Source organism: Bordetella trematum (genome assembly GCF_900078335.1).
Taxonomy (GTDB): domain Bacteria; phylum Pseudomonadota; class Gammaproteobacteria; order Burkholderiales; family Burkholderiaceae_B; genus Bordetella; species Bordetella trematum.
Window position 1 is genome coordinate 172,396 of the sequence record NZ_FKBR01000050.1, and the last position, 57,360, is coordinate 229,755.

Consider the following 57,360-nt stretch of genomic DNA (forward strand, 5'->3'; position numbering starts at 1 on the left):
TTTCTTGGGGGCCAGCACCATGACCATCTGCCGGCCTTCGAGTTTCGGCATGGCTTCGACTTGCGCCTGTTCGGTGATGTCGTCGCGCACCCGCTCGAGCACTCGCATGCCAAGCTCCTGGTGGGCCATTTCACGGCCACGGAAACGCAGCGTCACCTTGACCTTGTCGCCCTCTTCGATGAAGCGGCGCAGGTTGCGCAGCTTGACCTGATAGTCGCCCTCGTCGGTCGCAGGACGGAATTTGACTTCCTTGACCTGGATGACCTTCTGCTTGGAGCGGGCCTCGGCCTGGCGTTTCTGCTCTTGATACTTGAACTTGCCGTAGTCCATCAAGCGGCAGACTGGAGGATCGGCGTTGGGCGCGATTTCGACCAGATCCACGTCAGCTTGCTCGGAAAGACGGAACGCATCGGCAATCTTGACGATGCCAAGCTGTTCTCCTTCCAGACCTATCAGGCGCACCTCGGGGACGCGGATTTCACCGTTGATGCGAACGCTTTTTTCAGTGGCGATGTTGAAAACTCCTAGAAAAGTTAGACAGCCTTGCTGTCCGGCTGAACGACGTTGCGCCGGGTGGCGACGTCTTCATTCAGGCGAGCGACGAAGTCATCGAACGGGATGGCGCCCAGATCCAGGCCGCCCAGTCCCCGCACGGCGACAGCGCCGTTTTGCGCCTCCTTGTCACCTACGACAAGGATGTACGGAACCTTCTGAAGGCTATGTTCCCGGATTTTACGAGTGATCTTTTCACCACGCAAATCCGCCTGCACCCTAAAGCCTTGTTTTTTCAGGCCTTGTGTGATTTTCGCCGCATATTCGGCAGAAGATTCGGAAATGCAGCACACCACGGCCTGCACCGGAGCCAGCCAGGGCGGCATCGCACCGGCATGGTTTTCGATCAGCATGCCGATAAAACGCTCCAGCGACCCCAGAATCGCACGGTGCAACATCACAGGCGTGCGGCGCTGGTCGTTCTGATCGACATACTCGGCGCCCAGACGCTGCGGCATCGAGAAGTCCACCTGGATGGTGCCGCACTGCCAATGACGGCCGATGGCATCCTTGAGGGTGTACTCGATTTTCGGGCCATAGAAAGCGCCCTCGCCCGGGGTGATTTCAAACTCGCAGCCGGTGCGGCGCAGGCTTTCCATCAGCGCGGTTTCCGCCTTGTCCCAGATCTCGTCGCTGCCGATACGCTTTTCGGGGCGCGTGGCCACCTTGTAAAGCACATCGGTAAAGCCGAAGTCGCGGTAGACCTCCTGCAGCAGCGCCGTGAACTGGGCACATTCATCCTGCAATTGATCTTCGGTACAGAAAATGTGGCCGTCATCCTGCGTAAAACCGCGCACGCGCATCATGCCATGCAGCGAACCCGACGGCTCATTGCGGTGGCACTGGCCGAACTCGCCATAGCGCAGCGGCAGTTCACGATACGAATGCAGGCCCGCGTTGAAGATCTGCACGTGGCCCGGACAGTTCATGGGCTTCAGTCCGTAGACCCGGTTCTCCGACTCCGTCGTGAACATGTTCTCGCGGTAGTTGTCCCAGTGCCCGGTCTTTTTCCAGAGCGACAGATCCAGGATCTGGGGCGCCTTGACCTCCTGATAGCCGTTGTCACGGTACACCGCGCGCATGTACTGCTCGACCTGCTGCCACAGCGTCCACCCCTTGGGGTGCCAGAAAATCAGGCCCGGCGCCTCGTCCTGGAAGTGGAACAGATCCAGTTCGCGCCCGATCTTGCGATGGTCGCGGCGCTCGGCCTCCTCAAGCATGTGCAGATAGGCTTCCTGGTCTTCCTTGGTCGCCCAGGCCGTGCCATAGATGCGCTGCAGCATCTCGTTGTTGCTGTCGCCGCGCCAGTAGGCGCCAGCGACCTTCATCAGCTTGAAAACCTTGAGCTTGCCCGTCGACGGCACGTGCGGACCACGGCACAGGTCAATGAAATCCCCTTCGCGGTACAGGCTGATCGTCTGATTGGACGGAATCGAGGCGATGATCTCGGCCTTGTATTCCTCGCCGATGCTCCTGAAGAAGGCTACGGCATCATCGCGCACCCACTCTTCGCGCGTGACCACTTCATCCTTGCGGGCCAGTTCGGTCATCTTTTTCTCGATGGCCTGCAGGTCCTCTGGCGTAAAGGGGCGCTTGTACGAAAAGTCGTAGTAAAAGCCGTTATCGATCACCGGCCCGATGGTGACCTGGGCTTCCGGAAACAGGGACTTGACTGCGTAGGCCAGCAGGTGGGCCGTCGAGTGCCGGATCAGATCCAAGCCATCGGCGTCCTTGGCCGTCACGATGGCCAGCCCCGCATCCTGATCGATGCGGAAGCTGGTGTCGACCAGCTTGGGTTCTTCGTCATTGAGCGTGACACGGCCGGCCAGGGCCGCCTTGGCCAGGCCGGTTCCGATGGACTGCGCCACCTCGGCGACCGTGACCGGCCCGGGGTATTGACGCTGCGAACCATCCGGCAAAGTGATTTGTACCATCGTACGGATTTCCTGGATGAAGTTTCCTGGACGAAAAATGAAAAACGCGGCTGGCTAGCCGCGTTTTATCTGCCTGTTTGCTTTGCGTTTCAGTGCCTGCCGGCAAAAAACACCACGAACGACTCAACGCGACATGGGGCGAGAGGTCGTGGTGGTAGTTCGCGCCGGCAGAAGAAACATGGACAAGGCTTTGGGCAGTTCAGTGAATTCGGTTTCCGCTTGGCCACAGGATGGGCGAAGCGATATGTATTCATTGACTGATTGTAGCACTTTTGCCGCAGCAACCGAAGCCGCAACTCACCCGAGCGGCATCACGCCAGCCCGAAAGGAAATTGGCACTTTTAACAAGAAAATGACCGAATTTGTAGGATTTTTCCTGATTTTCGGATGCGTGATCATTCTGAGCCGATTGCCTTTAATCTGCGAATCGAAGCCTAAAAGGCTCGGACGACTCCCGCAAATACGCATTGGACAAGCGCTATGTCAAACCATCTGCCCCCGCACTCCGGACAAGACAGACCCGAAGACGCCGGCGATCCCGGCTACGGTGTGCGCCGCTACATGTTGCTGTCGCGGCCCAGCCACAAGATCCGCGTCGCCATTCTCGACGACCATCCCGCCATCACACTCGGACTGGCCGCCTACCTGCGCAACCAGGCCGATCTCGAGGTCAAGTGCGTTGAAACGCGCGCCGACGCCCTGGCCAAGACCTTGCGCCAGCAACCCTGCGACGTGGCCGTGGTCGACTTCTACCTGCCGCGCCAACCCTGGGACGGCATGGACTTCATCCGCCGCCTGCGACGCCAGCACCCGGAAATGGCCATCGTGACCTTTTCGGCCGGCAAGAACACCGAAACGGAATTCGCCGCCTACCGGGCCGGCGCCAACGCCTTTCTGCCCAAGGAGGCCTCGGTCGAGACCCTGGTCGAAGTCATCCGCCAGACGGCTGCCGACCGGCGCCACTTCCTTGGCTGGAAAGACGGCAAGTCACAGGTCACCGAACCGGCCCACCCCGACTCCCAGCTCACCACGGCCGAGCTCGAGGTGTTGCGCCAGATCTCACAGGGGCTGTCGGTTACCCAGGTGGCCTCGCGCCTGTTGCGCAGCAAGAAAACCATCAGCACGCACAAGCGCCGCGCCATGAAGAAACTCGGCCTGGCCGATGACCTGGCGCTGGCCCTCTACCTGAACGAGAAATTCGAGCAGAACATCTGCGGCTGACTCAGGCCAGACGGGAATAGCGGTCGGCCACCCGGTTGCAGCGCAGATGCGCATCAAACACCATGGCCACCGCCCGCACGAAGAACCATCCCTGCGCCGTGACCTCCAGCCAATCGGGGGTCAGGCGCAGCAGGCCCAGCGCCTGAAGCGGCTGCAGATCCTCCAGCTCCTGGGCAAATGCCTGAGCCACCGGCAGACCGCGCTCGGCAGCATAAGCGGCAAGGTCCAGCTCGCCCCGGCACATGATGTCCATGATGATGCGACGCCGCCACAGGTCATCGGCGCTGCACGCGAGCCCGCGCTCGACCGGCAGTCCGCCCGCCTCCAGCGCGGCGTAATAGGCATCGAGCGTTTTGTGGTTCTGGCTGTAGACCGCCCCCACGTGGCTGATGGCCGATACCCCCAGCACCAGGAGATCCCGGTCCGGCTGGGTGCTGTAGCCCTGAAAATTCCGGTGCAGACTGCCGTCGCGGCGCGCCTGGGCAAGACTGTCCTCAGGCAAGGCGAAGTGGTCCATCCCGATATACACATAGCCCATGTCCTGGAAGCCTTCTATGGCCGCCGACAACAGGGCGACCCGAGCGGCGCCATCAGGCAGGGCCTGGCTGTCGATACGGCGCTGCGGCTTGAAGCGCGTGGGCAGATGAGCGTAGGCATAAAGGGCAATGCGATCGGGCCGCAAACCGGCCACCTGCCCGATGGTGCGCGCAAACGACGAGGCCGTCTGCTTGGGCAGGCCATAGATCAGGTCCACATTGATTGACGCGAACCCCAGGCCGCGCGCCGTGCGCATCAGATCACGCACGGCCTCGAACGGCTGCACGCGGTGCACCGCCTGCTGCACGTCAGGATCGAAATCCTGCACCCCGAAGCTCAGACGATTGAAACCCATCTGCGCCAACGCCCGCAGGCGCGTTTCATCGATGGTGCGCGGGTCGATCTCGATGGAGAGCTCGGCCTGCGGCTGAAGGTCGAAATGCTGTCGCAGCGATGCCATCAGGCGGGCCAATTGATCGTCCGACAGGAAAGTTGGGGTGCCCCCGCCGAAGTGCAATTGACTCACAGGACGGCGCTCACCCAGCAAAGCTGCCTGCATGGCCATTTCGCGCTCCAGCGCATCCAGGTAAGGCTGGGCACGTTCGTGATGGCGCGTCACGACCTTGTTGCAGGCGCAGTAATAGCAGATCGACTCGCAGAATGGGATATGCACGTACAGCGACAGCGGCTGCGACGCCTGCTGGCCACAGGCCCGCAAGGCAGCCTCCCATTGGCCGGCACCGAAATCGGCATGCAGGCGATCCGCGGTGGGATACGAGGTATAACGAGGCGCATTGGTCGCCAGACGCTGGAAAATACCAGGCTGAAACGGCGTGCGTACAGGGGCGAGCGAGGCAGGAGCATCCATGCTGAACATTATCCGCGCGCCTTGCTTGCGCCCCTTTGATTTGCCGCAATCCCCGTCCGCGTAGAATGAGCCGTCCGGAACTCTTGCATAGACCCCACACCATGGAAACCGAACTCGACGGCCGTTTGCTGGCCTTGCGCCAGGCCCTGGCAATCTCCATCGCCCTGTCCACACGAGGACACCCCCAGGCCACCGGCATGGCACTTGAACTGCTTGACGATCTGCGCGACCACGCCAGCGACGGCCCGGCCGACTCGCCATTCGAGACGCCGCCCTGGGCCCTGGCCGCCCAGGAAGAACTGGAACAGATTGCGCGCCTGGTGCGTGCGTTTACCGGCAGCGACGACGACAGCGATGAGGATGACGACAAGGCCGATTAACCCCCGGGGACTGGCCTGGCGCAAAACCGTTTGCAATCCTTGACTTTGTATTTCCATCTCGTAACGGTAAGCTCTGTTTCACTTTCCGCACGACCGGCGTAGCTGTTGCACAACGACGGCCCACCCATTTTTGTAAAGTCCATGAGCCAGTACCTGCACGCGTTTTCCCAATTGCGCCCCCTCACCGAAGCCGAACGCCGCGCTCAGCGCACCTTGGCTGCCGCCGACCAACTGTTGAGCCGGGTGCGTCCGCCGCGCCCGACCAATGACTGCACTTCGGCCGAAGCCGAGCTGATGCGCTACATGGATGAAATGCGTACGCATTCGGGCGCCTATGGCCATGCCGGCGCAGTTCTGCGCCGCCGCGACAGCGCACGCTGATCGCAAGCAGCCCTCTCCAGAAAACGGCCGCCTCGATAATGAGGCGGCCGTTTTCTTTTGGACGCACAGCACATCGGCCGCGCGACCACAGGCATACAGACGAAAAAAAACCACTCTGGATAGAGTGGCTTAAAAGAAGGCGGCCCCTGACTCTGCTCAGTTGGGGGCCGCAAGGGCTACCGCGATTAGAAGCGGTGGCGCAGACCCACACCAACGGTGGTCATCTTGTCGCCCTTGATGAAGGCGGCGCCGTCAGCGTACGAACCGAAAGCATACAGGTTGGTGCGCTTGGACAGGTCATAGGTGTAACCCAGGCTGTACACGTCCATCGCGTACAGGTTCTTGTTCGGGTCAGCACGCTGCCACGAACCGAAGACCGAGCTCGAAGCACCGACCGGAGCGCTCACACCCACCATGTAGGAGTTGATGCGCAGACCGTCCCAGGTGAAGCGATCGGCGGTGTAGCCGATGCCCTTGGCCGGGCCGCCGGCGTGCTGGCGCCCGCCCATCAGCTCAAAGCCCTGACCGGCGAAGGTGCCGTCTTCGCTGCGGCCATAGGCGGCAGCCAGTTTGACCACTTCAAAGTCATACGACGCGCCGATGATGAACTGCTGCGGACGCGGCTGGTTCGGCTTGCGCTGCTGGCGGTCGTAGGAGAAAGCCACGTTCAGGGGGCCTTCGACATAACGGATACCGGCGGTGATGGCGCGGTTGTTTTCCTTGGTCTTGAAGGCGGTCGGGCCTTCGACGTCATCGGTCGAGAACGAGTAGCCGATGCCGCCCTGGAAGCCGCTGTAGCTGGCCGTCTGGAACATGACCATGTTGTCGTAGCGCACGTTGTTGGCAGCGCTGAAGGCGGTGCCCATGCCGGCGGTCATGAATTCAGTGGCGAACGGGTCAATCGCGCTGAAGTATTTCGAGGCGATGTTGGTCTGACGGCCGAGGTCCAGCTGACCCCATTCGGCGTGACGCAGACCGATCGTGGCTTGGCGGCCGAACAGGCGATCGCCCTGACCACGCGTACCGTTGTTGGCGTTGAAGCCGTTTTCCAGGACGAAGACAGCCTGCAGGCCGTCACCCAGATCTTCCACGCCGCGCAGGCCGAAGCGCGAGCCATTCTGCACGCCGCTGTTCATGCCAAAGCGCGACTGGGAGCTGCTGCCATATTGGCCGCGGTTCGCGTCGGTGCGACCCACTTTACCGCTCTGGTAAGTCACGCCCAGGTCAATCAAACCATACAGGGTGACCGAAGTTTCGGCGGCCGCGACCCCACCCATGCCGGCGAGGATAGCGCCGACCAGCAAAGTTTTCGTGAGCTTCATATTCTTGATCCATTCCAAAACAGGAGAGGTTTGGTCACGCCGGTTAAGCGCGCCACAGGTTCAAGACTAGAGAAGCAAGCCGTCAGCAATACAACTAAATATTACAGTAGGCTACTCTTAACAACCGAACTGCTACAAGCCCTATGGATTTCCCTAGGGAGGCGGGATATGTCACCACATATTGTGTTACGAGTAAGGGAGCTGCAATCAAAGCAAGGTATTGCAAGTTAACAACACCCTCGCCAGCCCTGCGTGCATCAACGTCGTTTTTCCGTACGCTTGTTTGCAGCAAAATCACACATTTAGCCGGTATTTTTCAAAATTCCCCAGCCGAAGGCGCAGACTTTGCCGCAAGCTCAACCCTTGGGCAAGAGGTATAACCCTGTGCGGCGTACGAATTCGGTATAGCTGATCGGCGGCCCCACCTGCGTGTCGGGGCGGTTGGCATGCCAGTGAACCCAGGTCTTGGCCGCCACGGGATCATGCACGACCTTGAACAGATGAGTCGGCACGGCCACGCCATTGCCGATGGTCTTCGGACTACCCTCGTACACCGGTCCGGTGAATACATACACATCCCCCTGAGCCCGCTGAATATATTTCCGGGTGTCCTGCTCGATGCGACTCCAGGCGCCAGCATTATGGCGCTGGTCCTGCGGCACCATATTCGCAAGCGAGAAACTCTGCGCCATCGTCTGCGCGTCGTACATATCCCCGGCCGGCGCCATGTGGCCGCGAGAATAGCCGGAATTCTTGTAATCACTGAGCGCGGCGCGCTCGGCCGAGGGCAGGCGCGCCTCGGCATAGAACCTGTCGGTGCGTGGCAGTCCTTTGCCCTGCGCCAGCAGACGGCGATTCAAACGTTCGACCACGAATACCGGCGTCTTGGTCTGCCCATTGTGCAATATCGCAAATCCACTCAGGCACAACTCGCGCTGCGCGGCACCGCCCGGCACCTGCGGCATGCCGCCCTGCGGAAAAAACTGCGGGCAATCGGCAAATCGTGTCTGGGCCAGACCGCTGGGCGCCGGGACGGCGGACGGCGCCAGGCTTTCGTCCTGTCCGGGAATCCACTGCCGGACCTGGTCCACGACCTGGCTGACCGACGCTGGCAATGGGGTCTGCGGATGCAAGGCACAGGTAGCCACCCCGAAACTTGTCAGGGTGGAAACCAGCAGGGCACGCAGGAATCGGAGGTGGCGGCCGGGCGATGCTTTGGCAGCCGGGCGACGGGAGCGGGGACGGGATACGGTTTTTTTCTGGCGCGTCATACGGGATAGGCCGGCCTACTGACTGATGCCGCCGGCATGGCCGCGCATTGTAGATGACGCTATCCTGTCCCGCTTGGGCTTGACCTCTTACGGCCGGATATGGATGAGGATCCGCCTGCCCTCCTCCGCCCGAACGGCTCGCTCAGCTCAGCCAGCGGCTGCCCAACCACCCTGGCAGCAGCAAGGCCGCCGCCCACAACAGCGCCGAGCCCCAATTGGCAAGCTGAAACCAGGCAGTACGCATGCCGAACACCCCAGCGGCCATCGGCACCGTGGCGCGCAGCGGGCCGAAGAAGCGGCACAGCACGATACTCAGCACACCCCAACGCTCGACATAGGCCGCCGCACGCAGCACCATATGGGGTCGCGCCTGCACCCAACGCCATGTCATCACCCGTGGGCCGGCCCAGATGCCGATGGCGAATGCCACCCAGTCGCCCAACGCCGCGCCGACCGAAATCGACAGCCAGACCGGCACGAAGCCGGCATGGCTCAGATGAATGGCGGCGCCGATCGACAACAAGAGGGCCGTACCCGGGATGAACAGTGCCACCAGCGGCAACGACTTCACGAAGGCCAACGCGAACGCCAGCGGCGCCAGCCATGGCCCCAGTGCGGGCAGGCTGTCGACAAGGGTGGCGTAAAAAGCGCGCAGCGATTCAAGCATGAAGAGTGACCCAAGAGGCGGGGCTCTACTTTACCGCCTGCACCACCCATCCACGCAGCGCCCTCCCGTCGCTACACTAACGGACCCTGCCTACCGGAACCCGACGATGAACTGGTTTATCTATCGCACCGCCCCGCTCGATGCGGGCTGGGATTTTCTGCTGACAGTGGCCGAAGCCATGGCCCTGTCCGATCAGGCGCTGGAGACCGGCCTGCTGCGCGATGACTGGCGGGCCGCGTTCGTGTCGGCCCAGGAGGCGGCCGAACGGGCAGGATGGGAGGGCGATTTCCGGGCCGAGCCACATATCCTGATGCTGCCCCAGCCCGCCACGGGCGCCTTGACGCCTGGGTTTGTCTGGAAGCAGGACAACGCCGGCGCCTGCTTTGTCGCCAGCCCGATGCCCCTGCCCTGGCTGGGCGACCCCTTGCCGACGCTCTAGTCCGCCACGCCCGCCTCAGCCACGCGGGCCGCTGGCCATCAACTCGTATCCATCGACAATGCCGCCCGGCGTCATGACGCTCACACGGTTACGGCCACGCCCCTTGGCATGGTAGAGCGCGCGATCGGCGGCCTGGAGCAGGCCGTCCGTGTCGACATCGTGGTCGCGGATCCGCGCCACGCCCAGCGACAAGGTCACCGGTGTGCCGCTGTCGAGCAGCGCATGCGCCACGCTGTTGCGCAAACGCTCGGCAAACGCCGCCGCGCTCTCCACCTCGGTCTGGGGCAACACCACCAGAAACTCATCGCCGCCCAGGCGCGCCACGTAGTCGCCGGCGCGGATCTGCTCCTGCACCACCTTGCTGACTTCCCGCACCACGCGATCGCCGACCAGATGGCCGTACTGATCGTTGATCCGCTTGAAGTAGTCGATGTCGAACATCACCACCGACAGCGGTATGCCCTGTTCGCGCAGGCCTTCCAGCGCCAGCGCCAGGCCGCGCCGGTTAAGCACGCCGGTGAGCGGGTCGCTGCCGCTTTCGCGGCGCAACCGCCCGATACTGTGATCGAGCGCGGCGACCCCGCGCAGCAGCCCGCGCCGCAGGTCGGCTGCCTCGCGATACCAGCTGCGGATGCGGCGCAAGCGGCTGCCGACGTCGCGCTCCTCGATCCGGCTGGCCGCCTCGGCCAGTTGGCGCAATGGCCGGGCGATCAGATTGGAGAAAAACACGATCGCCACCACCAGCAAGGCGATGACCGGCAGCACGTACCAGAATGTGCGCCGCATCACCTCGTCTACCCGCGCCAGCACCGAGACCGCCGGTTTCTGCACGACGATCCCCCAGCCCGTGCTCGACACCGGGGCAAAGCCACCCAGCATGTCGACGCCGCGCCGGTTGGTGAAGCGCAAAGCCCCATGCTCGCCCCGCTTGACCGCATCGACAGCGGCATTGATGGCGCGCTCGCCTTCGCGCTCGGCCTCAGGGTGATAGATCACGATACCGCTGCGATCCACCAGATAGGCGTAGCCCGCGCTTAACTCCTTGGGCGCGCCCAGGATCGTGCGTACCGCATTGGGCGCATGCAGATAGATCGTTCCGACCAGATAGCCATTCAAGTGCTGGTCTTCACTTAAGATCGGCTGTGACAAGGCCACTTGCCAACGCCCCGAGGCGGACGAGCGGTAGGGCTCGGAGATCATGGGAGCGCGCCCCAGGTCCGCCATCATCGGCAGACCGCTGGTGACCGGCTCGCCAGTGAGCGCCGAGTCCGCCAGCACCACGCCCTGGGCATTGAGAACGCTGAGCGACTGGAACAGATCATTGACCCGATCCAGGCGCATGACCATCTGCCGCATCGGTTGGGGTTCGAGTTCGCGCTCGCTCAGGTCATTGGCCACCAGCTCCAGCAAATCGCGGCCGCGGCGCAGATAGTCATCCGTAAGCCGGGCAAGCTTGCCGGCTTCCGACTGGTTGGTCTTCAGAACGTCATCGATCAGGACATTACGCTTGACCAGATAGGTCGCGCAGATGCTGGCCGCCAACGCCAGAAACAGAAAAAACAGATTGCTTGCCAGAATGAGGCTGCGCAACCGGAGCCGGGAAGAAAACATAGTCGGAAGGAAGCCACCAGGTGGGCCGTATCATACTGCCCAGCTATGTTTCTGCTTGCAGGCGGCTGCGAACCTGATTGCGGCCGGCGCGCTTGGCCTCATATAGGGCCAGATCAGCGCATTCCAGCACTTCCGTCAGCGTGCCGCCCTCGTGGGGATACATCGCCACCCCGATGGACACCGTGCAGGCCCCGCCCGGCAACGCCTGGAACGACTCCACGGCCGCACGGATACGATCGGCCGCCTGCAACGCCTGGCCGCGCTCCGTATTGGGCAGCAGGACCACGAACTCTTCTCCGCCCAGCCTGCCCAGGATATCGCTGGCACGCGCGCGATCGCGCAGCAGCGCGGCGATGCTGCGAATGACCGTGTCCCCGGCGGCATGACCCAATTGGTCATTGATCGACTTGAAATGATCGATGTCGACCGCCAGGATGGCGATCGACTGCCCGGGCCGAGGTTCGGTCTGCAGGATTTCGTCCAGGCCGCGACGATTGAGCAGGCCGGTCAGGGCGTCGGTCAGGCTGTCCTGGCGCAACTGATGAAACTTGGTGCCGATCTTGCGGCTGACGGCAATCAGCGCCGTCTTGAGCTGTTCGGCCTCGCGAAACCAGGCGCCCACAGTGGCCAGACGCTCGCCCACGCGCGGTTTGTCCAGATCGGCCGCCACGCCCGCCAGCTGCGCCAACGGCCGCGCGATACGGTTGGCCAACCACCAGACGCACAACAACGACAGGCACAGCCAGGGCAAGGAAGTCTGCAGGATGCCGGTCAGCAATTGCTGCGTGCGTGACAGCGACGACTCGGCCGCGCTCTGCACGATCACGCCCCACCCGGTCTCGCGCACCAGCGCATAGCCAGCCAGCATGTCCTGGCCATCGAGGCTGGTCAGGCGCTGGGCGCCCTCTTCGGCGCCCATCACCGCCCGCACGGCCCGGTTTTCTTCCAGGTTCTGCCCGATTCGACGCAAGGACGGCTGATACAGCAGCGCTCCGCGCGCATCCACCACATAATGATTGCCGTTGCCGACCTCGCGGGATTCGCCCAGGATGTCCGACAGCGCATTGCGCTCGCTCATCGCCAGCAGGCCCACGACAAAGCCGCCGAAACGTCCATCGGCCAGAAACACCGGCTGCGACAAGGCCAGCATCCACTGCCCGGCCGACGAAAGAAACAGATCACTGATGCGCGGCAGGCGGCTGGCCAGGGCCAGCTCCATCTCTGCCGAGCGCACGCGTCGGCCTGCGCCGCCGGGGCCATCGGGCAGCAACATGGCGACCTGGCCGCGCGCATCGACAAAGCCCACGGCATCGAACCGCCCGTTCTGATGTTTGAGTCGCTGGATCTCGGCGCGTACGCTGGCCGCGGAGGCATCGTCGGCGCCGATCTGGCGGGCCGCATAGGACAGTTCATTGAGGCCTTCGCGCAGGAATACGTCGATGCTGCGCGCCATGCGTTGCGCCAGGCTGCGGTTATGGTCGAGCGACTGACTCAGCTGGATATCGCGCTGCACGACGACGCTTGCATATAGCGCACCGGCCAGGGCCATCAGCAGAGACAAAATGCTCAGCCCTAAAATCAGGCCGCGTAAGTCGAGTCGACGCATCACAACGAAGATCAGTGACCTAAAACAGCAGAAATGAGGAAAACTGTCGCCCTCAGTGTGGCAGATCACCTGCTTGCATGACGCCATACCGCCCGCCGGACTGCCCGGCAGGGCTTTGCCGGCAGACGCTTGCCCGCCCTGGAAGTTACAGCCCCGGGCTTGCGTTCTGCCGGGGTTCGCAGGATAGTGGCATGGCCAAGCTGCCCGCCAGGGAGAGTAACATGAAACAAGTTATTGCCTGCATTGCAGACTCCCCACAAACCGGCGCCGTTTGCGACTACGCCATCTGGGCGGCGCGACGGCTGGATACCGATCTGGAGTTCCTGCATGTGTTGCAGCATGCCTCCGAGGCCATGCCGGTCGCCGACCTGGGGAGCGGCATCTGGATCGGCGCGCAGGATGATCTGCTCCAGGAGCTTACCGAGCTGGACAAGCGTCGCGATGCGCTGGCGCAGGCCCACGGCGAACAATTGCTGCAGGCCGCGCTGCAACGTGCCCGCGATCAGGGCCTGATGCGGGCCGACCAGCGCCAGCGCTGGGGCACGCTGGTCGACACCCTGCTCGAAATCGAAGCCGACACGCGTCTCTTTGTGCTCGGCCGTCGGCGCGGCGGCCCGCCACCGCTCAGGCTGCTCGCCGACCCGCGTCTGGAGGCTGCCGTGCGCGCCCTGCGCCGCCCGGTGCTGGTGGCGCAGTCGCCCTATCGCGCTCCCGAGCGCTACATGATCGCTTTCGATGGCAGCGCGACAGCCAGCCACATGATAGAAATGGTCAGCCGCAGCCCCTTGCTGACCGGCCTGGAATGCCACCTGGCCATGGTGGGCGAGGCCCACGCACCCGCCCTCGACGAAGCCGCTCGCATGCTGACGCAGGCCGGATTCTCACCGCAGATCGCTCGCCTGACCGGCGAGGCCGTGCCCGCCCTGGTCAGCCATGCCCGCAGCGTGCAGGCCGATCTGCTGGTCATGGGCGCCTATGGCCACAGCCGCATCCGGCAGTGGGTGCTGGGCAGCACCACCACTGCCTTGCTTGAGCAGGCGCCCGCGCCGGTACTGATCCTGCGCTGAGCCCCGCCCGCAGCGCGACTCAGGCGCGCTTGCCCAGCAGGCCGCCCAATGCGCCCAGCAACTGGCTGGCGTCGGGCAAGCGTGCACTCTCGGCCTTGCCATCCGGCGCCGCCAGGTTGACCAGCCGCGGCAGCAGCACGCTCAGGCCGTCCAGCACCGAGGAGCGCTCCTGGCCGCTGCGTTCGGCCAGGCCATCGACCAGGCCCGGCTCAAGCGCCCGATCCAGGGCTGCGGGCTCGACCGGCTCCGGCTTGCCACCCAGCCAGGCCGCCACAATATTGCCCAGCCCGCCCTGCTGCAACTGCTGCAACAGGCCGCCAATGCCGCCAGGGTACTTGCCCAGCATTTCGATCAGGGCCGGCACCAGCGCGGCGGGCCCGCCGCGGTTCGCCAGACTGCCCACGGCGGCCGAAGCCAGGGAATCGAACAGACTCATTTCACTCTCCTTCGTACGAATAGAGGGCGAGTATAGGTTGGGCGGCGCCCCCTTCACGCCCGCGCCGGCTAAAGAATCGTCAAGGCTGGGCGCGCAGCGCGCGCAGCGTCTTCTGCCCTGCCCGGCCATCCTCGGGCAGGCCCAGCTCGCGCTGGACCTGTTGCAGCGCCTGACGGGTGCGGGTGCCGATCACGCCGTCAGGCTTGCCGATATCGTGGCCACGCGCCACCAGCAGCTCCTGGAGTTCGAGGCGTTCGGCACGCGACAGGCCGGGATCGTCCGTCGGCCAGGCGCGCGCAAACGGCATCCCGCCCCTCAGGCGGTCGGACAGATGCGCAATGGCCAGCGCATAGCTTTCGGCCGCGTTGTACGAGTAAAGCGCATCGAAATTGCGGGTCACGAGAAAGGCCGGACCTTGCGGGCCTGCGGGCAGCAGCAGCCCGACAGGCGTGTCGCCTGCCGGCAAGGCCTGGCCGTCGGCGCGCTTGATGCCGCGCGCAGCCCAGGCCGACATTGCCTGCTTGTTGCGACGGCCGGCCACGCTGGTGTCCATGCCAGGGGGCAGCGTCACCTCGAAGCCCCAGGTCAGGGCCGGATTCCAGCCTGCACGCTTGAGGAAGTTGGCTGTCGAGGCCAGCGCATCGGGCACGCTGTCGACCAGATCGCGGCGGCCATCGCCGTCGAAGTCGACCGCCAGGCGCAGATAGGTCGAGGGCATGAACTGGGTCTGACCGAAAGCGCCGGCCCACGAGCCCTTCAGGCGCTCGGGCGCGACCTGCTCGTCCTGAATGATGCGCATCGTGGCCAGCAGCTCGCCGCTGAAATAACTCTGGCGACGCCCGAAGCAGCTCAGGGTGGACAGCGAGGTCAGCAAGGGGCGTCCACCCAGGTTCTGGCCAAAGTTGCTTTCCACGCCCCAGACCGCGACCACGGTGGCCGGATCGACCCCGTATTGCTGCTGGACCCGCGCCAGCACTTCCTGCCATTGGGCCATGCCCTGCTGGCCGTCGTCGATGCGCGCCTGATCCACCAGGGAGGCCATGTAGTCCCAGATCGGCGTCTTGAATTCAGGCTGGGCATCCAGAAAGCCGATCACGTCCATGTCAGGGCGAAGGCCCTGCGTGTAGCGATCGAAATTGGCGGGCTTGACCCCCGCCTCAGGCGCCTTGGCGCGCAGCTGCACCAGGCATTGACGATAGGTATCGAGCTCGGCTGCCGTGGGTTCGGCGGCATTCGCGAGGCTGGCGGCCAGCAGCAGCGGCGCGCAAAGGGAGATCGGGATCAAGGGCTTCATGCCGGCATTCTAAACGCCGCCCGACCCGCTGCGCTACGGGCCCGGCGGCGCCTGCAACGCCGCAAGTTCGGCCTCGTCGAAGCCGGCTGCGCGGCGCGCCTCGAGGTTGAAAGGCCCGCGCAGCCTGGGCGCCCCGTAGCGGCGCGAGAGTTCGGCATAGGTGATCAACGGGTCGACCCCTCGCTCGGCGCAGAAATGGCGATACCAATGGTTGCCAATCGCCACATGACCGATCTCGTCGCGCAGAATGATCTCCAGGATGGCAGCCCCCCGGGCATCGCCGGCCTGGGCCAACTTGTCGCGGATCAGCGGCGAGGCATCCAGGCCGCGCGCCTCCAGGGTGCGCGGCACCAAGGCCAGGCGCGCCAGCAGATCATCGCGGGTTCTTTGCGCCATGTCCCACAGGCCGTTATGAGCCGGGAAGTCCCCATAGGCGTGGCCCAGCGTGGCCAGATGACGGTTGAGCAGATCGAAGTGATAGGCCTCTTCGCGCGCCACCCGCAGCCAGTCGCGATAGAACGTCCCGGGCAGCCCGGCGTAGCGCCAGATGGCATCGAGCGCCAGATTGATGGCGTTGAATTCGATGTGGGCCAGCGCATGCAGCAGGGCGGCACGGCCCTGCGGGCTCTGCACCGACCGCTGCGCCACCTGCGACGGCGGCACCAGCTCGGGTTGCGCCGGACGGCCGGGCAGATCCGGCGGCTCGGCCAGCTCCTGATCCTGACCCAGCGCCAGGGTATCGTCCAGGCCCGCCACGGCGGCCAGCTTGTCCTGCCAGCTGCGCGCCGCCAGGGCCGCCCGTGCCTGGGTTCTCAGGGTCGTTGCCTGCCCTTGCATAGTGCTCTGTTCTCCTTTCTGTCGCCCCCCGGGGGGAGGCGGCACTTTATCATTGCGGCATGACCGACGCTTACCGCCTGCAGGCCGACACGCCGCTGCACGATCTGGACCCCGCGCAATGGGATGCGCTGGCCGGCGACCACCCCACCCTGCGCCATGGCTATTTCTCGGCGCTGCACGACACCGCCTGCGCCAGCCCGAAGACAGGCTGGACCCCGTTTTTCCTCACGCTGCATCGCGACACGACCCTGGCGGGCGTGGTGCCGCTGTATCTCAAGATGCATTCGCGTGGCGAGTATGTCTTCGATCAGGGCTGGGCCGATGCCTATGCGCGCCACGGCTTGCGCTACTACCCCAAGCTGCTGGCAGCCGTGCCCTTCACCCCCGTACCCGGTCCCCGGCTGCTGGCCGAGGATGACGCCGCACGCGGCCTGCTGGCGCAAGGCCTGGTGACGTTAGCCCGCCAGATCAAAGTGTCCTCACTGCACGTACTGTTCGGTGCAGATGCCGATATGGCCGCGCTGCACCAGGCCGGCTGTCTGCTGCGTCAGGGCATACAGTTTCATTGGCGCAATGCCGGCTACGCCGGTTTCGAGGACTTTCTGGGGCAGTTCCGCCACGACAAGCGCAAGAAGCTGCGCCAGGACCGCAAAAAGGTGTTCGGCCAGGGCATCCGTTTCCGGCACCTGGAGGGCGCGGCTATCGGCCCGCGCGAGCGCGAATTCTTCTACGCCTGCTACCGCAACACTTATCTGGCGCATGGCAACCTGCCTTACCTCAACCCGGAATTCTTCGAGCAACTGCAGGCCAGCCAACCGGGCGCGCTGATGATGGTGCTGGCCGAAAAGGACGGCGAACCACTGGCCTGCGCACTCAATCTGCAGTCAGCCGACACCCTCTATGGCCGTTACTGGGGCGCCACCACCTATGTGCCGGGCCTGCACTTCGAGACCTGCTACCTTCAGGCCATCGAATACTGCATCCGGCGCGGGTTGACGCGATTCGAGGGCGGCGCGCAAGGCGAACACAAGATGGCCCGCGGCCTGATGCCCACGCCGACCTGGTCGGCCCACTGGCTGGCGGATGCGCGTTTCACGGCCGCCGTGGATGATTTTCTGCAACACGAGACGGCGGCCGTCAATGAGTACCTCGACGACCTGGCCCGGCATACCCCGCTGCGCCGGGAGGATGACCAGGCGGGCTAGAGGAAACGATCCAGCAGCTTGCGGCTGTGGCGATCAAGTGCCTGGGCGTCGCGGATCAGGTAATGAATGCCATGCATGTCCGAGATCAGCAGGGTCGGCCCGTTCAGGCGCCGGATGTCTTCTTCGCCGCGCAGCACGAAATGGGTTTCGCCCCGGTCGGTGGCGACGCGCCAGGTCGAGGGCGTGGCGTAGGTCGACACGGACAGCAAGCGCTGGATCTCGGGCATGAACTCGCGCGCGGCCAGCTCGTCTTCGATCAGGGCGCGTGCCGCGGCCGGCGCCTGGCCCAGGTCATCCAGCCACAAGGCCTCACGCCCGTCGGCCGTCATCAAGGCCAGCCCCTGCTGCGGCGCACTGATCGGAAAAGCACGCACCGGCACGATGCCCTCGTAGGCGCGCCCCTCAAGCAGCAGCACCAGACGCCCCTGGGGGTTGCGCTGCAGTTCAAATGCTCGGGTCACCATGGTCTGCTCGCTCAGGATGCTTCGTCGCCGGCCGGCTCGCCAGCCAGATTTTCATTGTTTCGCAACTGCGCCTGGTAAAGACGGTAGTAGGCCCCCTGGCGCGCCATCAAGGCCTCGTGCGGGCCCTGCTCGACGATCTGGCCCCGATCCAGCACCACCAGCCTGTCGGCCCGTCGCAGCGTACTCAGGCGATGGGCGATGGCGATGGTGGTGCGCCCGCGCACCAGATTGTCGAGCGCTTTCTGGATTTCTTTCTCGGTGGTGGTATCCACCGACGATGTGGCCTCATCGAGAATCAGGATGCGCGGATCGATCAGCAGCGCGCGCGCGATCGAGATGCGTTGCCGCTCCCCGCCCGACAGCGCCTGGCCGCGCTCGCCCACCAGCGAGTCATAGCCTTGCGGCAGCCGCAGGATGAACTCGTGGGCATGCGCCGCGCGTGCGGCCGCCATGATTTCCTCACGGCTGGCCTCGGGCCGCCCATAGGCGATGTTGTCGGCGATGGTGCCGAAAAACAGGAAAGGCTCCTGCAGCACCAGGCCGATATGGCGCCGGTAGTCCGCCACGCGCAGGGAGCGTATGTCCTTGCCGTCGACCAGCACCGCGCCTTCGGTGACGTCGTAGAAGCGGCAGATGAGATTGACCAGCGTACTTTTCCCCGAGCCGCTGTGGCCTACCAGGCCGATCATCTCGCCCGGCGCGATGGAAAGATTCATGTCGCGCATGACCGAGCGGTTGCCGTAGCGGAACCCCACGTCGCGCAAGGTGATGCGCCCTTGCACCTGCGGCAGCGGCTGCGGCTTGACCGGCTCGGGCACGCTGGAGACATGATCCAGGATGTCAAAGATGCGCTTGGCCCCGGCGGCCGTTTTCTGGGTCACGGAAACGATGCGGCTCATCGAGTCCAGACGCGTGTAGAAGCGCCCGATATAGGCCAGGAAAGCGGCCAGCACGCCCACGGTGATCTGCTTCTGGGAGACTTGCCAGATGCCGAAAATCCAGACGACCAGCAGACCGATCTCGGTCAGCAGGGTGACGGTGGGCGTGAACAGCGACCACACCCGGTTGACGCGGTCATTGACCTCCAGGTTGCGGTTGTTGGCCTCGCGAAAACGCTGCACCTCACGGTGTTCCTGGGCGAACGCCTTGACCACCCGGATGCCGGGAATGGTATCGGCCAGCACGTTGGTGATTTCCGACCAGATGCGGTCCACTTTCTCAAAGCCATGGCGCAGACGGTCGCGCACCACATGGATCAGCCACATGATGAGCGGCAGCGGCGCCAGTGTCACCAGGGCCAGCCAGGGATTGATCGTGAACAGGATGATGGCCGTCATCACGATCATCAGCACATCGGTGGCGAAATCCAGCAGATGCAGCGAAAGGAATACGCAGATGCGATCCGACTCGCTGCCGATGCGCGACATGAGATCACCGGTGCGCTTGCCGCCGAAATACTCCAGCGACAGCGTCTGCAGGTGGGCGTAGGTGGTGGTGCGCAAGTCCGCGCCGATGCGCTCGCTGACCTTGGCCAACAGGTAGGTGCGCGCCCATCCCAGCACCCATGCCACCAGGGCCGACGCCAGCAGGCCGCCCAGGTAGAGCTGCACCTTGCCGTAATCGATCGCCTCGCCATTCTGGAACGGGATCAGCACGTCGTCCATGAGCGGCATGGTCAGATAGGGCGGCACCAGCGTGGCGGCCGTGGCCAGCACGGTCAGCACAAAGCCGCTGATCAGAGGCACCCGGTAGGGATGGGCAAAACGCCACAGACGCAACAACGCCCATCCTGTGGCGGCCCGCGGCGCCTCATGGCAAGCCGGGCAGTGCTCATCCTGAGCCGGCAGCGGCTCCTGGCAGGTCGGGCACAGCTGGGTCCCGGCGTTGTCCGCCCGCAACGCCGGCGCCTGCAGGCTGTCGAACAGCGCCACCAGTTTGATTGCGGCCGGGTTGTGGCCAAGCGTAAACCGCCACTGCGCCAGGCGCCCGGATGGGCCCTCCAGCGTCAGGCTGGCCGCGCCGGCGTGATCCAGCAGCGTCAGGGACTGCCCGGGCTGCCGAGCAAAGGTCTGCCAGTCCTGAGACTGGGGCGCCTGCGCCAGCAAGCGCCTGTCGGTCAGCACCAGCAAGCCAGGATGAAAGCACAACCTGGCATCGAGGTCTGTTTCCAGCCAGGCCAGCACGGTTTCACGCGGCTGCAGACGAGCCTGCACCGCGTCCTGCCACCGCGAGGGCAGCTCGCGCCCCGAGGGGCGGCTTTCAAGGTCGAGCAATGTCATTCGAACAGGTTTCGATTCCGACCATCGGCCCGCGAGAACAGCGCTCCCGATCAAGGGCTTCGACCTGTCCTTTCTTTACAACAGCGCGAGTGCAATTAGGCGTAAAGGCGGCGTATAGTAGCAGCCGAAAAGACAATTTCCAATGCAGGAAATAACCCCGCCAGCAAGCGCTTGAGCTGTCTCCCCGAGTGCCCCCCGACCGACTCCAGGCCGGGCCTTCGCACCGTCAAGCGTCCATACCCCCCTTTCTCTCCCACCATGAAGAAAAAAGACATTGAATTTCTCGATGTCGTGGCCCTGCGCGGCCCTAACATCTGGACCTACCGCCCCGTGCTTGAAGCCTGGGTAGATATCGGGGAGCTCGAGGACTACCCCTCCAACGTCATTCCGGGTTTCTACGAACGCCTGACCGCCTGGCTACCCTCGCTGATCGAGCACCGCTGCAGCCCTGGCGTGCGCGGGGGCTTTCTGCAACGGCTGCGGGAAGGCACCTGGCCCGGCCACATTCTCGAACACGTCACTCTGGAGCTGCAGAATCTGGCCGGCCTGCCGGGCGGCTTCGGCAAGGCGCGCGAGACGTCCACGCGCGGCGTCTACAAGGTGGTCGTGCGAGCCTGGCACGAGACGGTCACCCGGGCCGCCCTGGACACCGCGCGCGACCTGGTCATGGCCGCCATCGAAGACCGGCCTTTCGATGTGGACACGGCCGTCGCCAGTCTGCGCCGCCTGGTCGACCGCCATTGCCTGGGTCCCAGCACCGCCTGCATCGTGGATGCCGCCGATGACCGCGACATTCCCTATATCCGCCTGTTTGAAGGCAATCTGGTGCAGTTCGGCTATGGGGCGCGCCAACGGCGCATCTGGACGGCAGAAACCGACCGCACCAGCGCCATTGCCGAAGGCATCTCGCGCGACAAGGACCTGACCAAATCCATCCTGGAAACCTGCGGCGTACCGGTGCCCGAAGGCGAGCGCGTCGACAGCGCAGCACAGGCCTGGGAGATCGCCCAACAGATCGGGCTGCCGGTGGTGGTCAAGCCCTACGATGGCAACCATGGCCGTGGCGTGTTCACCAATCTCGCCTCACGCGAGGAAGTCGAGGCGGCCTATGCGGTTGCCGTGGACGAAGGCAGCGGCGTCATCGTGGAGCGATTCGTCCCCGGCAATGAACATCGCCTGCTGGTCGTGGGCGGGCGCCTGGTCGCCGCGGCGGCAGGCGAGCCCGCCTGGGTGGTCGGCGACGGCCAGGGCAGCGTGCGCGAGCTGATCGAAAGCCAGATCAACACCGACCCCCGCCGCGGTCGCAGCGAAGATCACCCGCTCAACCCGGTGCGGCTGGACTCGGCCGCACGCCTGGAGATTGCCCGCCAGGGGCTGGAGGCCGACAGCGTGCCCGCCGCCGGACAACGCGTGCTGGTGCAGCGCAGCGGCAACGTGGCGTTCGACGTCACCGACCGGGTGCATCCCGACACCGCCGAACTCGTCTCCCTGGCCGCCCGGGCGGTCGGTCTGGACATCGCGGGCGTGGATCTCGTGGCCGAGGACATCGCGCGACCGTTGGCCGAACAGCGCGGCGCCATCGTGGAGGTCAATGCCGGCCCCGGGCTGCTGATGCATCTGAAGCCGGCCGACGGCCAGCCGCGTCCGGTGGGCCGCGCCATCGTCGATCATCTGTTCCCCGCCGGCGACGACGGCCGCATTCCGGTGGTGGGCGTGACCGGCACCAACGGCAAGACCGTGGTCGCTCGCCTGGTCGCGCGTTTGCTGCATCTGTCAGGCAAGCAGACGGGCCTGGCCTGCAGCGACGGCCTGTATCTGGGCCGCCAGTGGGTGCAGAAAGGCGACGGCGCCAACTGGGCCACCGGACGCCGCGTACTGATGAACCGCAACGTCGAGGCGGCGGTCATCGAGAACGACAGCGCCGTGATCCTGGGCCAGGGACTGGCCTACGACCGCTGCCAGGTCGGCGTGGTCACGAACATCGACGAAGGCGACCACCTGGGGGACTTCGATATCCACGAAGCCGACCGCCTGTTCAATATTTTCCGCACCCAGGTCGACGTGGTGCTGCCGGGCGGGGCCGCCGTGCTCAACGCGCGCGATCCGCGCGTCGTCGAAATGGCCGAACTGTGCGATGGCGACGTGCTGTTCTTTGCCATCGACCCGGCCCTGCCGGTCATGCGGGAACACCGTCGACAGGGCCGCCGCGCGGTGTTCGTGCGCGATGGCCAGATCATGCTGGCGCGTGGCGCCGATGAAGAACGTCTGGCCGCAATCGACGCCGTGCCGCTCACGCATGGTGGACGGGTCGATTTCCAGACCGAGAACGTGCTGGCTGCCGTGGCCGCGGCCTGGGCGCTCGATTTGCCGGTGGCGGTGATCCGCGCCGGCATCGAGACATTCCAGATAGACCATGCCGAAGCGCCCTGGCAGTTCACCGTCTTCCAGCGTGGCGACGTGACCGCCGTGGTCGATGATGTCCACAACGCCGCCGGCCTGCGCGCCCTGGCCGCAGCCGTGCCGCGTTTTCCCGCCCGGCGTCGGGTGGCCGTTTATGCCGCCGGGGCAGATCGCCGCGACGTCGACCTGGTCGAGCAGGGCCGCCTGCTGGGCGAACTGTTCGACCGCGTCGTGCTGTATGACGACGCCACCGTCACCAGCCGGCGCCCGCCCGGTCAGGCGCGCGCACTGCTGCGCCAAGGCCTGAACGAGAGCAGCCGCGCACCGCAGGTCATCGATGAACCCGATCACGGCCGTGCCATCGACCAGGCCTTGTTCGCAGCGGCCCCGGAAGACTTCATCCTGCTGCAGACCGATGAAGCCGCCTCCGGCCCGACCATGGAACAGGTCCGTCGCTGGACCCAGATCTGAACCCAGCCCTTTATCGCCGGCGCCGCCCCTGGCGGCGCCCTTTTGGACGCCCAAGACCCCTATGGAAGTCTCCCGAATCCGCGCCCTTCGCGGCCCCAATCTCTGGAGCCGCAATACCGCCATCGAGGCGGTCGTCACCTGCTCCGAGACAGAGTGCGCCATCGACGGCATCGCCGATTTCGAAGCGCACCTGCGCGCCCGCCTGCCCCAGATCGGCCTGCTGCGGCCCGAGGGCCATGGCGGCGCCGTTTCCATGGCGCATGTGCTGCAGGTCATTGCCCTGGCATTGCAGGCGCATGCCGGTTGCCCGGTCACCTTCGGACGCACCTCGGCCACAGCCGAACCCGGCGTCTACCAGGTGGTGGTCGAGTACAGTGAAGAAGAGGTCGGACGCCTTGCTCTCGAGCTGGCCGAAACCCTGATCGAGGCCGCACGCCAGGACCTGCCCTTCGATCTGCCCCAGGCGCTGGCGCGGCTGCGTGAGCAGGATGAAGACATCCGCCTGGGGCCCTCGACCGGCTCCATCGTGAACGCGGCCGTGGCGCGCGGCATCCCCTATCACCGCCTGACGCAGGGCAGCCTGGTGCAGTTCGGCTGGGGCAGCCGCCAGCGCCGCATCCAGGCCGCCGAAACCGACCACACCAGCGCCATCTCCGAGTCCATCGCCCAGGACAAGGACCTGACCAAGATGCTGCTGGACGCCGCCGGCGTGCCGGTCCCGATGGGCCGAAGCGTCGATAGCGCCGAAGCCGCCTGGGAGGCGGCACAGATGCTGGCCGGCCCGGTGGTGGTCAAGCCGCGCGACGGCAGCCAGGGGCGCGGCGTGGCCGTCAACATCGACACCCGCGAACGCGTGCTGGCCGCCTATGAGGCGGCCGCGCAGATCAGCGACGAAGTCATCGTCGAGCGCTACATCCCCGGCCACGATTTCCGCCTGCTGGTGGTCGGCCAGACGCTGGTGGCCGCCGCCAGACGCGATCCGCCACAGGTTACCGGAGACGGCCTGCACAGCATTGCCGAGCTGGTCGAGCAGGTCAACACCGACCCCTTGCGCGGTGATGGCCACGCCACCTCGCTGACCAAGATCCGGCTGGACGACATTGCGCTGGGCGTGCTGCAGAAACAGGGCTATGAACCGGCCAGCGTACCGCCGGCAGGCAGCCTGGTGGTGTTGCGCAACAATGCCAACCTGAGCACCGGCGGCTCGGCCACCGACGTGACCGACGAAGTCCACCCCGAGATGGCCGCGCGCGCCGTGACGGCGGCCCGCATGATCGGGCTCGATATCTGCGGCGTGGACGTGGTGGCGGAGTCGGTTCACCTGCCGCTGGAAGCCCAGCATGGTGGCGTGGTCGAGGTCAACGCCGCCCCTGGCCTGCGCATGCACCTGACGCCGTCGTTCGGCAAGGGGCGCGCCGTCGGGGAGGCCATCATCGGCCAGATGTTCGCCGATGGCGACGATGCCCGCATCCCGGTGGTCGCCGTCTCGGGCACCAACGGCAAGACCACCACGGTGCGCCTGACCGCCCATCTGCTGGGCATGAACGGGCGCTGCGTAGGCATGACCAACTCCGATGGCGTCTACATTGGCAAACGCCGCATCGACGCCGGCGATTGCAGCGGTCCGCGCAGTGCGCGCCGCGTCCTGCTGCACCCGGACGCGGACGCCGCCGTCTTCGAAACGGCGCGCGGCGGCGTCCTGCGCGAGGGCCTGGCCTTTGACCGCTGCGATGTCGCGGTGGTCACCAATCTGGGCATGGGCGATCACCTGGGCCTGGGGCATATCGGCACCATCGACGAACTCGCGCGCGTCAAGCAGGTCATCGTGCAGTACGTGCGTGAAGGCGGGATGGCGGTGCTCAATGCCGCCGATCCGCTGGTCGCCGCCATGGCCGGCGCCTGCCCGGGCCGCATCACCTACTTCGCCACCGACGGACATCATCCGTTGCTGGCCACGCACCGGGCCCAGGGCGCACGCGTGGTCTACCGTGACGATGACGCCATCGTCGCCGCCGAAGGCGAACAGGTCACGCGCCTGCCGCTGGCCGACATCCCGCTCACCTTGGGCGGACGCATCGGTTTCCAGGTCGAGAATGCCATGGCCAGCATCGCCGCGGCCTGGGCCCTGGGGCTGGACTGGACGCTCATCCGGGCCGGGCTGGCCAGTTTTGTCTCCGACGCCGGCACCGTCCCGGGCCGCTTCAATATCTTCGACTATCGGGGCGCAACCCTGATCGCCGACTACGGACACAATCCTGATGCCATCCAGGCGCTCGCCCAGGCCGTCCAGTCGCTGCCGGCTACGCGGCGCAGCGTGGTCATCAGCGGCGCCGGCGACCGGCGCGACGAAGACCTGCGCCAACAGACCGAGATCCTGGGAGCGCACTTCGATAGCGTGTTTCTCTACGAAGACCAGTGTCAGCGCGGCCGCGCCGATGGCGAAGTCATCGCCTTGCTGCGCCAGGGCCTGAAGGGGGCGACCCGCAGCCGTCATATCGAAGAAATTCGCGGCGAGTTCGCCGCCATTGATCGGGCGCTGGAGCAGATCCAGCCCGGCGAGCTGTGCCTGATCCTGGTCGACCAGGTCGAGGCGGCGCTGGACTACCTCGCCCGTCAGGCTGCCAGCCCGGCCTGAGCTCGCCTGACCAGGGCTGTGCCGGTCAGATTTTCTTACCTGGCCGGCGCAGTCTCGCTGCAGGATGCGCCGGAATGTAACGCTGCGGGGGCATCGATCCCGCAGGGACTGTCCCTCGCTGTCCCCAAGGGCTCGGACGCCGTCCGAGGCCCCTCTCGCTTGTTACATTCACCGACAGCCTCGGTTTGACCTCCTGCCAAGGCCTGCCTTAGGGTTGACCCATGCCCGCTGTTTTCCGATCCGAACACAACGGGCAGGCATTCCCGCCAAGCCATGAATGGAGGTGCTATGAATAACGACATCATCGCAGGCAAGTGGAAGCAACTCACCGGTAAGGCCAAGGCCGCCTGGGGTAAGCTCACCGACGACGAGCTGACGCAGACCCAAGGCAATGCCGAGCAACTGGCCGGTCTGGTGCAGGAACGTTATGGCAAGACGCGCGAAGAGGCGCGCAAGGAAGTACAGGACTTCTTCGATCAAAACCGCTGAGCGTCCCCCGGACGCCTCATTATTCGAGGAGAACCACCATGCTTCACTATGCAGTTGTTTTCTTCGTGATCGCGATCATTGCCGCGGTGCTCGGCTTTGGCGGCATCGCCGCCGGTGCCGCCGGCATCGCCAAGATCCTGTTCTTCGTATTTCTGGTGCTGGCCCTGCTCTCCATCCTGAGCGGCGTGCTGCGCAAGAAATAGCCCCCACCGCGCCCACCCGCCGGGTCCGGGCGCGGCCCCTCCCCCGCAAACGCAAAGGAGAACGTCCATGACCATTTCCAAACTGATTGCCGCCATCACCCTGGGTAGCAGCGCCGCAGTGCTGGGCCTGAGCGCCCATGCCGCCGAGGCGCAGCCCAAGCAATCCGTCGGTGAATACACCAGCGACGCAGCGATCACGACCAAGGTCAAGGCCGCCATCGTAGGCGAGGCTGATCTGAGCGCCTTGGACATCGCGGTCGAGACCAACAACGGCGTGGTCACTCTGAGCGGCACGGTTGCCACGGGCGCGCAGGCCGAGCAGGCCGCCACCCTGACGCGTGGCATCGACGGCGTACAGCAGGTACGCAACGAGATCAAGGTGGATCCCACCCGCGACAAATAAGCCGGTGCATCGACGGCCTTGTCGTCACCCGGAATGAAAGCGGGCCTCCACAGCGAGGCCCGCTTTTTCATGCCTGCCCCGGCGTCAGGGCAGATGCACCACCCCCTCGCCCAGGCCGATCACCTCGCCACCGACATGGATCTCGCCGCCTGCGCCAAGATCCAGATACAGCCGGCAGGGCCGCCCCATCTGATCGCCCTGTTCCACCACCACCCCGCCGGCAATGGCGCGGCCCTGACCCAACAGCCAGCCACCCAGGTTGGCGCAGGCCGAGCCCGTGCCGGGATCTTCCATGACCCCGCTGCCCTTGACCGCGAAGTAACGCGCGCTCACGACCTCCCGGCCCTGACGCCGCTCACCGGTGAAGGCCACCGGGTAAAGCACGCAGCGTCCATCCCGGGCTGCTTCCCAGCGATCGATGTCGCGCGGCTGCACCTGTTGCACCGCTTGCGCCGACACCAGCGGGACCACGCACTGCTCCACCCCGGTGTCGACCCACATCGGCTCCCCCGCCAGCGCTTCGACGGGCAGCCCGAGGCTGGCTGCCACCTGCTCGCGCGACCGCGCACAAGGGCGCTGGCGCAGGCGGGCCGCTCCGGGCGCAGCCAGGGTCCAGATTGCCCCGCGAGCCGAGACCGGCACCGCCCCGGCCGCCAGCTCCAGCGTCACCTCGCCGTCGCGGGCGACGCCAAGCTGCTGCAATACCCAGGCGGTGCCCAGCGAAGGATGGCCGGCGAACGGCATCTCGTGCGTCGGCGTCATGATGCGCACCTTTGCATGCCCCGCGGCGCGCTCCAGCACGAACGTGGTTTCAGAGAGGTTGAATTGCAGCGCCAGCGCCCGCATGTCGGCATCCGACATGCCCCGGGCGTCCTCGAACACACAAAGGGGATTGCCGCCGAACAGCGATTCGGCGAAGACATTGACCAGGCGGTAGCGAAAATCGGCCATACGGGCAGGTTCCGGTAAACGATGAACGAGCCCGTACTATATCGGCCGCCCAGGGCGGCCGACAGGTACAGCTGCTTGCGGTTTTCACCAGGCCACGAAGAACAGCCACCAGGCCACACAGAACGGCGCCAGGCCGACACCCGCCACGCACCACGCCAAAGCGCGGCGCAATGGGCTGGCGGGCCGGCGCAGCAAGATCCGCCCCAGCAATCGCAGGGTCCAGACCAGCGCGAGGGTCAGCAGGGTGAAGCGCAAGGGCAGCACCCAGCTGGTGCCGACCCCTTCGTGCTTGAGCAACGTGACAGTGGTGGCCGACAGCCCCAGGAACACCCCCACCCCGGCACAGGGAATCAAGGCCTGTGCCAGCTTGTGCACCCCCGCCATCGGCGTGGCGGCCTGGGCTGGCGGCGCCAGGCGGTTGGCCAGCCACAACGCCACGAAGCTCGCTCCCCCGACGCAGACGACCGCCCCCACCACGAACGTCAGGATGCCCAGGCCGTCCAGCCAGGAAAAGCTGTCGTTCACCTCGGGGTAGTGCGTCAGGATGAACCAGGGCGCGTTATCGATCAGCGGCCAGGTGATGTCCTGCCCGATGAGCCAGGTCGCCAGCCATTGCTTGAACGTGACGAACCAGGGACTGGCGCTCCAGAGGAAAGCGCCGATGGCAACACCCATCAGGCCGAAGCAGATCAAGGCGGTCTGCCACGCATCCCCCTGGGCCAGATGCACGATTTCGGCCTCGGGCGAGCGCGGCGTCAACGCAATGGCGCCCCGGTAATCGCTGCAGCGCCCGCACATATGACACTCGCCCGCACCCTTCATGTGGCGCAAGGGCACCAGCGGTGCACAGTTGATGGGCTCGATGCGTATCACCGGATGTCGCCAGGCTTGTTCGTCGACCTTGTAATGCCAGGGGGCCAGCTTGGCCAGCAGATTGAAGACACCGTTGACCGGGCAGAGATAGCGGCACCAGACGCGCTTGCTGCGGCCGTAGCGAAATCCCACGATCATGGCCGCCACGGTCGAGCCACCCAGGATGGCCAGCACGGCCAGCGGATACTGGTAAACGCTCACCAGCTGACCGTAGACCGTGGTGAGCACAAAGGCCACGAAGGGCCAGCCGCCCCAGCGCATCCATTTCGGGATGGCGCGTCCCTCACCGCGCTCGCTGGCCCATTCGGTCAGCATGCCTTCCGGACAGAGCCAGCCGCACCAGGCACGGCCCAGCAGCGGCATCGACACCAGCACGAAGGGCCACCACACGCCCCAGAAGGCAAACTGCGCCAGCACGGTCAGGTTGTTGAAGACCGATGCCGTATAGTCCGGCAAGGGCAGGAAAGGGGGGACCAGCAACAGAAAGGCGTAAATGGCGACAATGCCCCACTGCAGCTTGCGCAACAGCGAGGCATGATCACGAAGGAAATCGGCCAGGCGGGCCGTCATGCGGCCCAGCGAAGAAACCATGATGCAATCCTGTGAGCGGAAAACCTCTTAGCGGGCAGGCGCCCCGACGCGGCGGTCCGCGCGGCGCAACAGCGCCCACACGACCAGCCAGTACGCCAGCCAGAGCAGCACCGAACTGAGTGCCGGGTAGGCGCGATAGCCCGCAAAGTCAGCCAGAATCTTGCCCACGCCGCTGCTGTCATCGAGCAGCCAGGCGCTGTCCCAGACCGGATCGATCAGGGTCGGCAACACATCCAGCGAAATCAGGTGATCCAGGCCGCCGACCAGCAAGGCGCCGGCCAACAGCAGAAGCAACACTTCGGTAATGCGGAAGAAGCGTCGCCAGGTAATCAGCTTTCCGCCCAGCTGCAACAGCCAGAACGTCACCAGGGCGACGACGAAACCCCCCAGCCCGGCCAGCGCCAGCATCGCGGGGCTGCCGCCATCGCGGGCCGCAGCCACCGTGCCGTAGAGAAACACCACCGTCTCGCTGCCCTCGCGGGCCACGGCGATCATCACCAGCACCAGCACGCCCCACCAGCTGTCGTGCTCGGCGGAGGCGCGCGCGCCGGACTCCAGCTCATTCTTGAGCGTGCGGCCATGGCGCCGCATCCAGACGACCATCTGCACCACCAGCACGCAGGCCAGCAGCGACATCCCGGCCTGGAACCACTCCTGGCCGGTATCGCTCAGCCACTCGGAGACGCCCAGCAGCACCAGCGCCAGCATGACGGCCAGCCCGAGCCCTGCCGCCACGCCCCCCCAGAGATAGGGCAGGCCACGACGGCCCTGGGGCGTCGCACGCAGCCACGAGTACAGAATGCCCACCACCAGCAGGGCTTCGACGCTTTCGCGCCAGACAATGAATGCAACCTGTTCCATAACGCCCGTCCGGGCTCAATCCTTGGGCTTGACGACCAGCGTCCCTTTCACGTCGGGGTGAAAGTCGTCGAAAAAGGGATACTCGCCGGGCCGGGAAATCGTGATCACGACGAACGATCTGACCCCTGGCCCAAGCACTTTCTCCTTGCGCAGCGGGATGCTCTCGAACTCGACCGGCTCGTTGCTTGCGTTGACGAGTTCAATCTTGAAGCGGCCGGCCGGCACCTCCAGCCGCGCCGGCTCGAAAGTGCCATCCGGCTTGAACGTGAGCGTGAATGTCGGCAGGTCCGAAGCCTGCGCGCTCAACGGCCCGCCCAGCAACATCGCAAACAGAAACGCCCACAGGATGCGCACGATCAGTACCCACCCTTCTTGCCGGTGCCGGCGTAGACGAACTCATATTCCAGCTGGATCGGATCGAACCACGGACCCACCCCAGTCTCTTTGTCGATGTGACGCCCGAAGTGCGCCATCTTGTTGGCCGTCGGCGGCAGAATGGTGTACTTGAGCTGGTACTTGCCCGGGCCTTCGAGCTTGATGTTTTCGCCATAGTGCGGGCCATCGTTGGCCACCATCGGCATCAGTTCGCCCTTTTGCACGTTCTGGCTGCCCACCTTCTGGATTTCGTAATTCACCACCAGGTAGGGCATCCATTCGCCCTCGGGAAAACCCGTCGGGTTGTTGGCCAGGGCATGGATGTCGGCTTCCAGGTGGATGTCCGAGTCCTTGGCCGGGCGCATCATTCCCGGCGGATCCATCTCGACCGGCTGCAGGTAGACCGCACCGATTTCCATGCCGCCTTTCTCGACCGGCTTGCCGATCGGGTACTCGACGGCCTGAGCGGCACCGGAGACAGTCATTGCGGCCAGGGCCAGCCAGAGGGCTTTCTTCAACATGGGCTTTTCCTCGGTAAGTGTCAGCTTACGAAAGCAATCTAAATAATAAGTGTTCTTATTAATGATAAAAGCGCAGCGCTGACAGCCTCCTGAATTTTTCGGCCCTTCAGAAAACAAAAGGGCGCTCCAGAGAGCGCCCAAGGCATTTACAGACGGTTTTACTTTCGGCCGCCCTGTCCCGGCGGGAAAGGAAAGTTGGAGAACATCGCCCGCGTCTGATCTTGCATCTGGTCCTGCATCTGCACGAACAGGTTTTTGCTCTGGTCGATGTAGTTGTTCATCATCTTCTGCAGCATCGGCGTCTGCACATTCATGAACTGCGTCCAGGCCTCGGGGCCGAACTGACTGCCGTACAGGCCCTTGGACTGCTCCGCCATACGCTGCTGGATCTCGATGAAGGCCTGGATGTTCTTCTCCAGGTAGGAGCCCATGATGCCCTGCATGGCGTGGCCATAGAAACGGATGATCTGCGCCAGCATGCTTGCCGAGAACATCGGCATGCCGCCGCCCTCTTCTTCGAGGATGATCTGCAGCAGAATGCTCCGGGTCAGATCCTCGCCGCTCTTGGCATCGACCACCTGGAACACTTCGTCGGCCAGCACCAGCTGCTTGACGTCGGCCAGCGTGATGTAGGTGCTGGTCTGCGTGTCGTACAAGCGGCGATTCGGGTACTTCTTGATCAGACGCTGGGGCGCGTCAGATTGTGCTTGGGTCATGGCGGTCACCAGGATCGATATTTTTCAAATCTAAACTATTTTACGTGCTTTGCCGGACCGGCGCTGGCCGGCCCGGTCAAGCGGCGTCAGCCCATGTGCAGGCCGCCGTTGAGCGAGAAGTCCGCTCCGGTGGCAAAGCCCGACTCGTCGCTGGCCAGCCAGGAGCAGATCGAGGCGATCTCTTCGGGCGAGCCCAGGCGGCGCACCGGGATGGTCGCCACGATCTTCTCCAGCACATCGGGGCGGATGGCGCGCACCATGTCGGTACCGATATAACCCGGCGAGATGGTGTTGACCGTGACGCCCTTGCTGGCGACCTCCTGGGCCAGCGCCATCGTGAAACCGTGAATGCCGGCCTTGGCGGTGGAGTAGTTGGTCTGCCCGAACTGGCCCTTCTGCCCGTTGACGGAACTGATGTTGATGATTCGCCCCCATTGGCGCTCGACCATGGGGTCGATGACCTGCTTGGTGACGTTGAACAGGCTGTTCAGGTTGGTGTCGATCACGGCGCGCCAGTCATCGACCGTCATTTTGCGGAACAGGCCGTCACGCGTGATGCCGGCATTGTTGACCAGCACATCGACCTCGCCCAGTTCGGCGCGGACACGATCGAAGGCCTCGACAGTGGAATCCCAATCCGAGACGTTGCCTACCGAGGCATAAAAGGTATAACCCTGGGCTGCCTGCTCATCCAACCATTGCTGGTAATTGCGGCTCGGGCCGCAACCGGCGACCACGCGGAAGCCGTCCTTGGCAAGGCGCTGGCAAATAGAGGTCCCGATGCCACCCATGCCGCCCGTCACATACGCCAGTTTTCCGCTCATTTTGACTTCCTCCTATTCGACCCGCTCAGATTGATAATCACCAGATAATTGCTGCGGACGATCAGGTCGCCCGCACTTTCACATAGCGCCCGGGCGCGGGCTCGATGGGCGGATAGGCCTTGCTGCCGGCCGCGCGCGGCGCTGCCACGCGCCTGCCCGCATGCGGGGCCAGCCAGTCCAGCCAGTCCGGCCACCAGCTGCCGGGATGTTCATCGGCCTCGGCCAGCCAGGCCTGGGGATCGCCCGGCAGGGGCTGGAGCTCGTCGCAGCACCAGTAGCTGCGGCGCTGCTTGGCCGGCGGATTGATCACCCCCGCAATATGCCCGGAAGCCCCCAGCACGAAGCGCGCCGGGCCGCGCAGCACCTGCGTGGAGGCATAGGCGGCCTGCCACGGCACGATGTGATCCTCGCGCGAGCCGTAGATGTAGGCCGGCATGGTCAGGCGGGTAAGGTCAAGGCCGACGCCGCCGGCCTGCGTGCCGCCCGGCACTTTCAGATTGTTCTCAAGATAGGTATTGCGGAAATACCAGGTGAAAAAGGGACCCGGCAGATTGGTGCTGTCGGCGTTCCAGAAGAGCAGGTCGAACGCCGGCGGCGTCTGGCCTTTCAGGTAGTTGGACACCACATAGTTCCAGACCAGCTCGTTGGGCCGCAAAAAAGAGAAGGTGGTCGCCAGGTCGCGCGCCGGCATCAGGCCGCCCTGCCCCATCTGCTGCTCTCGCAGCAGGGCATGCGCCTCGTCGACAAACACCTTGAGCACGCCCGTGTCGTGGAAATCCAGCAGCGAGGTCAACAGGGTCAGCGAGGCCACCGGCTTGTGCCCCCGCGCCTCGGCCAGCGCCAGGGCTGAGGCGAGCATGGTGCCGCCCACGCAGAAGCCCAACGCGTTGACCTGCTTCTGACCGGTTATCTCGCTGGCCACGGACAGCGCGGGCAACACGGCCTCGTCGAGGTAGTCGCTCCAGGTGGCGCGCGCCACATCGTCGGGATCGCCCTCCAGCGGGTTGCGCCACGAAACGATGAAGACCGTATGCCCGGCCTGCACGGCATGCCGCACGAAGGAATTCTCGGGCTGCAGGTCCAGAATGTAGTACTTGTTGATGTTGGGCGGCACCACCACCAGCGGGCGCGCATGCACGCGCGCCGTCAGCGGCGCGTACTGGATGAGCTGCATGAGACGGTTTTCGTAGACCACCTCGCCCGCGGTCGTCGCGACGTTGCGCCCGATTTCGAAATGGCTTTCGTCGGTCTGTGTGATGCGCCCCTTCTTCAGGTCCGCCATCAGGTTGGCCAGCCCGGCAGTCAGGGCCTTGCCGCCACTGTCGATGATGGCCTGCTGCGCATCGGGATTGAAGGCCAGGAAGTTGGCCGGCGACAGCGCATCGACCCACTGCATGACGGAGAAACGCAGACGACTGCGTACCGGCTCACTGACCTGCGCGGCCTCGACCATCCGGTTCAGGGTGCGGGCCGACAGCAGGTAGGCATGCGCCATCAGCAGGCGCTGACCATCGGCAAGCCAGGCCGGGCTGGAAAAGCGGCGATCCGCAGGCGCGCCCAGTTCGCCGCGTTGGGCCAGGTCGCAGATGCGCAGCCACTCTTGGGAAAACTCGGCCTGGATATCTGCCAGGGCTTGCGGCGCCATGCTTACCGAACCAGGCCATGAGGGAGAAATTTGGACGGTCACTTCGACACCTTGTTATCGGAACTGCGCGCTTTGATGGTCTATCCGGCCCCCTGGCCTGTCAATCCGGGTAATCCAAGGCCAGGCGGGAGCATACCCCATGCGCTTGAATGCTCGGGCTGGGCCCGATTTGACTTAGATCAATCCGGCGTGTGCTCCAGCCACGCCAGCAGCGCCATACGGCCCGTCTCGCGGTCGCGCCGATAGGAAAAGAAACGATCCCGCTCGCGATAAGTGCAATAGCCGCTCAGTTCGACGGTTTGCACTCCGGCCCGCGTCAGCCGCAGGCGTGCCAGCGCCGGCAGATCGGCCAGCCATTTTCCCGGGCTGGCCGGCTTGAAATGCGCCGCCACCTCGGCATCGCCTTCGGCGCCGAACGCCTGCAGCACATCGGCGCCCACCTCGAAGTGGGCCGGACCGATGCCCGGCCCGACCCAGGCGCGCCAGCCCTGCGCCTGCGGGCGCTTGGCCTGCATCAGGGACAGAGTGTTTTCCAGGACCCCGCTGGACAGGCCGCGCCAACCTGCATGCGCGGCGCCCAGAACCTGTCCGCGGGCGTCCGCCAGCAACACCGGCAGGCAATCGGCCACCATCACTGCCAGCACCTGCCCGGGGCAGGTCGTGACACTGGCGTCGGCGGCGATCTCGCCTTGAGGAGCCGGCGCATCGGCGTCGTGCACGGCATTGGCGTGCACCTGGCGCAGCCAGCGCGGTTCGCCCGGCAGCACAGCCGCCAGGCGGCGACGGTTTTCCGCCACGGCCTCGGGCGCGTCGCCGGCGCGGATGCCGAGATTGAAGGTGTCGAACGGGGCCTGGCCCACGCCGCCGCAGCGGGTAGTGCAGAAATACCTTACGCCGGGCCACTCGGCCCCGGCCACCACCGGCAGGCCGGCCATCATGCGTTCCATATGAGCGCCTCCTCGACGTCTTGCATGTCCTGGGGCGGGGCGGCGGCAAAGGACAACTCGCCGCGCCCGCCCGGGTCATCGAAATGCAGGGCGCGTGCGTGCAGCATCTGGCGCGTGGCGCCGGCCAGCGCGCGCCCGCCATAAATAGTGTCGGCCAGCAGCGGATGGCCCAGGCTGGCCATGTGCACACGGATCTGGTGGGTGCGTCCGGTTTCCAGCCGGCAGACCACCGCCGTCACCCGCTCACCGCCTGCGGCCACGCCCTGGCGCTCCACCCGGTAATGCGTGACGGCCGGCTTGGGCGCGATGGGTCGCTCCACGCTCATCCGCACCGGCACCCGGGCGTCACGCCCGATATCGCGCGCCACCGTGCCGTGGCCGGAGAGCCAGCCATGCACCAGGGCGATGTACTCCCGCCCCATGGAACGGGCCTGCAACTGGCGCACCAGATGGGTTTGCGCCAGCTCGTTGCGCGCCACCACCATCAGGCCGGAGGTATCCTTGTCCAGGCGATGGACGATGCCCGCGCGCGCCACCCGCGACAATTCGGGGTAACGATGCAGCAGCCCGTTGAGCAAGGTGCCGCTCCAGTTACCCGCGCCGGGATGGGTGACCAGACCAGCGGGTTTGTTGACAACGATCCAGTCCGGGTTTTCATCGACAACGGCGAATTCGACCGGTTCTGCAGTAAAAGCGTGGCTTTCCGGCGCAGGCTGCTCCCACACAGTCAGGACGTCACCGGCGCCGACGGCCTGGCGCACCTTGGCCGGCGCGCCGTTGACCAGCACATGGCCGGCCTCGATCCAGCCCTGCAGGCGGCTGCGGGAATGCCCCGGCATCAGGCCCGCCAGGACCTTGTCAAGCCGGTCTCCGGGGGTGCCTGCAGGGATGAGAATCGCCAAAGGTTCGTCATCGGAAGACGGTTCAACGCAGGCGGCTGTATCAGACATGGCACAAATCATATAATCAGCCCAGCATCCTATCACCAAGGAAACGACTCTCGTGATTCTCCGCAACGCAGCTCTCCTGAATCCCCGCCGTGGCAAGGCCCTGAGCGCGGCCCTGGCCCTGGCCGCCGTGCTGCTGGTCTCTGGTTGCGGTACATCCGACACCAAGTACGACAAAACGGCCGGCTGGAGCGCCGAACAGCTCTACGCCGACGCCAAGGAAGAAATCTCCGCCGGCAACTGGAAAGAGGCGCGCGAGCGCCTGACCGCCATCGAAAGCCGCTACCCCTTCGGCAACTATGCCCAGCAGGCCCTCATCGAACTGGCCTATGTCAACTGGAAAGACAGCGAAAACGAGCAGGCCCTGGCCGCCATCGACCGCTTCCAGCAGCTCTACCCGAATCACCCGGGCACCGACTACATGCTCTACCTGAAAGGGCTGATCAACTTCACGCCGGCCAGCGCCTTCATGGCCAACATCACCGGCCAGGACCCGGCCGAGCGCGATCCCAAGGGCCTGCGCGCTTCTTACGACGCCTTCCTCGAACTGGTGCAGCGCTTCCCGGACAGCAAATACACGCCCGATGCCGAGAAGCGCATGACCTGGCTGGTCAACGCCATCGCCATGAACGAAGTGCACGTGGCGCGCTACTACTACACGCGCGGCGCCTACCTGGCCGCCATCAACCGCGCCCAGACCGTGATCACCGACTTCGAGGGCGCACCCGCCACCGAAGAGGCGCTCTACATCATGTGGCTGTCCTATGACAAGCTCAAGATGACCCAGCTCAAGGACGACACCGAGCGCGTGCTGGACAGCAACTTCCCCAACAGCAAGCTCAAGAAAGAAGGCTTCAAGGACGACAAGAGCTGGTGGAACCCCTTCCAATTCCGCTGATCGACCTCCTGCGCGGCTGACTCGCCGCCGCCGGCTCCCTCCCCTGCCCGGGGACCGGGGCAGGCGGCGGCGAAATCGTCTCTGTCGCCTCAGCGCGCCTCAGATGGCACGTTGACCAGGGTGGCCTGCATCAGGGCGACGACTTTGTAGCCGGGTTTATCGGCGCTGAAAGCGCGCACTTCCCCCGTGCACACCGTGAGCGCCCGGCCCGCGTTCTGCACCTTGCCCACGGCCAGGAAATGCCGTCCCAGCGCCGGACGCATGAAATTGACCTTGAATTCGGCCGTCACAATCTCGCAACCGGCCGGCGCCTGGGTCAGCGCCGCATAACCGCAGGCGCTGTCGACCACGCTGGTGATGGCGCCCGCATGCACGAAACCGTGCTGCTGGGACAGACGTTGGGAGAACGGCAGTGCGATATGCACCTCGCCATCGCCGACGAAAGCCAGCGTCGCGCCCAGCGTGCTCATCAGGCCTTGCGCGCCGAAGCTGGCCGCGACCCGTTGCTGCCTATCCTGCATGCCCTGCCTCCAAGTCGTAGTCGATGCCGGCACACGAAAGCGCGGGTCCGCCCTGCCGCGGCGCGTCCGCCTCGCGATTGCACTGATCCGACTATAAACCAGCCGTCCGTCCGAAGCAGGCCTGGCTCAGTCCGGGCTGCCGTGCTGGCGATAGAAGGCCAGCGCCGCCCCGATATCGCGGGTACGCGCAAACGGCGGCAGGCCGCGCCACAGGCGCTTGCCGTAAGGCTTCTCGACCAGCCGGGGATCGCCCACCATCAATACGCCCCAATCGGTCTCGGTGCGGATAAGGCGGCCGGCCCCCTGCTTCAGGGAAATGGCTGCCTCGGGCAACTGGTACTCGGCGAAAGGATTGCCGCCTTCGGCGCGGCAGGCGCGCAGGCGCGCCTCGATCACCGGATCGTCGGGCGGCGCAAAAGGCAGCTTGTCGATGGCCACCAGCGTCAGCATGTCGCCAGGCAGATCTATCCCTTCCCAGAAACTGGCGCTGCCCACCAGCACCGGGTGCTCCAGGCGCGCGAAACGATCCAGCAGATCCCGCCGTGTGGATTGCCCCTGCTTGAGCAACGGCCACTCGTGCCCGGCCTGTTCGAATGCCTCGCCCAGCAATTGCGCCACCCGTTCGACAGCGCGCAAGGTGGTGCATAACACCAGCGCACCGCCAGGGTTGACCTCCAGCAAAGGCAGCAGGTTATCGACAAAGCGTTGCATGAACTGCGGCGACTGCGGCTCGGGCATGCCTTGTGGCACGAAAAGCAATCCGTGCGACGGATAGTCGAAGGGGGACTCCCAGCGTCCGGTGCGGGCATCGCTCAGGCCCAGCTGGCGCGTGAAATGACCGAAGTCGCCCTGCACGGACAAGGTGGCCGAGGTCAGCACCCAGGCCTGTCCGCCTTTGCGATAGCGGGAAAACGCCTGCGCCACCGACAGCGGCGCAGCATGCAGGCGCACATGGTGCTGCCCCTGCTCGACCCAGCGCACGGCCGGACCGCTCCAGGCAGGCGCTTCCTGGGTGGCCAGGGCCGCGATCAACTCGTCAGCCGGCGTGTTGACATCTTCGCCCCAGCCTTCGTCGGCATGCCCGTGGCGGGCCGGCAGCGACCAGCGCCCCAGTTTCAGGCACAGGTCGGCGCCCTGGCGCGCGACGGTAGCCAGGTCCGGATGCTTCTCGGCCACCTGGGTCAAGGCGCGCGTGGCCGCCTCCAGGACCTGGCGCAGCTGCGCCAGCGCAGCGTCGAAGGTTTCGGGTTCCGGGATCGCCTCGAAGGTGGCTTTGCGGCCCGGCAGGTGCTCCAGCGCAGCACAGGCCAGACGCAGCTCGCGCGCAGCGGTCTCGACCTGACGGCCCACGTCGCTCCATTTGGCAGCCTCGCGCGCGTGCCCCAGGCCGGCGGCCTCCAGGGCGCGGGCGAAATCGAGCAGTTGATGCGTGGAGACACTGCTGCCCAGAAAACGCGTGGCGGTATCGGGCAACTGATGCGCCTCGTCGAACACCACGGTATCGACTTCGGGCAACAGATCGGTCACCCCTTCTTCGCGCAATACCAGATCCGCCATGAACAGCGCGTGATTGACCACCACGATGTCGGCCTCCTGGGCCTGGCGGCGGGCCTTGACCACGAAACAGTCGCGGATGCGCGGGCACTCCTGCCCCAGGCAATTCTCCCGTGTGGAGGTCACGCGCTGCCAGATGTCGGCGTCTTCGGGGATCTGCGCCAGATCGGCACGGTCACCGGTCTTGGTGGTGCCGGCGAAAACCTGGATCTGACGCAGCTGAGCGACTTCCGTGCGCGACTTCAGCGCCCGGTCATCGCCCTGCAGACGTTCCAAATGGTAATGGCAGAGATAGTTGCCGCGCCCTTTGAGCAGTGCGGCCGTCACCGGCGCGCCCAAGGCCGCGCGCACCTTGGGCAGATCGCGCGCGAAGAGCTGGTCCTGCAGGGTTCGCGTGCCGGTCGAGACCAGCACCTTGCCGCCCTGCACGATGGCGGGCACCAGATAGGCCCAGGTTTTGCCCGTACCGGTGCCGGCCTCGGCCACCAGCGTGGCGCGGTCGGCCATGGCGCTTTCGATGGCTTGCGCCAGCTCTACCTGCGCGTGACGCGGGCGATAGCCCGGCATGGCTTGAGCCAGCGGGCCATCGGCGTCGAAAAATTCTGAAATATCCAGGTCCAGCATTCGGGGTGACATGCGCTAAATTGGACGCCATATTAACGCGCCGGGGCTTGTGCCGTGCGCCGGGTCCCTTTGACCGAACCCGCATCCCGGGTCTGCGGCGCCGGAATCGCTTATGGCACAATCCGGCCCTTGCTGACCCTTCTTTTTCCCTTGTCGACGTATCGAGATGTCTGAAACTTCCGCTCTCACGAACGCCGCGCCGGGCGTTGTTGATCATGCCCGCATCATCGAGCAACTGGCCACCGAACTTGCGGTGCGCGCCAGCCAGGTCGCTGCGGCCGTGGATCTGCTGGACGACGGCGCCACTGTGCCCTTCATCGCGCGCTACCGCAAGGAAGCTACCGGTGGCCTGGACGACGGCGCACTGCGTACCCTGGAGGTCCGCCTCTCCTATCTGCGCGAGCTCGAAGAGCGTCGCATCGCCATCCTGGAGTCCATCAACCAGCAAGGCAAGCTGACCCCCGAGCTGCAACACGAAATCGCCAGCGCCGAAACCAAGCAGCGTCTCGAAGACCTGTACGCCCCCTACAAGCCCAAGCGGCGCACTCGTGCGCAGATCGCGCGCGAGGCCGGGCTGGAGCCGCTGGCCGACGCCATTCTGGCCGATCCGTCCTGCGACCCGGCAGTCCTTGCCGCGCAGTACCTCAATCCGGAAGCCAAGATCGAGGATGCCAAGGCCGCGCTGGACGGCGCGCGCGACATCCTCGCCGAGCGCTTCGCCGAGAATGCCGATCTCCTGGCCGACCTGCGCGAGCATCTCTGGACCACCGGCCTGCTGTATTCCAAGATGGTCGATGGCAAGGAAACCGAAGGCGCCAATTTCCGCGACTGGTTCGACTTCAACGAGCCACTGCGCACCCTGCCCTCGCACCGCGTGCTGGCACTGATGCGCGGCCGCCAGCAGGGCGTGCTGGAACTGCGTGTGGGCCTGCAGGAAGAACTCGAAGCGCAACTGCCCCACCCCTGTGTGAGCCGTATCGCAGCCTTTCTGAAGCTGGGCAGCGGCCTGTTCGCCCTGGACGCCACCCCGCGTGCACGCTGGCTGGGCGAAGTCTGCCGCTGGACCTGGCGCGTGAAGCTGCTGACCGCATTCGAAACCGAGTTCTTCGGGCGCCTGCGCGAAGAAGCCGAGGCCGAGGCGATCCGCGTGTTCGCGGCCAACCTGAAAGACCTGCTGCTGGCCGCGCCCGCCGGCCCCAAGGTCGTGCTCGGCCTGGACCCCGGCATCCGCACGGGCTGCAAGGTGGCCGTGATCGACCGTACCGGCAAGGTGGTCGACACCGCCACGGTCTACCCCTTCGAGCCGCGCATGGACCGCAAGGGCACCATCAACACCCTGGCCGCGCTGTGCGCACGCCACAAGGTCGAGCTGATTGCCATCGGCAACGGCACCGCCTCGCGCGAGAGCGAGAAACTGGTTGCCGACATGATGAGCCAGTTCCCCGAGCTGTCGCTCACCCGCGTGGTGGTATCCGAGGCAGGCGCTTCGGTGTACTCGGCCTCCGAAGTGGCCGCGCTGGAGTTCCCGGACCTGGACGTCACGCTGCGCGGGGCGGTTTCCATCGCCCGCCGCCTGCAGGATCCGCTGGCCGAACTGGTCAAGATCGATCCCAAGGCCATCGGCGTGGGGCAGTACCAGCACGACCTCAATCAGCGCGAACTGGCGCGCTCCCTCGATGCCGTGGTCGAAGACTGCGTGAACGCCGTGGGCGTGGACGTCAACACTGCCTCGGCAGCGCTGCTGGCGCGGGTGTCGGGCCTGAACAACTCCCTGGCCAAGAACATCGTCGCCTGGCGTGACGAGAACGGCGCCTTCCCCACTCGCGAGCAATTGCGCCGCGTGCCGCGTTTTGGCGAAAAGGCCTTTGAGCAGGCTGCCGGCTTCCTGCGCATCCCCAATGGCGAGAACCCGCTGGATGCATCCTCGGTGCACCCGGAGGCCTACCCGGTGGTCGAGCGCATCGTGGCCCGCATCAAGGCCGATGTGCGCCAGATCATCGGCCAGCGCGAAGCGCTCAAAGGCATCTCGCCGGCAGACTTCACCGATGAGCGCTTCGGGCTGCCGACCGTGCGCGACATTTTCAGCGAACTGGAAAAACCCGGCCGCGACCCGCGCCCCGAGTTCAAAACTGCCCAGTTCAAGGAAGGCGTCGAAACCCTCAACGACCTGCATCCGGGCATGGTGCTCGAAGGCGTCGTCACCAACGTCGCCAACTTCGGCGCCTTCGTCGACATCGGCGTGCACCAAGATGGTCTGGTGCATATCTCGGCGCTGGCCGAGAAGTTCGTCAAAGACCCCCGCGATGTCGTGCGGGTAGGCCAGACTGTCTCCGTCAAGGTGCTTGAGGTCGACGTGCAGCGCAAGCGCGTGGCCCTCACCATGCGCCTGAACGACAGCGCCGAGCCGCAGCAACGCCGCAGCTCCGCGCCGGCGGGCGGCGCGCGCGGCGGCAACGAGCGCTCGCAGCGCCGTGGCAATGACCAGGGGAGCCGCCAAGGCTTGCCGGCCAACAGCGCCATGGCCGACGCTTTCGCAAAACTCAAGCGCTGACCAAACCCGCGCCAGACGCAACGCCCCACGCTGAACACCGTTCTGCGTGGGGCGCTTGCATCAGAAGCGGTTCAAGGCCGCGAAGGCGCGTCGCGGCCGATCTTTCCGAGATGGGTGTAGCGGAACCCCTGCCCGTACTTCAGGCCATAGCCCAGCATGCGATCAAAGCCGATATGGCAGACCCATATCCAACCGGCCGCAATCACCCAGGGCGCAGCCGACCAGACGCCTGCAGCCAGGCACAGCATCGCGCCCACATAGGAATGCGCACTGTTGTACAGCCAGGCGCCCACGCGCGGGCCAGCCAGATAGCCCAGCAATGTCAGGTCCGGCAACAGGAATCCCACCGCAAAGAACGGCCAGCCTGCCCCATGCTCGGCATAGACCAGCAGGCCGATACCCAGCACGCACAACCCTTCGGCCCTCAACAGCCATCTGACGCCACCGCGCGCGGCGTCGTTTTCCATCGTGTGCATCGCCTTCCTGATCAATGAACCATGAGACCGGACGGGGATCCGTCCCCATCCGGCAGCGATCATAGCAAGGCACGCGTGCGCCAGGCCGGCACGGCGAAAGGAAAGCGCGTTTATTGAATGCTGGCCGGGTCGGTTTTCCCCGGATCGATCTCGTAGCGCTGCATAGCTTCGCTCACGCGCTGGCGCGCAATCAAGCCATCATCGGCCAGCGCCTTGAGGGCGGCCAGGGCAATGAAGCGACGATCGACCTCGAAGAAGCTGCGCAACGATTCCCGCGTGTCCGAGCGCCCGAAACCGTCGGTGCCCAGAGCCACGAAGCGCCCCGGCACGAACGGCCGGATCTGGTCCGCGACGATCTTCATGTAGTCGGTCGCCACCAGCACCGGCCCGGGATGGCCTTGCAGACACTGCTGCACATAGGAAATCCTTGGCTCGTCCTGCGGATGCAGCAGATTCCAGCGTTCGGCGGCCAGGCCATCGCGGCGCAGTTCGGTCAGGCTGGTGGCGCTCCAGACATCGCTTTGCACGCCGAAGTCATGGGCCAGCATTTCACTGGCGGCGAGCACCTCGCGCAGAATCGCGCCGCTGCCCATGAGCTGCGCCCGTGGCGCCTGCCAGGCGCCCTGATCTGCCGCACGCAGCAGGTACAGGCCCTTGAGGATGCCGGCCTCGCTGCCCATCGGCAGTGCCGGATTGGGATAGTTTTCGTTCAGCAGGGTGATGTAATAGTAGATATCTTCCTGCTCGGCATACATGCGCCGCAAGCCGTCCTGGATGATGACGGCCAACTCATAGGCATAGGTGGGGTCATAGGAAATGCAATTCGGAATCACCGACGACAAGACGTGGCTGTGCCCGTCGTCATGCTGCAACCCCTCCCCCATCAACGTGGTGCGCCCCGACGTGGCGCCCAGCAGAAAGCCGCGCGTGCGCGCATCGGCCGCGGCCCAGGCCAGGTCCCCTACCCGCTGCAGCCCGAACATCGAATAAAAGATATAGAAGGGAATCGCAGCCACGCCGTGATTGCTGTAGGCCGTGCCCGCGGCGATCCACGAGGCGATGGCGCCGGACTCGTTGATGCCCTCCTGCAGGATCTGCCCGTCCTTGGCTTCCTTGTAATAACTCAGCTGCCCGGCATCCTGCGGGGTATAAAGCTGGCCCAGATAGGCGTGGATGCCGATCTGGCGGAACAGTCCCTCCATGCCAAAGGTGCGTGACTCATCCGGCACGATCGGAATGACCAACTTGCCCAGTTCCGGGTGCTTGAGCAAAGTGGCCAGGATACGCACGAAAGACATGGTGGTGGACACTCCGCGCTCGCCGCTGTCCTTGAGCTGCGTGGCGAAAGCCTCCAGGGCAGGCACGGCCAGCGGGGCCACCCTGGCCACGCGCGCCGGCACATAACCGCCCAGCGCCTCGCGCCGCGCTGCGAAGTAACGTCCTTCCGCGCTCTCGGGGGCCGGTTTCAGATAGGGCATTTCTTCGAGCTGCCCATCCGGGACCGGCAGATCGAAACGGTCGCGAAAAGCGCGCACGGCATCGGCGCTCATCTTCTTGAGCTGGTGGTTGATGTTCTGGCCCTCACCGGCCTCACCCATGCCGAAACCCTTGACCGTCTTGACCAGCACCACACTGGGACAACCCGTCTTGCGTGAGGCGGCCTCGTAGGCGGCATAGACTTTCTCGAAATCATGGCCGCCGCGCGTCAACGCCCAGATGTCGTCATCCGACAGATGCGCCACGAGCTCCAGCAGCACGGGATACTTGCCGAAGAAATGCTCGCGGACATAGGCGCCGCCTTGCGACTTGAAGGTCTGGTATTCGCCGTCGACGCATTCCATCATGCGCTGGCGCAGCAGCCCGGTGGCATCACGCTCAAGCAAATCATCCCAGCCGCTGCCCCACAGCACCTTGATCACATGCCAGCCGGCGGCGCGGAACGCGCCCTCCAGTTCCTGCACGATCTTGGCGTTGCCGCGCACCGGCCCGTCCAGGCGCTGCAAATTGCAATTGACCACGAAGATCAGGTTATCGAGCCGCTCGCGCCCGGCCAGAGAGATCGCCGCCAGGGACTCGGGCTGGTCCATCTCGCCATCGCCCAGGAAAGCCCAGACCTTGCGCCCCTGGTGCGCCAGCAGGCCACGGTATTCCAGATAGCGCATGAAGCGCGCCTGATAGGCGGCCGTCAGCGGCCCAAGGCCCATGGATACCGTCGGGAATTGCCAGAAATCCGGCATCAGTCGCGGGTGCGGATAAGAAGACAGGCCCTCGCCCCCGGCCTCGCGCCGGAAATTGTCCAGCTGCGCTTCGGTAATGCGTCCTTCCAGGTACGCACGGCCGTAGATACCCGGCGCAGAATGCCCCTGGATATAGACCATGTCGCCGCCGTAACGCTCGGTGCGGCCACGAAAGAAATGATTGAAACCGACGTCATACAGCACGGCAGCCGATTGATAGGTGGCGATGTGTCCACCCACGTTCGAGTGCTTGCCCGCGCGCAGCACCATCACCATGGCGTTCCAGCGGATATATGCGTTAAGGCGCGCTTCCAGCGCCAGATCGCCGGGATAGGCGGGTTGTTGCGCACGACCGATGGTGTTGACGTAGGCGGTCGTCACACGCCCGTGCAGATCACCATGGCGCTGCGCGTCGGCATCGATCAGCTGATCGATGAGGTAATGGGCGCGCGGGCGGCCTTCGGCAGCCACCACGGCCTCCAGCGCCTCCAGCCACTCTCGTGTTTCCTGAGGATCGACATCGCGCAAGGCAAGGGGCGGATTCATGGCATTTCTCCTGGACAAGACGGCAGGTCATAACAGGCCGTCGTTCGAGGCGGCCGGGAAAACTCGCGATGGGAAGGTCATCCCATAGAGTTGCATTTGCAATCATAGCATTTGCAACCATATGGCATGAGCTAGAATCCCGTTTGCCACCCGCAACGCAACAGGAACAGTGTGATGACGGCGAAAGAGCCCGATCTTTGGTACGCGTTCGTGCGCACGCACCGCCTCATGATCCGCGAGATCGAGCGCCGCCTGGCTGCCGCCGGCCTGCCTGGCTACGCCTGGTACGACGCCCTCTGGGGTCTGGAAAGCGGGCCCGATGGCACTCGCCGCATGCATGAGCTGGCCGACACCCTGGCCATCGAACGCTATAACCTCACCCGGCTGATCGACCGCCTGGAAAAGGAAGGCCTGGTCACGCGCAGCCGCAGTGCCGACGACGGCCGCGCCGCCTTCGCCTCGATCACCAAAGAAGGCCGGGCCCTGCGCAGGAAGATGTGGAAAATCTACGAGTCCACCGTGGCCGAGCTCTTTCTGGCCGAGTTCCCGGCAGATCTGCAAACCACGCTGGCCGCCGCCCTGAATCGCAGCGCCGCCGCCGCCCGCGCCAGCACGGACAGGGCCCGCTAGGTACGGGACTGATTGAGCGCTCCGGGACTCGGGCGATACCCATGCCCCGGCGCGTCGCAAGCGTGCAGTCCCCGCCGCGCCTGCACGAACGGCCACGGCAGCCAGGCGCCCGCCCAATGAAAACAGCTGCCCGCAGGCAGCTGTCAGGGGTCACGCAGATGGCAGTCAGCCCGCCAGGCTGGCGAGCGCCAGGCGGATGCGGACTTCATCCACCCCTGCGCAGGCCTGCGCGACCACGGCCCCTTCCAGGGTGACGTCGCCACTATCGGCCAACACTACCTCGCCCTCAGGGAATTGCTTGATCACCGTGCCTGCCGCCTTGGGGTCGACAAAAGGCTTGGAGACCAGCAGCTCATCGCCATCGGCGGCCAGAAGACGGAACCGGAAGCTGCCGTCCTGCTCGCGGAAGCTGACGAAACGCGCGCCTTTGGCCGACGGCTTCTTGCTCTCGGCGGCCGACACCGGTGCGGCGCCCAGGCGCGACAGACCCACGGCATCGCGCAGCCGGGCCATCAGTGGACGGGCATGCTCACGCGCCTTGCGCGCGCCGGCCTGCAGGATGTCTTCGATCTGATCCGGGTTGGCCATCAAGGCATCGTACCTGTCGCGCATGGGGGCCACGATGCCCTCAAGCAGCTCATACAGTGCGTTCTTGGCGTCGCCCCAGGCCATGCCTGCCTGCAGTTGCTCACGCAGCGCCGTGGCCTGCGCCGGCGTCGCAAAGGCGCGGTAGATCGTGAACAGATGCGAATCCTCGGCATCCTTGGGCTCGCCCGGCTGACGCGAGTCGGTCACGATGCGCGACACCGCCGCACGCAAAGCCTTTGCGCCGCCTTCGAACAGCGGAATCGTATTGTTGTAGCTCTTGGACATCTTGCGCCCGTCCAGCCCCGGCAAGGTCGCCACGTCTTCCTCGATCTGCACTTCCGGCAGCACGAAGAAATCCCCCTGGTAAAGATGATTGAAACGTTGGGCGATGTCGCGCGCCATCTCCAGGTGCTGCACCTGATCGCGCCCGACCGGAACCTTGTGCGCGTTGAACAGCAGGATGTCCGCCGCCATCAGCACCGGGTAGGAAAACAAGCCCATGGTCACGCCATCATCGGGCTCCACGCCCTTGGCGTTGTTCTGATCCACCGAGGCCTTGTAGGCATGAGCGCGATTCATCAGGCCCTTGGGCGTGACACAGGTCAGCAGCCAGGTCAGCTCCGTCGTTTCGGGAATATCCGACTGACGGTAGAAGGTGACTTTTTCGGGATCCAGGCCGGCAGCCAGCCACGTCGCGGCGATTTCCAGGCGCGAGCGGGCCACGCGTGCCGGATCATCACACTTGATCAGCGCGTGGTAGTCGGCCAGAAAAAAGAAGGCGTCAGCCCCCGGCTGCGTGCTGGCACGGATCGCCGGACGCAAGGCGCCCGCATAGTTGCCGAGATGAGGAGTACCTGTGGTGGTGATACCAGTAAGAACGCGAGTAGTCATGGCACGTAACGTAAGCTGCAGGGACGGAACAAGCTTGCAGTGTAACGTGTCAACCGAAGGCAGCCAGCAACAGGGCCGCGCCAGCCGCAGCGCCGCCCAGCCCCCAGGCCAGGCGCGCGGCGTAGGTCAGGATCCAGATCAACAGCAGGCCGGCCGCCGTCAGCAGGCCGATCCACTGGATACTGCCGTAGGACCATCCATCGGCCAAGGCGCAGCTCCACAACGACAACCCCAGCGCCACGGCACCCAGGGCACGCAAGATACGCTGGTGCGTGCGCGACAGCGTACGATCAAAGGCGTCTTCGTAGTGGCGTTCCATCGCCAGGCTCAAGGCGGCAAAGCCGCCAAAGGCCAGGAAAAAAGCCATCAGGTTCATGCTCAGCTCTCCATGGCCGCGCGCGGCGCGCGGCGGGGTTGTAGCGCCGGAGCCGCCAAGCGGCGGGCGCAGCGATGCGCCACCCAGGCAAAGAACAGACCCGTGGCCACGCAACTCAGATCAAAGCCGGCCATGACCCAATCACCGGCCGACAACGATTGGCCCAGGTGACGCGGCGAAGTCAACGCATTGACCAGCGGCACCAGGACGAAGGCGGCTGCGGTCAAGGCCATCAGGTCGCGCCATTTGGCGCGCCGGCGGACGAAGGCATAGGCCAGGCCGAATATCCACGCAAGGAAGAACCCCCGCACTTCCCATTGCGCATGCTGGGCGAGGTCCACCGGCAGCAGCCGGTTCAGCAGGAAGAACACCGCCACTCCCAGGCACACGCCGCCGATGGTGCCGGCATTGAGCGCATCGACCAGACGCAGCGAGAACGTCTCGCCCTTGGGTTGTTTCTGGCGCCGCTTGGCCACCCAGAGCACCAGCCCGGTGGCGACCATGGCCGTGCCGGCCATGCTCACCAGGAAGTACAGCCAACGCAACACTGTCTGGGCATAAAGGCCCAGGTGCAGCCCCACGATGGTGCCGGCCGTGACCGCAACCGCGCCATCGCCATCATGGCGCTTGAGCAATTCGCCCGAGACCCCGTTGAAAGTCAGCACCGGCGCCATGCGCCCATAAGAAACCCGGTCGGTATTGGACCGAGAAACGCTCACCGTCGCCCCGGCATCGCCCGGATGGTTGATCGTCATGCGGCCCACTTTGCCGCCATCCCAGATGGACTCGGCCTGCTGTAGCAGGGGCACCAGCGGCGTGAGTGCCGCCGGCACTTTCTGAGGCGGCGTTACCGCGAACGAGGGAAACAATTCGTCGAAATAGGCGCGTTCGTTGTCGTAAGCCGCCATGATGCCGGCCGGCATCAACATGGCCATGAACAGCACCAGGCCGCTGAAGGTGATCATCAGATGAAACGGCAGGCCCAGCACAGACAACACGTTGTGCCCGTCCATCCAGGCGCGCTGCCCGCCCTTGCGCGGCCGGAAGGTGAAGAAGTCGGTGAAGATCTTCTTGTGGGTGATCACCCCGCTTATGATCGCCAGCAGCATGAACATGCCGGCGACGCTCGCCAGCCAGCGGCCCCACGGGTAGCCCACTTCGAGTTCGAAGTGAAAACGGTAGAAGAAGTCGCCCCCGCGCGTGGCGCGCGCCGAGATCTCCTGGCCGGTATCGGGGTCCAGCATGACACGCTTGAAGCCGCGCTCGCCCGGCGCCGGATTGGGGATCTGATACGACACGCTGACCCAGGGTTCACGCTCACTGGGCACGTTGATGAACCAACGCGTCGCCTGCGTGGCATGCGTCTTGAGATAGCGCTCGGCAGTTTCCACCGCCTTGGCCGGCGGCACCATCTGGGCCGTGATCTCGGGCTGCATCCAGCGTGTGATCTCGGGCCGGAAGAAAGCCAGCGTGCCGGTCAGGAACATCGCGAACAACACCCAGCCGAACAGCAGGCCGGACCAGGTGTGCAGCCAGGACATCGCCTGACGCAGGCCTTCGGCCTGCGCCGGCCGTGCCGCCCGGCCCTTGCCCGAAGCGGGCTTGCCGGCTGGGGTCGCCAACCTTCCCGCACTGGCTGCCGGCGTCTTTACCGCATCACTCATTTCGCGCCCATCCAGTACAGCAGGGCCAGCAGCGCCGTGGGCACCATGATCCCGCCCCAGGCGCGCCAGGCGCTGTAAGTGGCAAAGACCCAGATCACGCCGCAGGCATAGACCACAAAGGCCAGCATCTGGGCTGTCACCACGGCATCCACGCGGGACATGGGCAGCCATACCGCCAGGCAGGCCGCTGCAGCCGACGCCAGGGCGTAGCCGCCGCCTATGGCCGCCAGGGCACGCGAGGCCACGGCGAACCGGTAGCGCAGCATCGCCGCGCCCGAATTAGGAGCTTTCACGTCATTCCAGAAAAAGATTGCCGATACCCGCTGCATCAGCAAAAAAACCTGCAAATTATAATAATTCCTAATCGTATTTGATAGTAGAGCCATCCATGAGCGCAATCGGGGCTGCGGCCATGCCCGGGGGAGCACCGCCGGCGCCGCCCATCCGGATAGCCATCCGGATGGGCGACGGGCTTACCAGCGGTAGCGCAGGCTGGCCTTGACCGTGCGCTGATAACCGAACCAGCACCAGGCATCATTCAGGCACGACGCGACGTACTCCTTGTCGAACAGGTTCGAGACATTGAGCGCCACCTGCATGCCCTTGAGCGACGTCGTCAGACGCCCCAGGTCGTAGTCGATCATGACATCCACCAACGTGGCCGATGGCACTTTGTAGGTGTTGGCCGAGTTGCCCCAGGTCGAGCCCAGGTAGCGAACGCCTGCCCCGACCCCCAGCCCCGACAGCGGCCCTTCCTGCAGCTGATAACGCGCCCACACCGACGCGTTGTGCTCGGGCACACCGGCCTGGCGCTTGCCTTTCAGGTTGAAGCCCACCAGATCGGCATTGGCCTTGGTGTACTTGTTGTCCAGGTAGGTGTAGGCCGCCGTCACCGCCAGCCCGCGGATGGGCTGGGATTTGGCTTCCAGTTCGATCCCCTTGCTGCGGACCTCGCCCGCCTGGATCGAGCAGCGGCCCGTGCCGCAGATGTGATCCGGATTGGGGTCGGTGGTCAGCATGTTCTGGCGGCGCAGATCAAAGGCGGCCAGCGTGACCATGGTGTCGGCCCCCGGCGGCTCATACTTCAGGCCGATCTCATACTGCTTGCCCTCGATGGGCTTGAAGGTCGCGTTATTCCAGCCTGTGCCGGATTGCGGCTCGAACGACTCGCTGTAGCTGACATAGGGTGCCAGGCCATTGTCGAAGTTGTAGATCAGGCCCGCGCGGCCCGTGAACGCCTCGGCCGACAATGCCGAGCTGCTGTGGGTGCCGCGCTGCAGGTTGTCGGTGCCGGTGTGGGTACGGGCCCAGTCATACCGTCCGCCCAGCAACAGCGACAGCTTGTCCCACTTGATCTGATCCTGTGCGTACAGACCGGTCTGCACCTGGCGTTGGGTCTGATCCGACGTGAAGGCCGGCACCGGGATGCGCATGCGATTGTTCGGATTGAGGACATCGATCGGCGGCGCCGAACCGGAGCCCGACAAGGTGTCGGTGCGCACGTGCTGGTAATCGAAGCCGGTGATGAAAGTATGCGCTAGCGGGCCCGTATCGAAACGCGCCTGCAGGTTGTTGTCCAGCGTGAAGGCATCGACATCCACATCGGTGGCGATGGCGGCGCGCTGCTGATAACGATAGTCCGGGCCGGTGTAGCCGTAGTAAGGCGAGCTGCTGCCATACACGCTGCGATACACCCCTTCGGCATGCTGGTAGCGCAGGCTCTGGCTGACCTTGAAGGTATCGTTGAAGCGGTGTTCGAACACGTACCCCAAGGAATAGCTCTTGCGGTCGCTCTTTTCGAAGTTGGCGTCGCCGTCGTAGTAATTGGGCTTGAGCTTGCGGCCGTCCGGCGCCGAAAGCACCGTGCGCATCGCCGAGGCGGCGCCATACGAGCCCATATCCGGATCGTGCTGGAAGTTGGTCAGTATGGTCAGGCTGGTGTCGGCACTGGGTTGCCAGGTGAAGGCCGGCGACACGAAATAGCGCCGCTCCTTGGTGTGCTTGAGCTGGCCGTCCGAACCATAGGCCGACCCCGTCATCCGGTACATCAGGGTGCCTTGCTCATCAAGCGCGCCGCCGAAGTCCATGTTGACGCGGCGCAGGTCGAAATTGCCCGCCTGTACCTCGACCTCATTCTGGCGCTCCAGCGTAGGGCGCTTGCTGACCTGGTTGACCACCCCACCCGGCCCGCCCTGGCCATACATGACCGACGACGGGCCCTTGAGCACATCGACGCGCTCCAGGCGATAGGCATCGACCTGCGGCAAGGCATCGCGCCCGCCAAAGACGCGCATGCCGTCCAGATAGGTCGAGGCCGAGAAGCCGCGCACGGTGAACTGATCCAGGCGCGTGGCCGTGGCCCCGCGCGTCTCGGTCGCCACGCCGGAGGTATAGCGCAACACCTGGTTGAGCGTCTGCGCGCCCTGCTCCGTCATCTGCTCGCGCGTGACCACGGACACGGACTGAGGGATCTCGATCAACGGCGTGTCGGTGCGCGTCGCGCTGACGATCGCGGTGGCCACATAGCCGTCGGTCGGGTCATTGGGATTGCTGCTGCCCCGCACCGTGATCGGCGCCAAGGTCTGCGCGCCCTGGACGGACGGCACCGCCTGCAGGGTCCAGACGCCGTCGGCGGCCCGCCGCGCCTGCAGCCCGCTGCCGGCCAGCAAGGCGGCAAACCCCCCGCCCACGTCATACTGGCCTTGCAGGCCGGAACTGGTGCGGCCCCGCAATTGCGCCGGGTCGAAAGACAGCACCGCCCCGGCAGCATGGGCAAACCGGGTCAAGGCCGTTGCAAGCGGACCTGCCGGGATATCGTAGCTCGCAACGGCTGCCTGGGCCTGCGCGGCCTGGGCGCTCAGTGCGCCGGCGCCGGCCAGCGCGCTGCTCAGCACACCGCATGCCAGGCGCTGGCGCCAGGCGGGGGAGTCGGACAAAGTGGACAAAGCAAATGGCTCCTGTAGCAAAACTGGCGGATTCATAAGACAGTCCGAAGCAGGACGGCCAATCTGCAGTGTCCCTGGCAGAATTTTTGTAACTGATTGAGTCGTCGAATCAGGCCGGCACGACACTGAGCCAGAAGCGGCTGCGCCGCTCGATCTGAATCGGCAGCGACCGCGCTGCCGCGGCCAGCGCACGCTCGGCGTCATAAAGCGGAAAGACGCCCGACACGCGCAATCCGGCCACCCGATCGTCGACGAGAATGACGCCATGCCTGGCCCGCGAAAGCCGGTACACCAGACGATCCAGAGACCAATCCTGGGCGACCACCAGGCCGTCCACCCAGGCCGCGGCGTCGGCATCCACGGCTTGCAGCCTCAGTCCGCCCGCCCGCCCCAGACGCAGCCCCTGAGGCGCGGACAGCCGTTGCTGCAGCTCGCCGTGATCGACGGCCAATCCCCCCTCCAGCAACTCGACCCGGCAGCCGCGTTCGCCGCGTGCCGCGCAAAAGCGCGCCTGCTCGGTATGCAGCAAGCCAAAGCCGGTATCGAGCCACAGCGGCGCCGAACGCACATCGGCCAGCACCTCGCCGCGCAACAAGTGCACGGCGTGACCACCGCCCTGCTGCCGTACCCGCAGCGCCGTATCGCTGGCCAGAATGAGCGAGGCCCCGGACCCCAGGGCCACGTGACGGGTCTGCCCTACGGGACTGCCGAAATCCGCCACCAGATGCTGCCACGGGGCGTGGCGATAGACGCCCCAACCCGCCAGCGCCCCGACTCCCAGACCCAGCAGGCCCCGCAACACCGTGCGGCGGCGCACTGGCGTGAACGCGGCATGCGCCAGCGCTGGCGGCACCTGGCGTATGCCGCGCTCGACTGCCCGCACACGCTCCCAGGCCTGCCGATGCCCGGCGTCGGCGCGCAACCAGGCCTCCAGCTCGGCGCGCTGCTGCTCGGTCGCCGCGCCGGACTGCATGCAGACCCACCAGGAAATCGCCTCGCGGCGAAGTGCCGCCTCACTCATGGAAGACCTCGCAGCAGGCGGTCATGGCGCGGATCATGTATTGCTGCACCGAGCTGAGCGAGACATTCAGGCGCGCGGCGATCTCGGCATAAGCCAGCCCATCGATCTGCGACAGCAGAAAGGTCTGGCGCACGCGCGGCGGCAGTTCGGCGAGCATGCGGTCCAGGGTGCAGAGCGTCTGCATCAACTGCATGCGCTCCTGGGGAGAAGGTTCTGCGCCTTGCGGCAGGCTGGCCAGATAGTCGAGGCAGGCCTGCTCCAGGGCGTTGCGGCGACGGTAGTCGATGACCAGGCCCCGGGCGATCGTGGCCAGAAACACCCTGGCCTGATCGGCGCGCACGACCTTGCGGCCCTGCAGAATGCGCATGAAAACATCCTGGCTCAGGTCTTCGGCCTGCTGCGGGCTGTCCACCCGCCGCCGCAACCAACCCATCAGCCAGGGACGATGCTCCCGGTACAGGCCTTCAAGCGGCGCACTGGCCGCTGGCGTCACGGTGGGGAAAGAAACATGCGCGGACACAGGGATAGCTGCAAGATAACGACCAAAACAGGCATGTTATTGATAATCACTTGCATTATCAATATATAGGCCCTATCCGCCCCCCTGCTCCGCCCAAAAAACAACACCCCGCGAACGGGGTGTCGGAAACTTACAGAATTCCTGCCTGGCGCCGTTCGGACTCCAGGTATTCGCGGGACTGCATTTCGAGAATGCGCGACACCGTGCGATGGAATTCATTGGCCAGCACGCCCTCGGTGTACAGCTCTTCGGCGGGACACTCGGCCGACATGATGAGTTTGACCTTGTGGTCATAGAACACATCGATCAACCACGTGAAGCGGCGGGCCTCGGAGGCTTGGCGTGGCCCCATGCGCGGAACGTCCGACAGAATCACGGCGTGGAAGCGATTGGCCAACTCGAGGTAATCATTCTGAGAACGCGGGCCGCCACAAAGCGTGGCGAAGTCGAACCACACCACCGAACCCGCAAGCGCCACGGCCCGTATCTCGCGATGCTCGATATGCAGCAACGGCTCCTGGGGCGCCGTATCGGCCAGCTGGTTGAAAGCCTGCTGCAACGCCTGGCTCGCCGCCTCATCCAGCGGCGAGTGATAACACTGCACCTGTTCGAGCGAACGACGCCGGTAATCGATGCCCGCGTCCACATTCATGATGTCCATGCGCGCCTCGATGAGTGCAATGGCCGGCAGGATACGATCGCGGTGCAAGCCCTCGGGGTACAGCGTGGACGGCTCGTAGTTGGACGTCATGATGAATGACGTGCCGTACTCGAACAGTTTGAAGAGCAGCCGGTGCAGAATCATGGCATCGGCCACATCGGAGACGTGGAACTCGTCGAAACAGATCAGGCGATAGCGCTTGGCCACGCGCCGGGCAACCTCGTCGAGCGGATCCTGCATGCCCTTGACGTTTTCCAACTCGCGATGGACACCGCGCATGAACTCGTGAAAGTGCAGCCTTGTCTTGCGTTGCACCGGCACGGTGGCGTAGAACGCGTCCATCAGAAAGCTCTTGCCCCGCCCCACCCCTCCCCACAGATAGACGCCGCGCGGCACTTCGGGCCGGTTTAGCAGTTTCTTCAGGGCATTGGAGCGCATCGACTTGAAGCGCACCCAATCGTCGTAGTAACGCTGCAGGCGATCGATCGCCTTCAGCTGGGCCTCGTCGGGCTGATAACCCCGTTCGGCCAGGGCGTGTTCGTAATATTCGCGGACGTTCATCTCGGCTTCCTGGCGGCACGCCAGCATGCGAACGCCGCCAACCCTGTCGGATTGGCGGCGTCGCGGCACATCGAAACGCCGGGGCAGCCGATACCGCTGCTGCGCCCGGCGCGCGGCATCAGAAGTTCAGCGCGCGCTTGTCCACCGCCAGGGCGGCTTCCTTGACGGCTTCGGACAGCGTCGGGTGCGCGTGGCAGATGCGCGCGATATCTTCGGCGGCGCCACGGAACTCCATGATGGTCACGGCTTCGGAGATCAGCTCCGAGGCCATCGGACCGACAATGTGCACGCCCAGGACTTCATCGGTCTTGGCGTCGGCCAGCACCTTGGCAAAGCCCGTGGTGTCGCCCAGCGCGCGCGCACGGCCGTTGGCCATGAACGGGAAGGAACCCGCCTTGTACTCGCGGCCTTCGGCCTTGAGCTGCTGCTCGGTCTTGCCGACCCAGGCGATTTCGGGCGAGGTGTAGATGACCCAGGGCACGGTCGCGAAGTTCACGTGACCGTGCTGACCGGCGATACGCTCGGCCACCGCCACGCCTTCCTCTTCGGCCTTGTGCGCCAGCATCGGGCCGCGCACCACGTCGCCCACCGCCCACACGTTGGGCAGGTTGGTCTTGCAATCGTCGTCCACGGCGATGAAACCGCGCTCGTCGAGCTTCAGGCCCACGCTGTCGGCATCCAGGCCGCCCGTGTACGGCACGCGCCCGATCGAGACGATAAGCTTGTCGACCACCAGCTTGTGCTCGGCGCCCTTGGCGTCGGTGTAGGGGATCGTGATGGACTTGGCGCCCGCCTTGATCTCGCCGATCTTCACGCCGGTCTGGATGTCCAGGCCCTGCTTGGTGAAGGCCTTGAGGGCTTCCTTGGCCACTTGCTGGTCAGCGGCAGCCAGGAACTCCGGCATCGCTTCCAGCACGGTGACTTCGGAGCCCAGACGGCGCCACACGCTGCCCATTTCCAGGCCGATCACGCCCGCGCCGATCACGCCCAGCTTCTTGGGCACGGCCGACAGGTTGAGCGCGCCGTCGTTGGACAGCACGTTCTTTTCGTCGAACGGCAGGCCCGGCAGTTCGCGCGGCGAGGAACCGGTGGCGACCACGACATGCTTGGCAACCAGGTCTTCGTTGGCAGTGCCGGTGACCTTGATGGCCCAGCCGCCGTCGACCTTGCCGGCGAAGGCGCCCTTGCCGTGGAAGAACGTGACCTTGTTCTTCTTGAACAGGTACAGGATGCCGTCGTTGTTCTGCTTGACGACCGTGTTCTTGCGGCCGATCAGCTTGTCGAGGTTCAGTTTGACATCCTTGGCTTCGATGCCGTGATCGGCGAAGTGGTGCTTGACCCCTTCGTAGTTTTCCGAAGACTGCAGCAGCGCCTTGGACGGGATGCAACCCACGTTGGTGCAGGTGCCGCCGGGAGCAGCGCCGCCGTCACCGTTTTGCCAGGCGTCGATGCAGGCCACCGACATGCCGAGTTGCGCGGCGCGGATCGCGGCAATGTAGCCGCCGGGGCCGGCACCGATGACGACGACGTCAAATTGTTTGGACATAGTGTTCTCGATTAGGGACAGGAAGAAAGACGGCCCGTCAGGGCCGCCGCGCGCTTCAGATGCGCGCGGGGCGGCATGATTGCCGCCCCAGCCGGATTACAGGTCCAGCAGCAGGCGCTGCGGATCTTCCAGCGCTTCCTTCATGGCGACCAGGCCCAGCACGGCTTCGCGGCCGTCGATGATGCGGTGGTCATAGGACATGGCCAGGTAGTTGATCGGGCGGATCACGATCTGACCGTTCTCGACCACCGGGCGCTCCTTGGTGGCGTGCACGCCCAGGATGGCCGATTGCGGCGGGTTGATGATCGGGGTCGAGAGCATCGAACC

The 57,360-nt window shown here is 65.1% G+C and carries 51 protein-coding genes (2 of these 51 cut by a window edge); 14 read left to right on the forward strand and 37 right to left on the reverse strand.

From position 1 onward, the window contains the following. Positions 1–513: the 5' portion of a translation initiation factor IF-3 gene (infC, locus tag A7V84_RS20155; RefSeq protein WP_081695127.1), read on the reverse strand. Its footprint begins 30 nt before the window's first position; only the first 513 of its 543 coding nucleotides appear in the window; the start codon lies at positions 511–513; its stop codon lies beyond the left edge, outside the window. A 20-nt stretch (positions 514–533) separates the two neighbouring features. Then, complete coding sequence (gene thrS, locus A7V84_RS20160) at positions 534–2,486, reverse strand: threonine--tRNA ligase (protein ID WP_025517662.1); 1,953 nt, start codon at positions 2,484–2,486, stop codon at positions 534–536. Positions 2,487–2,966: 480 nt separating this feature from the next. Between thrS and A7V84_RS20165 the strand changes: the two genes are divergently transcribed. Then, positions 2,967–3,707 carry a response regulator transcription factor gene (locus tag A7V84_RS20165; protein WP_025517664.1) on the forward strand — a complete coding sequence of 247 codons (741 nt, stop codon included), beginning with the start codon at positions 2,967–2,969 and terminating at the stop codon, positions 3,705–3,707. Position 3,708: 1 nt separating this feature from the next. Here A7V84_RS20165 and hemN read toward each other — a convergent pair whose 3' ends face one another. After that, on the reverse strand, positions 3,709–5,121 hold the full coding sequence (gene hemN / locus A7V84_RS20170) for an oxygen-independent coproporphyrinogen III oxidase (protein ID WP_082832996.1): 1,413 nt from the start codon (positions 5,119–5,121) through the stop codon (positions 3,709–3,711). A gap of 92 nt (positions 5,122–5,213) precedes the next feature. Here hemN and A7V84_RS20175 point away from each other — a divergent pair, with 92 nt between their 5' ends. Beyond that, positions 5,214–5,492 carry a hypothetical protein gene (locus tag A7V84_RS20175; protein ID WP_025517667.1) on the forward strand — a complete coding sequence of 93 codons (279 nt, stop codon included), beginning with the start codon at positions 5,214–5,216 and terminating at the stop codon, positions 5,490–5,492. A 141-nt stretch (positions 5,493–5,633) separates the two neighbouring features. Then, on the forward strand, positions 5,634–5,873 hold the full coding sequence (locus tag A7V84_RS20180) for a hypothetical protein (RefSeq protein WP_025517668.1): 240 nt from the start codon (positions 5,634–5,636) through the stop codon (positions 5,871–5,873). Positions 5,874–6,058: 185 nt separating this feature from the next. Here A7V84_RS20180 and A7V84_RS20185 read toward each other — a convergent pair whose 3' ends face one another. From A7V84_RS20185 to A7V84_RS20195, 3 genes are all read right to left on the reverse strand, one after another. Then, positions 6,059–7,195 carry a porin gene (locus A7V84_RS20185; protein WP_025517669.1) on the reverse strand — a complete coding sequence of 379 codons (1,137 nt, stop codon included), beginning with the start codon at positions 7,193–7,195 and terminating at the stop codon, positions 6,059–6,061. Positions 7,196–7,551: 356 nt separating this feature from the next. After that, positions 7,552–8,466 carry a DNA/RNA non-specific endonuclease gene (locus tag A7V84_RS20190; RefSeq protein WP_082832995.1) on the reverse strand — a complete coding sequence of 305 codons (915 nt, stop codon included), beginning with the start codon at positions 8,464–8,466 and terminating at the stop codon, positions 7,552–7,554. Between the two features lie 142 nt (positions 8,467–8,608). Next, positions 8,609–9,133, reverse strand: coding sequence for a DedA family protein (locus tag A7V84_RS20195; protein WP_025517672.1), 525 nt, complete (start codon positions 9,131–9,133; stop codon positions 8,609–8,611). Between the two features lie 106 nt (positions 9,134–9,239). On the opposite strand from A7V84_RS20195, the gene A7V84_RS20200 reads away from it, so the two are divergent. Then, positions 9,240–9,572 (forward strand): hypothetical protein, encoded by a 333-nt coding sequence (locus tag A7V84_RS20200; protein WP_025517673.1) that lies wholly within the window; start codon positions 9,240–9,242, stop codon positions 9,570–9,572. A 15-nt stretch (positions 9,573–9,587) separates the two neighbouring features. Here A7V84_RS20200 and A7V84_RS20205 read toward each other — a convergent pair whose 3' ends face one another. Continuing rightward, positions 9,588–11,183: a GGDEF domain-containing protein gene (locus tag A7V84_RS20205; RefSeq protein ID WP_063492080.1), complete on the reverse strand. Its 1,596-nt coding sequence runs from the start codon at positions 11,181–11,183 to the stop codon at positions 9,588–9,590. Between the two features lie 43 nt (positions 11,184–11,226). Further along, positions 11,227–12,744 carry a GGDEF domain-containing protein gene (locus A7V84_RS20210; RefSeq protein ID WP_231886843.1) on the reverse strand — a complete coding sequence of 506 codons (1,518 nt, stop codon included), beginning with the start codon at positions 12,742–12,744 and terminating at the stop codon, positions 11,227–11,229. A 266-nt stretch (positions 12,745–13,010) separates the two neighbouring features. On the opposite strand from A7V84_RS20210, the gene A7V84_RS20215 reads away from it, so the two are divergent. Further along, a complete protein-coding gene (locus A7V84_RS20215) occupies positions 13,011–13,856 on the forward strand; it encodes a universal stress protein (protein WP_033534065.1) in 846 nt (281 codons plus the stop codon). Positions 13,857–13,875: 19 nt separating this feature from the next. Here the strand turns inward: A7V84_RS20215 and A7V84_RS20220 are convergent, their stop codons facing one another. The 3 genes from A7V84_RS20220 to A7V84_RS20230 all read right to left on the reverse strand — a co-directional run bounded on the left by A7V84_RS20220 (position 13,876) and on the right by A7V84_RS20230 (position 16,423). Beyond that, a complete protein-coding gene (locus A7V84_RS20220) occupies positions 13,876–14,292 on the reverse strand; it encodes a YidB family protein (protein ID WP_025517679.1) in 417 nt (138 codons plus the stop codon). A gap of 79 nt (positions 14,293–14,371) precedes the next feature. Beyond that, positions 14,372–15,586 carry a lytic murein transglycosylase gene (locus A7V84_RS20225; protein WP_063492079.1) on the reverse strand — a complete coding sequence of 405 codons (1,215 nt, stop codon included), beginning with the start codon at positions 15,584–15,586 and terminating at the stop codon, positions 14,372–14,374. A gap of 33 nt (positions 15,587–15,619) precedes the next feature. Continuing rightward, the gene (locus tag A7V84_RS20230) at positions 15,620–16,423 is read right to left on the reverse strand and encodes a ferritin-like domain-containing protein (RefSeq protein ID WP_063492078.1); all 804 of its coding nucleotides are present in this window, start codon (positions 16,421–16,423) and stop codon (positions 15,620–15,622) included. 59 nt (positions 16,424–16,482) lie between these two features. Here A7V84_RS20230 and A7V84_RS20235 point away from each other — a divergent pair, with 59 nt between their 5' ends. Next, a complete protein-coding gene (locus A7V84_RS20235; RefSeq protein ID WP_063492077.1) occupies positions 16,483–17,628 on the forward strand; it encodes a GNAT family N-acetyltransferase in 1,146 nt (381 codons plus the stop codon). Here A7V84_RS20235 and A7V84_RS20240 read toward each other — a convergent pair. Continuing rightward, positions 17,625–18,092 carry a cyanophycin metabolism-associated DUF1854 family protein gene (locus A7V84_RS20240; RefSeq protein ID WP_033533969.1) on the reverse strand — a complete coding sequence of 156 codons (468 nt, stop codon included), beginning with the start codon at positions 18,090–18,092 and terminating at the stop codon, positions 17,625–17,627. The genes A7V84_RS20235 and A7V84_RS20240 overlap by 4 nt on opposite strands. A gap of 11 nt (positions 18,093–18,103) precedes the next feature. After that, the gene (locus tag A7V84_RS20245; RefSeq protein WP_025517688.1) at positions 18,104–20,371 is read right to left on the reverse strand and encodes a cyanophycin metabolism-associated ABC transporter; all 2,268 of its coding nucleotides are present in this window, start codon (positions 20,369–20,371) and stop codon (positions 18,104–18,106) included. A gap of 258 nt (positions 20,372–20,629) precedes the next feature. On the opposite strand from A7V84_RS20245, the gene cphA (A7V84_RS20250) reads away from it, so the two are divergent. From cphA (A7V84_RS20250) to A7V84_RS20265, 5 genes are all read left to right on the forward strand, one after another. Continuing rightward, entirely contained in the window at positions 20,630–23,242 is a 2,613-nt protein-coding gene (gene cphA, locus A7V84_RS20250) for a cyanophycin synthetase (RefSeq protein ID WP_063492076.1), read from the forward strand. A 61-nt stretch (positions 23,243–23,303) separates the two neighbouring features. Continuing rightward, positions 23,304–25,877, forward strand: a complete 2,574-nt coding sequence (gene cphA, locus A7V84_RS20255) for a cyanophycin synthetase (protein ID WP_063492075.1) — start codon at positions 23,304–23,306, stop codon at positions 25,875–25,877. Between the two features lie 288 nt (positions 25,878–26,165). Next, positions 26,166–26,366 (forward strand): CsbD family protein, encoded by a 201-nt coding sequence (locus A7V84_RS20260; RefSeq protein ID WP_025517693.1) that lies wholly within the window; start codon positions 26,166–26,168, stop codon positions 26,364–26,366. Positions 26,367–26,404: 38 nt separating this feature from the next. After that, entirely contained in the window at positions 26,405–26,569 is a 165-nt protein-coding gene (locus A7V84_RS20945) for a DUF1328 domain-containing protein (RefSeq protein WP_025517695.1), read from the forward strand. Between the two features lie 67 nt (positions 26,570–26,636). Next, positions 26,637–26,972 carry a BON domain-containing protein gene (locus tag A7V84_RS20265; protein WP_025517696.1) on the forward strand — a complete coding sequence of 112 codons (336 nt, stop codon included), beginning with the start codon at positions 26,637–26,639 and terminating at the stop codon, positions 26,970–26,972. An 84-nt stretch (positions 26,973–27,056) separates the two neighbouring features. On the opposite strand, the gene A7V84_RS20270 is transcribed toward A7V84_RS20265, so the two are convergent. From A7V84_RS20270 to A7V84_RS20315, 10 genes are all read right to left on the reverse strand, one after another. Further along, entirely contained in the window at positions 27,057–27,923 is an 867-nt protein-coding gene (locus A7V84_RS20270) for a PhzF family phenazine biosynthesis protein (RefSeq protein WP_025517698.1), read from the reverse strand. 84 nt (positions 27,924–28,007) lie between these two features. Then, complete coding sequence (locus A7V84_RS20275; protein WP_063492074.1) at positions 28,008–29,387, reverse strand: 4Fe-4S binding protein; 1,380 nt, start codon at positions 29,385–29,387, stop codon at positions 28,008–28,010. 27 nt (positions 29,388–29,414) lie between these two features. Then, positions 29,415–30,248 carry an FTR1 family iron permease gene (locus A7V84_RS20280; protein ID WP_033533966.1) on the reverse strand — a complete coding sequence of 278 codons (834 nt, stop codon included), beginning with the start codon at positions 30,246–30,248 and terminating at the stop codon, positions 29,415–29,417. 15 nt (positions 30,249–30,263) lie between these two features. After that, entirely contained in the window at positions 30,264–30,572 is a 309-nt protein-coding gene (locus A7V84_RS20285) for a cupredoxin domain-containing protein (RefSeq protein WP_101605248.1), read from the reverse strand. 32 nt (positions 30,573–30,604) lie between these two features. Next, positions 30,605–31,144 (reverse strand): iron transporter, encoded by a 540-nt coding sequence (locus A7V84_RS20290; RefSeq protein ID WP_025517703.1) that lies wholly within the window; start codon positions 31,142–31,144, stop codon positions 30,605–30,607. A 158-nt stretch (positions 31,145–31,302) separates the two neighbouring features. Continuing rightward, positions 31,303–31,860, reverse strand: coding sequence for a polyhydroxyalkanoate synthesis repressor PhaR (phaR, locus tag A7V84_RS20295; RefSeq protein WP_025517704.1), 558 nt, complete (start codon positions 31,858–31,860; stop codon positions 31,303–31,305). A gap of 86 nt (positions 31,861–31,946) precedes the next feature. After that, positions 31,947–32,684: a 3-ketoacyl-ACP reductase gene (locus A7V84_RS20300; RefSeq protein WP_025517706.1), complete on the reverse strand. Its 738-nt coding sequence runs from the start codon at positions 32,682–32,684 to the stop codon at positions 31,947–31,949. A 61-nt stretch (positions 32,685–32,745) separates the two neighbouring features. Next, positions 32,746–34,329 (reverse strand): class I poly(R)-hydroxyalkanoic acid synthase, encoded by a 1,584-nt coding sequence (gene phaC / locus A7V84_RS20305; protein ID WP_212760361.1) that lies wholly within the window; start codon positions 34,327–34,329, stop codon positions 32,746–32,748. A 179-nt stretch (positions 34,330–34,508) separates the two neighbouring features. Beyond that, positions 34,509–35,276 carry a peptidoglycan editing factor PgeF gene (gene pgeF, locus A7V84_RS20310; protein ID WP_063492073.1) on the reverse strand — a complete coding sequence of 256 codons (768 nt, stop codon included), beginning with the start codon at positions 35,274–35,276 and terminating at the stop codon, positions 34,509–34,511. Next, positions 35,264–36,226: an RluA family pseudouridine synthase gene (locus tag A7V84_RS20315; protein ID WP_025517711.1), complete on the reverse strand. Its 963-nt coding sequence runs from the start codon at positions 36,224–36,226 to the stop codon at positions 35,264–35,266. Before A7V84_RS20315 ends, pgeF begins: the two co-directional genes overlap by 13 nt. 100 nt (positions 36,227–36,326) lie before the next feature. Here A7V84_RS20315 and A7V84_RS20320 point away from each other — a divergent pair, with 100 nt between their 5' ends. Then, positions 36,327–37,121 (forward strand): outer membrane protein assembly factor BamD, encoded by a 795-nt coding sequence (locus A7V84_RS20320; RefSeq protein ID WP_033534064.1) that lies wholly within the window; start codon positions 36,327–36,329, stop codon positions 37,119–37,121. Between the two features lie 89 nt (positions 37,122–37,210). Here the strand turns inward: A7V84_RS20320 and A7V84_RS20325 are convergent, their stop codons facing one another. Together A7V84_RS20325 and A7V84_RS20330 are read right to left on the reverse strand one after the other, a co-directional pair. Next, on the reverse strand, positions 37,211–37,642 hold the full coding sequence (locus A7V84_RS20325) for a PaaI family thioesterase (RefSeq protein WP_025517715.1): 432 nt from the start codon (positions 37,640–37,642) through the stop codon (positions 37,211–37,213). Between the two features lie 126 nt (positions 37,643–37,768). Next, on the reverse strand, positions 37,769–39,820 hold the full coding sequence (locus A7V84_RS20330) for an ATP-dependent DNA helicase (protein WP_063492072.1): 2,052 nt from the start codon (positions 39,818–39,820) through the stop codon (positions 37,769–37,771). A gap of 166 nt (positions 39,821–39,986) precedes the next feature. Here A7V84_RS20330 and tex point away from each other — a divergent pair, with 166 nt between their 5' ends. After that, positions 39,987–42,371 (forward strand): RNA-binding transcriptional accessory protein Tex, encoded by a 2,385-nt coding sequence (gene tex / locus A7V84_RS20335; RefSeq protein WP_025517719.1) that lies wholly within the window; start codon positions 39,987–39,989, stop codon positions 42,369–42,371. A gap of 71 nt (positions 42,372–42,442) precedes the next feature. On the opposite strand, the gene A7V84_RS20340 is transcribed toward tex, so the two are convergent. Together A7V84_RS20340 and aceE are read right to left on the reverse strand one after the other, a co-directional pair. Continuing rightward, positions 42,443–42,838, reverse strand: a complete 396-nt coding sequence (locus A7V84_RS20340; protein ID WP_025517720.1) for a DUF4260 domain-containing protein — start codon at positions 42,836–42,838, stop codon at positions 42,443–42,445. A 119-nt stretch (positions 42,839–42,957) separates the two neighbouring features. Continuing rightward, on the reverse strand, positions 42,958–45,630 hold the full coding sequence (gene aceE, locus A7V84_RS20345) for a pyruvate dehydrogenase (acetyl-transferring), homodimeric type (protein WP_063492071.1): 2,673 nt from the start codon (positions 45,628–45,630) through the stop codon (positions 42,958–42,960). 174 nt (positions 45,631–45,804) lie between these two features. Here aceE and A7V84_RS20350 point away from each other — a divergent pair, with 174 nt between their 5' ends. Next, positions 45,805–46,260, forward strand: coding sequence for a MarR family winged helix-turn-helix transcriptional regulator (locus A7V84_RS20350; RefSeq protein ID WP_025517722.1), 456 nt, complete (start codon positions 45,805–45,807; stop codon positions 46,258–46,260). A gap of 165 nt (positions 46,261–46,425) precedes the next feature. Here A7V84_RS20350 and A7V84_RS20355 read toward each other — a convergent pair whose 3' ends face one another. The 10 genes from A7V84_RS20355 to odhB all read right to left on the reverse strand — a co-directional run. After that, a complete protein-coding gene (locus A7V84_RS20355) occupies positions 46,426–47,739 on the reverse strand; it encodes a tryptophan--tRNA ligase (protein ID WP_025517723.1) in 1,314 nt (437 codons plus the stop codon). Positions 47,740–47,788: 49 nt separating this feature from the next. Then, on the reverse strand, positions 47,789–48,115 hold the full coding sequence (locus A7V84_RS20360; protein WP_025517725.1) for a DUF3325 domain-containing protein: 327 nt from the start codon (positions 48,113–48,115) through the stop codon (positions 47,789–47,791). 2 nt (positions 48,116–48,117) lie between these two features. Further along, on the reverse strand, positions 48,118–49,656 hold the full coding sequence (locus tag A7V84_RS20365) for a PepSY-associated TM helix domain-containing protein (protein WP_063492594.1): 1,539 nt from the start codon (positions 49,654–49,656) through the stop codon (positions 48,118–48,120). A 119-nt stretch (positions 49,657–49,775) separates the two neighbouring features. Then, positions 49,776–50,072: a DUF3649 domain-containing protein gene (locus A7V84_RS20370; protein ID WP_025517728.1), complete on the reverse strand. Its 297-nt coding sequence runs from the start codon at positions 50,070–50,072 to the stop codon at positions 49,776–49,778. A gap of 180 nt (positions 50,073–50,252) precedes the next feature. Beyond that, positions 50,253–52,724 (reverse strand): TonB-dependent siderophore receptor, encoded by a 2,472-nt coding sequence (locus A7V84_RS20375; protein ID WP_063492070.1) that lies wholly within the window; start codon positions 52,722–52,724, stop codon positions 50,253–50,255. A 109-nt stretch (positions 52,725–52,833) separates the two neighbouring features. Beyond that, entirely contained in the window at positions 52,834–53,745 is a 912-nt protein-coding gene (locus A7V84_RS20380) for a DUF4880 domain-containing protein (protein ID WP_082832993.1), read from the reverse strand. Beyond that, positions 53,738–54,265: a sigma-70 family RNA polymerase sigma factor gene (locus A7V84_RS20385; protein ID WP_063939940.1), complete on the reverse strand. Its 528-nt coding sequence runs from the start codon at positions 54,263–54,265 to the stop codon at positions 53,738–53,740. Before A7V84_RS20385 ends, A7V84_RS20380 begins: the two co-directional genes overlap by 8 nt. A gap of 130 nt (positions 54,266–54,395) precedes the next feature. Further along, positions 54,396–55,487, reverse strand: a complete 1,092-nt coding sequence (zapE, locus tag A7V84_RS20390; protein ID WP_025517734.1) for a cell division protein ZapE — start codon at positions 55,485–55,487, stop codon at positions 54,396–54,398. A gap of 118 nt (positions 55,488–55,605) precedes the next feature. Next, positions 55,606–57,033: a dihydrolipoyl dehydrogenase gene (lpdA, locus tag A7V84_RS20395; RefSeq protein ID WP_025517736.1), complete on the reverse strand. Its 1,428-nt coding sequence runs from the start codon at positions 57,031–57,033 to the stop codon at positions 55,606–55,608. A gap of 96 nt (positions 57,034–57,129) precedes the next feature. Further along, positions 57,130–57,360, reverse strand: partial view of a 2-oxoglutarate dehydrogenase complex dihydrolipoyllysine-residue succinyltransferase gene (gene odhB, locus A7V84_RS20400; RefSeq protein ID WP_025517737.1) — the 3' portion only. The gene runs 981 nt beyond the window's last position; 231 of the gene's 1,212 nt are visible here — the last part of the coding sequence; its start codon lies off the right edge, out of view; it ends in the stop codon at positions 57,130–57,132.

Bases quoted from the DNA above. Each gene is read 5' to 3' on its own strand.
- thrS (WP_025517662.1), bottom strand. From the start codon at position 2,486: ATGGTACAAATCACTTTGCCGGATGGTTCGCAGCGTCAATACCCCGGG.
- A7V84_RS20165 (WP_025517664.1), top strand. From the start codon at position 2,967: ATGTCAAACCATCTGCCCCCGCACTCCGGACAAGACAGACCCGAAGAC.
- hemN (WP_082832996.1), bottom strand. From the start codon at position 5,121: ATGTTCAGCATGGATGCTCCTGCCTCGCTCGCCCCTGTACGCACGCCG.
- A7V84_RS20175 (WP_025517667.1), top strand. From the start codon at position 5,214: ATGGAAACCGAACTCGACGGCCGTTTGCTGGCCTTGCGCCAGGCCCTG.
- A7V84_RS20180 (WP_025517668.1), top strand. From the start codon at position 5,634: ATGAGCCAGTACCTGCACGCGTTTTCCCAATTGCGCCCCCTCACCGAA.
- A7V84_RS20185 (WP_025517669.1), bottom strand. From the start codon at position 7,195: ATGAAGCTCACGAAAACTTTGCTGGTCGGCGCTATCCTCGCCGGCATG.
- A7V84_RS20190 (WP_082832995.1), bottom strand. From the start codon at position 8,466: ATGACGCGCCAGAAAAAAACCGTATCCCGTCCCCGCTCCCGTCGCCCG.
- A7V84_RS20195 (WP_025517672.1), bottom strand. From the start codon at position 9,133: ATGCTTGAATCGCTGCGCGCTTTTTACGCCACCCTTGTCGACAGCCTG.
- A7V84_RS20200 (WP_025517673.1), top strand. From the start codon at position 9,240: ATGAACTGGTTTATCTATCGCACCGCCCCGCTCGATGCGGGCTGGGAT.
- A7V84_RS20205 (WP_063492080.1), bottom strand. From the start codon at position 11,183: ATGTTTTCTTCCCGGCTCCGGTTGCGCAGCCTCATTCTGGCAAGCAAT.
- A7V84_RS20215 (WP_033534065.1), top strand. From the start codon at position 13,011: ATGAAACAAGTTATTGCCTGCATTGCAGACTCCCCACAAACCGGCGCC.
- A7V84_RS20220 (WP_025517679.1), bottom strand. From the start codon at position 14,292: ATGAGTCTGTTCGATTCCCTGGCTTCGGCCGCCGTGGGCAGTCTGGCG.
- A7V84_RS20225 (WP_063492079.1), bottom strand. From the start codon at position 15,586: ATGAAGCCCTTGATCCCGATCTCCCTTTGCGCGCCGCTGCTGCTGGCC.
- A7V84_RS20230 (WP_063492078.1), bottom strand. From the start codon at position 16,423: ATGCAAGGGCAGGCAACGACCCTGAGAACCCAGGCACGGGCGGCCCTG.
- A7V84_RS20235 (WP_063492077.1), top strand. From the start codon at position 16,483: ATGACCGACGCTTACCGCCTGCAGGCCGACACGCCGCTGCACGATCTG.
- A7V84_RS20240 (WP_033533969.1), bottom strand. From the start codon at position 18,092: ATGGTGACCCGAGCATTTGAACTGCAGCGCAACCCCCAGGGGCGTCTG.
- A7V84_RS20245 (WP_025517688.1), bottom strand. From the start codon at position 20,371: ATGACATTGCTCGACCTTGAAAGCCGCCCCTCGGGGCGCGAGCTGCCC.
- cphA (WP_063492076.1), top strand. From the start codon at position 20,630: ATGAAGAAAAAAGACATTGAATTTCTCGATGTCGTGGCCCTGCGCGGC.
- cphA (WP_063492075.1), top strand. From the start codon at position 23,304: ATGGAAGTCTCCCGAATCCGCGCCCTTCGCGGCCCCAATCTCTGGAGC.
- A7V84_RS20260 (WP_025517693.1), top strand. From the start codon at position 26,166: ATGAATAACGACATCATCGCAGGCAAGTGGAAGCAACTCACCGGTAAG.
- A7V84_RS20945 (WP_025517695.1), top strand. From the start codon at position 26,405: ATGCTTCACTATGCAGTTGTTTTCTTCGTGATCGCGATCATTGCCGCG.
- A7V84_RS20265 (WP_025517696.1), top strand. From the start codon at position 26,637: ATGACCATTTCCAAACTGATTGCCGCCATCACCCTGGGTAGCAGCGCC.
- A7V84_RS20270 (WP_025517698.1), bottom strand. From the start codon at position 27,923: ATGGCCGATTTTCGCTACCGCCTGGTCAATGTCTTCGCCGAATCGCTG.
- A7V84_RS20275 (WP_063492074.1), bottom strand. From the start codon at position 29,387: ATGGTTTCTTCGCTGGGCCGCATGACGGCCCGCCTGGCCGATTTCCTT.
- A7V84_RS20280 (WP_033533966.1), bottom strand. From the start codon at position 30,248: ATGGAACAGGTTGCATTCATTGTCTGGCGCGAAAGCGTCGAAGCCCTG.
- A7V84_RS20285 (WP_101605248.1), bottom strand. From the start codon at position 30,572: ATGTTGCTGGGCGGGCCGTTGAGCGCGCAGGCTTCGGACCTGCCGACA.
- A7V84_RS20290 (WP_025517703.1), bottom strand. From the start codon at position 31,144: ATGTTGAAGAAAGCCCTCTGGCTGGCCCTGGCCGCAATGACTGTCTCC.
- phaR (WP_025517704.1), bottom strand. From the start codon at position 31,860: ATGACCCAAGCACAATCTGACGCGCCCCAGCGTCTGATCAAGAAGTAC.
- A7V84_RS20300 (WP_025517706.1), bottom strand. From the start codon at position 32,684: ATGAGCGGAAAACTGGCGTATGTGACGGGCGGCATGGGTGGCATCGGG.
- phaC (WP_212760361.1), bottom strand. From the start codon at position 34,329: ATGGCGCCGCAAGCCCTGGCAGATATCCAGGCCGAGTTTTCCCAAGAG.
- pgeF (WP_063492073.1), bottom strand. From the start codon at position 35,276: ATGGAACGCATGATGGCCGGCCTGCCGGTGGTGGCCGGGGCCGAGTGG.
- A7V84_RS20315 (WP_025517711.1), bottom strand. From the start codon at position 36,226: ATGTCTGATACAGCCGCCTGCGTTGAACCGTCTTCCGATGACGAACCT.
- A7V84_RS20325 (WP_025517715.1), bottom strand. From the start codon at position 37,642: ATGCAGGATAGGCAGCAACGGGTCGCGGCCAGCTTCGGCGCGCAAGGC.
- A7V84_RS20330 (WP_063492072.1), bottom strand. From the start codon at position 39,820: ATGCTGGACCTGGATATTTCAGAATTTTTCGACGCCGATGGCCCGCTG.
- tex (WP_025517719.1), top strand. From the start codon at position 39,987: ATGTCTGAAACTTCCGCTCTCACGAACGCCGCGCCGGGCGTTGTTGAT.
- A7V84_RS20340 (WP_025517720.1), bottom strand. From the start codon at position 42,838: ATGGAAAACGACGCCGCGCGCGGTGGCGTCAGATGGCTGTTGAGGGCC.
- aceE (WP_063492071.1), bottom strand. From the start codon at position 45,630: ATGAATCCGCCCCTTGCCTTGCGCGATGTCGATCCTCAGGAAACACGA.
- A7V84_RS20350 (WP_025517722.1), top strand. From the start codon at position 45,805: ATGACGGCGAAAGAGCCCGATCTTTGGTACGCGTTCGTGCGCACGCAC.
- A7V84_RS20355 (WP_025517723.1), bottom strand. From the start codon at position 47,739: ATGACTACTCGCGTTCTTACTGGTATCACCACCACAGGTACTCCTCAT.
- A7V84_RS20360 (WP_025517725.1), bottom strand. From the start codon at position 48,115: ATGAACCTGATGGCTTTTTTCCTGGCCTTTGGCGGCTTTGCCGCCTTG.
- A7V84_RS20365 (WP_063492594.1), bottom strand. From the start codon at position 49,656: ATGTCCTGGCTGCACACCTGGTCCGGCCTGCTGTTCGGCTGGGTGTTG.
- A7V84_RS20380 (WP_082832993.1), bottom strand. From the start codon at position 53,745: ATGAGTGAGGCGGCACTTCGCCGCGAGGCGATTTCCTGGTGGGTCTGC.
- zapE (WP_025517734.1), bottom strand. From the start codon at position 55,487: ATGAACGTCCGCGAATATTACGAACACGCCCTGGCCGAACGGGGTTAT.
- lpdA (WP_025517736.1), bottom strand. From the start codon at position 57,033: ATGTCCAAACAATTTGACGTCGTCGTCATCGGTGCCGGCCCCGGCGGC.